This is a genomic window from Paenibacillus sp. sgz302114, from assembly GCF_056120345.1.
The window spans coordinates 1-51,267 of the sequence record NZ_JBVYOI010000022.1 but is presented as its reverse complement, the minus strand read 5'-3'; the positions used below and the strand labels follow the sequence as shown (position 1 = coordinate 51,267).

At 51.1% G+C, this 51,267-nt stretch carries 43 protein-coding genes, 8 tRNA genes and 1 pseudogene; 43 read left to right on the top strand and 9 right to left on the bottom strand.

Features of this window, described 5'->3' with window-relative positions; genetic code table 11:
• Nucleotides 1-54: 54 nt before the first annotated feature.
• The 15 genes from AC0LWF_RS27110 (at nucleotide 55) to AC0LWF_RS27040 (ending at nucleotide 14,215) form a co-directional block, all read left to right on the top strand.
• Nucleotides 55-139: transfer RNA gene (locus tag AC0LWF_RS27110), tRNA-Tyr, on the top strand.
• A 6-nt stretch (nucleotides 140-145) separates the two neighbouring features.
• Nucleotides 146-219: transfer RNA gene (locus AC0LWF_RS27105), tRNA-Trp, on the top strand.
• 18 nt (nucleotides 220-237) lie between these two features.
• Nucleotides 238-313 (top strand) — tRNA-His (locus AC0LWF_RS27100).
• 30 nt (nucleotides 314-343) lie between these two features.
• Nucleotides 344-418 (top strand) — tRNA-Gln (locus tag AC0LWF_RS27095).
• Between the two features lie 7 nt (nucleotides 419-425).
• Nucleotides 426-500, top strand: a tRNA-Gly gene (locus AC0LWF_RS27090).
• A gap of 8 nt (nucleotides 501-508) precedes the next feature.
• Nucleotides 509-582, top strand: a tRNA-Cys gene (locus tag AC0LWF_RS27085).
• Between the two features lie 15 nt (nucleotides 583-597).
• Nucleotides 598-674: transfer RNA gene (locus AC0LWF_RS27080), tRNA-Arg, on the top strand.
• A 7-nt stretch (nucleotides 675-681) separates the two neighbouring features.
• Nucleotides 682-763 (top strand) — tRNA-Leu (locus AC0LWF_RS27075).
• Nucleotides 764-906: 143 nt separating this feature from the next.
• Entirely contained in the window at nucleotides 907-2,670 is a 1,764-nt protein-coding gene (locus tag AC0LWF_RS27070) for a sensor histidine kinase (RefSeq protein ID WP_474654589.1), read from the top strand.
• The gene (locus AC0LWF_RS27065) at nucleotides 2,663-4,252 is read left to right on the top strand and encodes a response regulator transcription factor (RefSeq protein ID WP_474654588.1); all 1,590 of its coding nucleotides are present in this window, start codon (nucleotides 2,663-2,665) and stop codon (nucleotides 4,250-4,252) included. The genes AC0LWF_RS27070 and AC0LWF_RS27065 overlap by 8 nt, the downstream gene beginning before the upstream one ends.
• 159 nt (nucleotides 4,253-4,411) lie before the next feature.
• On the top strand, nucleotides 4,412-8,332 hold the full coding sequence (locus AC0LWF_RS27060) for a sugar-binding protein (protein ID WP_474654587.1): 3,921 nt from the start codon (nucleotides 4,412-4,414) through the stop codon (nucleotides 8,330-8,332).
• Between the two features lie 91 nt (nucleotides 8,333-8,423).
• Nucleotides 8,424-10,436: a GH39 family glycosyl hydrolase gene (locus AC0LWF_RS27055; RefSeq protein ID WP_474654586.1), complete on the top strand. Its 2,013-nt coding sequence runs from the start codon at nucleotides 8,424-8,426 to the stop codon at nucleotides 10,434-10,436.
• 189 nt (nucleotides 10,437-10,625) lie between these two features.
• Nucleotides 10,626-11,636: an ABC transporter permease gene (locus AC0LWF_RS27050; protein ID WP_474654585.1), complete on the top strand. Its 1,011-nt coding sequence runs from the start codon at nucleotides 10,626-10,628 to the stop codon at nucleotides 11,634-11,636.
• Between the two features lie 13 nt (nucleotides 11,637-11,649).
• The gene (locus AC0LWF_RS27045) at nucleotides 11,650-12,570 is read left to right on the top strand and encodes a carbohydrate ABC transporter permease (RefSeq protein WP_474654584.1); all 921 of its coding nucleotides are present in this window, start codon (nucleotides 11,650-11,652) and stop codon (nucleotides 12,568-12,570) included.
• A gap of 79 nt (nucleotides 12,571-12,649) precedes the next feature.
• Complete coding sequence (locus AC0LWF_RS27040) at nucleotides 12,650-14,215, top strand: ABC transporter substrate-binding protein (RefSeq protein WP_474654583.1); 1,566 nt, start codon at nucleotides 12,650-12,652, stop codon at nucleotides 14,213-14,215.
• 71 nt (nucleotides 14,216-14,286) lie between these two features.
• On the opposite strand, the gene AC0LWF_RS27035 is transcribed toward AC0LWF_RS27040, so the two are convergent.
• The 3 genes from AC0LWF_RS27035 to AC0LWF_RS27025 form a co-directional block, all read right to left on the bottom strand.
• Entirely contained in the window at nucleotides 14,287-15,594 is a 1,308-nt protein-coding gene (locus AC0LWF_RS27035) for an ABC transporter substrate-binding protein (RefSeq protein WP_474654582.1), read from the bottom strand.
• A gap of 116 nt (nucleotides 15,595-15,710) precedes the next feature.
• Nucleotides 15,711-16,550, bottom strand: a complete 840-nt coding sequence (locus tag AC0LWF_RS27030) for a carbohydrate ABC transporter permease (protein ID WP_474654581.1) — start codon at nucleotides 16,548-16,550, stop codon at nucleotides 15,711-15,713.
• On the bottom strand, nucleotides 16,550-17,431 hold the full coding sequence (locus AC0LWF_RS27025; protein ID WP_474654580.1) for a carbohydrate ABC transporter permease: 882 nt from the start codon (nucleotides 17,429-17,431) through the stop codon (nucleotides 16,550-16,552). The genes AC0LWF_RS27030 and AC0LWF_RS27025 overlap by 1 nt, the downstream gene beginning before the upstream one ends.
• A gap of 207 nt (nucleotides 17,432-17,638) precedes the next feature.
• On the opposite strand from AC0LWF_RS27025, the gene AC0LWF_RS27020 reads away from it, so the two are divergent.
• The 8 genes from AC0LWF_RS27020 to AC0LWF_RS26985 all read left to right on the top strand — a co-directional run bounded on the left by AC0LWF_RS27020 (nucleotide 17,639) and on the right by AC0LWF_RS26985 (nucleotide 25,657).
• Nucleotides 17,639-19,510, top strand: coding sequence for a cache domain-containing sensor histidine kinase (locus AC0LWF_RS27020; protein WP_474654579.1), 1,872 nt, complete (start codon nucleotides 17,639-17,641; stop codon nucleotides 19,508-19,510).
• Nucleotides 19,507-21,129, top strand: a complete 1,623-nt coding sequence (locus AC0LWF_RS27015; RefSeq protein WP_474654578.1) for a response regulator — start codon at nucleotides 19,507-19,509, stop codon at nucleotides 21,127-21,129. The genes AC0LWF_RS27020 and AC0LWF_RS27015 overlap by 4 nt, the downstream gene beginning before the upstream one ends.
• 353 nt (nucleotides 21,130-21,482) lie before the next feature.
• Nucleotides 21,483-21,776 carry a LiaF transmembrane domain-containing protein gene (locus AC0LWF_RS27010; RefSeq protein WP_474654577.1) on the top strand — a complete coding sequence of 98 codons (294 nt, stop codon included), beginning with the start codon at nucleotides 21,483-21,485 and terminating at the stop codon, nucleotides 21,774-21,776.
• A 55-nt stretch (nucleotides 21,777-21,831) separates the two neighbouring features.
• Nucleotides 21,832-22,521: a PspA/IM30 family protein gene (locus tag AC0LWF_RS27005; RefSeq protein ID WP_474654576.1), complete on the top strand. Its 690-nt coding sequence runs from the start codon at nucleotides 21,832-21,834 to the stop codon at nucleotides 22,519-22,521.
• Entirely contained in the window at nucleotides 22,521-23,006 is a 486-nt protein-coding gene (locus AC0LWF_RS27000) for a PspC domain-containing protein (RefSeq protein ID WP_474654575.1), read from the top strand. The genes AC0LWF_RS27005 and AC0LWF_RS27000 overlap by 1 nt, the downstream gene beginning before the upstream one ends.
• A gap of 1 nt (nucleotide 23,007) precedes the next feature.
• Nucleotides 23,008-23,721 (top strand): PspA/IM30 family protein, encoded by a 714-nt coding sequence (locus tag AC0LWF_RS26995; RefSeq protein ID WP_474654574.1) that lies wholly within the window; start codon nucleotides 23,008-23,010, stop codon nucleotides 23,719-23,721.
• A gap of 108 nt (nucleotides 23,722-23,829) precedes the next feature.
• On the top strand, nucleotides 23,830-24,960 hold the full coding sequence (locus tag AC0LWF_RS26990; protein WP_474654573.1) for a sensor histidine kinase: 1,131 nt from the start codon (nucleotides 23,830-23,832) through the stop codon (nucleotides 24,958-24,960).
• A 28-nt stretch (nucleotides 24,961-24,988) separates the two neighbouring features.
• Entirely contained in the window at nucleotides 24,989-25,657 is a 669-nt protein-coding gene (locus tag AC0LWF_RS26985; RefSeq protein ID WP_474654592.1) for a response regulator, read from the top strand.
• A gap of 77 nt (nucleotides 25,658-25,734) precedes the next feature.
• On the opposite strand, the gene AC0LWF_RS26980 is transcribed toward AC0LWF_RS26985, so the two are convergent.
• A complete protein-coding gene (locus tag AC0LWF_RS26980) occupies nucleotides 25,735-26,610 on the bottom strand; it encodes a helix-turn-helix domain-containing protein (protein WP_474654572.1) in 876 nt (291 codons plus the stop codon).
• A 164-nt stretch (nucleotides 26,611-26,774) separates the two neighbouring features.
• Between AC0LWF_RS26980 and AC0LWF_RS26975 the strand changes: the two genes are divergently transcribed.
• Together AC0LWF_RS26975 and AC0LWF_RS26970 are read left to right on the top strand one after the other, a co-directional pair.
• On the top strand, nucleotides 26,775-28,286 hold the full coding sequence (locus AC0LWF_RS26975) for an L-arabinose isomerase family protein (RefSeq protein WP_474654571.1): 1,512 nt from the start codon (nucleotides 26,775-26,777) through the stop codon (nucleotides 28,284-28,286).
• Nucleotides 28,287-28,429: 143 nt separating this feature from the next.
• Entirely contained in the window at nucleotides 28,430-28,744 is a 315-nt protein-coding gene (locus AC0LWF_RS26970) for an L-rhamnose mutarotase (protein ID WP_474654570.1), read from the top strand.
• 118 nt (nucleotides 28,745-28,862) lie between these two features.
• On the opposite strand, the gene mobB is transcribed toward AC0LWF_RS26970, so the two are convergent.
• Nucleotides 28,863-29,411, bottom strand: coding sequence for a molybdopterin-guanine dinucleotide biosynthesis protein B (mobB, locus tag AC0LWF_RS26965; RefSeq protein ID WP_474654569.1), 549 nt, complete (start codon nucleotides 29,409-29,411; stop codon nucleotides 28,863-28,865).
• A gap of 128 nt (nucleotides 29,412-29,539) precedes the next feature.
• Between mobB and AC0LWF_RS26960 the strand changes: the two are divergent.
• Together AC0LWF_RS26960 and AC0LWF_RS26955 are read left to right on the top strand one after the other, a co-directional pair.
• Nucleotides 29,540-30,031: pseudogene (locus tag AC0LWF_RS26960) on the top strand (gephyrin-like molybdotransferase Glp); the annotation flags it as partial.
• A 69-nt stretch (nucleotides 30,032-30,100) separates the two neighbouring features.
• Nucleotides 30,101-30,949, top strand: a complete 849-nt coding sequence (locus AC0LWF_RS26955) for a molybdopterin molybdotransferase MoeA (protein ID WP_474654591.1) — start codon at nucleotides 30,101-30,103, stop codon at nucleotides 30,947-30,949.
• 329 nt (nucleotides 30,950-31,278) lie between these two features.
• Here the strand turns inward: AC0LWF_RS26955 and fliD are convergent, their stop codons facing one another.
• Together fliD and AC0LWF_RS26945 are read right to left on the bottom strand one after the other, a co-directional pair.
• Complete coding sequence (gene fliD, locus AC0LWF_RS26950; RefSeq protein WP_474654568.1) at nucleotides 31,279-32,604, bottom strand: flagellar filament capping protein FliD; 1,326 nt, start codon at nucleotides 32,602-32,604, stop codon at nucleotides 31,279-31,281.
• 155 nt (nucleotides 32,605-32,759) lie between these two features.
• A complete protein-coding gene (locus tag AC0LWF_RS26945) occupies nucleotides 32,760-33,176 on the bottom strand; it encodes a hypothetical protein (protein WP_474654567.1) in 417 nt (138 codons plus the stop codon).
• A 121-nt stretch (nucleotides 33,177-33,297) separates the two neighbouring features.
• On the opposite strand from AC0LWF_RS26945, the gene AC0LWF_RS26940 reads away from it, so the two are divergent.
• The 9 genes from AC0LWF_RS26940 to AC0LWF_RS26900 all read left to right on the top strand — a co-directional run bounded on the left by AC0LWF_RS26940 (nucleotide 33,298) and on the right by AC0LWF_RS26900 (nucleotide 43,264).
• On the top strand, nucleotides 33,298-34,071 hold the full coding sequence (locus AC0LWF_RS26940; RefSeq protein WP_474654566.1) for a YwmB family TATA-box binding protein: 774 nt from the start codon (nucleotides 33,298-33,300) through the stop codon (nucleotides 34,069-34,071).
• 117 nt (nucleotides 34,072-34,188) lie between these two features.
• A complete protein-coding gene (gene zwf, locus AC0LWF_RS26935) occupies nucleotides 34,189-35,754 on the top strand; it encodes a glucose-6-phosphate dehydrogenase (protein ID WP_474654565.1) in 1,566 nt (521 codons plus the stop codon).
• Nucleotides 35,755-35,882: 128 nt separating this feature from the next.
• A complete protein-coding gene (locus AC0LWF_RS26930; protein WP_474654564.1) occupies nucleotides 35,883-37,472 on the top strand; it encodes a peptide chain release factor 3 in 1,590 nt (529 codons plus the stop codon).
• Nucleotides 37,473-37,565: 93 nt separating this feature from the next.
• Nucleotides 37,566-37,898 carry a hypothetical protein gene (locus AC0LWF_RS26925; protein ID WP_474654563.1) on the top strand — a complete coding sequence of 111 codons (333 nt, stop codon included), beginning with the start codon at nucleotides 37,566-37,568 and terminating at the stop codon, nucleotides 37,896-37,898.
• 112 nt (nucleotides 37,899-38,010) lie between these two features.
• Nucleotides 38,011-39,048 carry a LacI family DNA-binding transcriptional regulator gene (locus AC0LWF_RS26920; RefSeq protein ID WP_474654590.1) on the top strand — a complete coding sequence of 346 codons (1,038 nt, stop codon included), beginning with the start codon at nucleotides 38,011-38,013 and terminating at the stop codon, nucleotides 39,046-39,048.
• A 48-nt stretch (nucleotides 39,049-39,096) separates the two neighbouring features.
• Nucleotides 39,097-40,272 carry a Gfo/Idh/MocA family protein gene (locus tag AC0LWF_RS26915; RefSeq protein ID WP_474654562.1) on the top strand — a complete coding sequence of 392 codons (1,176 nt, stop codon included), beginning with the start codon at nucleotides 39,097-39,099 and terminating at the stop codon, nucleotides 40,270-40,272.
• Between the two features lie 31 nt (nucleotides 40,273-40,303).
• Nucleotides 40,304-40,927: a ThuA domain-containing protein gene (locus tag AC0LWF_RS26910; protein WP_474654561.1), complete on the top strand. Its 624-nt coding sequence runs from the start codon at nucleotides 40,304-40,306 to the stop codon at nucleotides 40,925-40,927.
• Nucleotides 40,928-40,976: 49 nt separating this feature from the next.
• Nucleotides 40,977-42,071 carry a Gfo/Idh/MocA family protein gene (locus AC0LWF_RS26905; RefSeq protein WP_474654560.1) on the top strand — a complete coding sequence of 365 codons (1,095 nt, stop codon included), beginning with the start codon at nucleotides 40,977-40,979 and terminating at the stop codon, nucleotides 42,069-42,071.
• A gap of 95 nt (nucleotides 42,072-42,166) precedes the next feature.
• Entirely contained in the window at nucleotides 42,167-43,264 is a 1,098-nt protein-coding gene (locus tag AC0LWF_RS26900) for a Gfo/Idh/MocA family protein (protein WP_474654559.1), read from the top strand.
• Between the two features lie 138 nt (nucleotides 43,265-43,402).
• Here the strand turns inward: AC0LWF_RS26900 and sspI are convergent, their stop codons facing one another.
• Entirely contained in the window at nucleotides 43,403-43,642 is a 240-nt protein-coding gene (sspI, locus tag AC0LWF_RS26895; protein WP_474654558.1) for a small acid-soluble spore protein SspI, read from the bottom strand.
• A gap of 155 nt (nucleotides 43,643-43,797) precedes the next feature.
• Between sspI and AC0LWF_RS26890 the strand changes: the two genes are divergently transcribed.
• The 5 genes from AC0LWF_RS26890 to AC0LWF_RS26870 all read left to right on the top strand — a co-directional run bounded on the left by AC0LWF_RS26890 (nucleotide 43,798) and on the right by AC0LWF_RS26870 (nucleotide 48,106).
• Nucleotides 43,798-44,460: a potassium channel family protein gene (locus tag AC0LWF_RS26890; RefSeq protein ID WP_474654557.1), complete on the top strand. Its 663-nt coding sequence runs from the start codon at nucleotides 43,798-43,800 to the stop codon at nucleotides 44,458-44,460.
• Between the two features lie 15 nt (nucleotides 44,461-44,475).
• The gene (locus tag AC0LWF_RS26885; protein ID WP_474654556.1) at nucleotides 44,476-45,279 is read left to right on the top strand and encodes a TrmH family RNA methyltransferase; all 804 of its coding nucleotides are present in this window, start codon (nucleotides 44,476-44,478) and stop codon (nucleotides 45,277-45,279) included.
• A 208-nt stretch (nucleotides 45,280-45,487) separates the two neighbouring features.
• Nucleotides 45,488-45,871: a helix-turn-helix domain-containing protein gene (locus AC0LWF_RS26880; RefSeq protein ID WP_474654555.1), complete on the top strand. Its 384-nt coding sequence runs from the start codon at nucleotides 45,488-45,490 to the stop codon at nucleotides 45,869-45,871.
• Nucleotides 45,872-46,248: 377 nt separating this feature from the next.
• Nucleotides 46,249-47,091 carry a tyrosine-type recombinase/integrase gene (locus AC0LWF_RS26875; protein ID WP_474654554.1) on the top strand — a complete coding sequence of 281 codons (843 nt, stop codon included), beginning with the start codon at nucleotides 46,249-46,251 and terminating at the stop codon, nucleotides 47,089-47,091.
• Nucleotides 47,092-47,248: 157 nt separating this feature from the next.
• A complete protein-coding gene (locus tag AC0LWF_RS26870; protein WP_474654553.1) occupies nucleotides 47,249-48,106 on the top strand; it encodes an ATP-dependent DNA ligase in 858 nt (285 codons plus the stop codon).
• 57 nt (nucleotides 48,107-48,163) lie between these two features.
• Here AC0LWF_RS26870 and AC0LWF_RS26865 read toward each other — a convergent pair whose 3' ends face one another.
• Nucleotides 48,164-48,535, bottom strand: a complete 372-nt coding sequence (locus AC0LWF_RS26865) for a YhjD family protein (protein ID WP_474654552.1) — start codon at nucleotides 48,533-48,535, stop codon at nucleotides 48,164-48,166.
• A gap of 307 nt (nucleotides 48,536-48,842) precedes the next feature.
• Between AC0LWF_RS26865 and AC0LWF_RS26860 the strand changes: the two genes are divergently transcribed.
• Together AC0LWF_RS26860 and AC0LWF_RS26855 are read left to right on the top strand one after the other, a co-directional pair.
• Nucleotides 48,843-49,802: a DNA/RNA non-specific endonuclease gene (locus tag AC0LWF_RS26860; protein ID WP_474654551.1), complete on the top strand. Its 960-nt coding sequence runs from the start codon at nucleotides 48,843-48,845 to the stop codon at nucleotides 49,800-49,802.
• 549 nt (nucleotides 49,803-50,351) lie between these two features.
• Nucleotides 50,352-51,101 (top strand): class I SAM-dependent methyltransferase, encoded by a 750-nt coding sequence (locus tag AC0LWF_RS26855; RefSeq protein ID WP_474654550.1) that lies wholly within the window; start codon nucleotides 50,352-50,354, stop codon nucleotides 51,099-51,101.
• The last annotated feature ends 166 nt before the right edge of the window (nucleotides 51,102-51,267 follow it).

Below are 51,267 nucleotides of genomic sequence, written 5' to 3'. Positions count from 1 at the left end.
ACTGACTTGTAATCAGTAGGTCGTGGGTTCGACTCCTATCGCCGGCACCATCATGGAGGATTAGTGAAGTGGCTAAACACGGCAGACTGTAAATCTGCTCTCTCAGAGTTCGGTGGTTCGAATCCATCATCCTCCACCATTTTCTAGGGGCATAGTTTAAAGGTAGAACAAAGGTCTCCAAAACCTTTGGTGTGGGTTCAATTCCTGCTGCCCCTGCCAATTAAATATAGTTGTATGGCGGTCGTGGCGAAGTGGTTAACGCACCGGTTTGTGGATCCGGCATTCGTGGGTTCAATTCCCATCGGTCGCCCCATAACAACTACTAAAAAAACATTTAATGTATTGGGGATTAGCCAAGCGGTAAGGCAACGGACTTTGACTCCGTCATTCCTAGGTTCGAATCCTAGATCCCCAGCCATTAATTTGCGGAAGTGGCTCAGCGGTAGAGCATCGCCTTGCCAAGGCGAGGGTCGCGGGTTCGATTCCCGTCTTCCGCTCCATTTTCTTTGGCGCCATAGCCAAGTGGTAAGGCAGAGCTCTGCAAAAGCTTTACCCCCAGTTCGAGTCTGGGTGGCGCCTCCACCATTTTTACAATCTGTGCCCTTAGCTCAGCTGGATAGAGCATTTGACTACGAATCAAAAGGTCAGGAGTTCGAATCTCTTAGGGCACGCCATAAGTTAGCCGGCGTGGCGGAATGGCAGACGCGCGCGACTCAAAATCGTGAGGGAAACCGTGGAGGTTCGAGTCCTCTCGCCGGCACCACTTTACAAATCAGACAGCCTGCAGGATCTTAGATCTTGCAGGCTTTTTTGTTGTTTCTAAGCTTATGCGCAAGTAGTAACGATAACGTTCAAATACGCACCGGAATAGCGTGGACGGGATTTTGCGCTGTATGAGATAATCGAGTGAATAAATGGGTAAAGGAACGATCCGATGTGAAACTGTTCCAATCGTTGCAGTTTAAATTGATTATCGGCATATTCGCTATGCTCGTTCCACTTGTTGCGTACCATCTCTACACCAACTTTTATGCGATTCAAGTTGTGAGAGAGAAAGTAGCCTCCTCCAATAATGACTTGGTCGATTTGTTCATGCAGAGCAAGGTTGATCAGGTGCTGGAGGATACGAGTAATTATTTGCTGACGCGAGCTGCTGGTGATCCAGATGTGCTGTCGCTTAATTTATACCCGGACAACGACGGTGAGTATCAGTTGCGCAAAGCAAGGATTATAAACCGGCTGCGCGATGACCTTGTGCTGTACCGGATCAATACTTTTTTCGTATATTCCCGAAAGGCGCAGGATTTAACGGTCACGGACGGCAATTATAAAAACTTCGGGGAGCTCGCAGATTGGCTTCAGAAGAGCAGTACGAACGATAATGCAGAATGGACCATTCTGCGTAACGGGGACGAATACGGGTTGTTTACGGCCGTCCACGCATCGCCTGACGTTATGCTTGGCGCCTGGATCGACGTGGATAATCTGCTCGTACCCTTTCGACAGTTGAATCTCGGCGGTGGCGGCGAGGTTATGATGATCGGTCCGAATGGCGAACCGCTGACGCCATCGTCGTTGTCGGATACTGGCCTTAATGATCTCCGCCATCATCTAAAGTCGTTGGACGGCTCCTATTTCGTCCTGGAGCAGCCAGGGGGTAAGGAGCTTGCTGTTGGGACTAAGTCTGCACAATCGGATATCCGGGTCGTCGTACTCGTGCCTGAACGAAGCTTGCTTCAGCGTCTCACCTTCTTCGTGAGGGCGGCATGGCTAATTCCGCTTGGCGCTGTCCTTGTTCTTGGCTTATACATCTTTCTGCTTAAGCGCGTTCTGTTCAGACCGCTCAGTGATCTCATACGCGGTATGCGGCGGATCATCCAAGGAGATTTGAACTTCAGGCTGGCAGAGGATAAGACGAGCGAGCTTTTGTTCTTATCTTCGACTTACAACCATATGGCTGACCAGATCAAACAGCTGCGGATCGGTATTTATGAGCAAGAGCTAAGAGTTAAACAAGCGGAGCTTAAGCATTTGCAGGTACAGATCAATCCCCATTTCTATTTGAACAGCTTACATATTATCTATAGCCTGGCGACGCTTAAGCTGCATGGCAACGTGCAGAAGATGGCTTTATACTTAGCGGACTATTTCAAATTTACGATACGGACGAACCGGACACATGTCGCTTTACATGAAGAGATAAAGCATATCTCCAATTACTTAGAGATCCAGAAATTGCGTTATCCCGATATGCTGGACTTTGAGATGCATATTCCGGTTCCGCTCGGAGAGTCGGCCATTCCGGCGCTTGCGGTTCAGCCGTTCGTCGAAAATGCGATTGTGCATGGCATGCGAATGGAAGGCGAGGCGTTCATCGTCCGGATTGAAGCGAAAGCGCTTACGGACGAGCCTGAGCTGTTCACGATTGAGATTTCGGATAACGGTGTAGGTTTCCCGCCGGAGCAGCTGGCCCAGCTAGGGTCGGCGAGCTTTATGAAGGAAGCGGACGGCAATCATATCGGGATATGGAATGTGATGTATCGGCTGCGGCTTTATTTTGGGGAGAGAGCGGCTGTGGAATTTGCGAATGGTGATACAGGCGGCGCGATCGTGAAGCTGACGCTGCCCTTACAGCTCGGTAGTGATAGGGGAGGCCATGTGCATGTTTAATTTGCTGATCGTAGACGATGAGAAATATTCGGTTGCCGGTATTACGCAAGGGATCGATTGGACAGGCATGCCCATTGAGAACATCTATGAAGCTTACAGTGCCAAGCAAGCGAAGGAGCTGATGAACAACGTTAACGTTGACCTGCTGATCTCGGACATCGAGATGCCAGGTGATAACGGCATTCAGCTGCTCGAGTGGACGCGCGAACATTTTCCAGAGACGGAGACGATCTTCCTGACCGGACACGCTAATTTCAGCTATGCGCAGCAAGCGGTGCATCTCGGCAGCTATGAATATATCGTAAAGCCAATCGATTATGAGGAGCTTAAGAGAATCGTCTCTGGAGCGCTAAAGGAGATAAGCGACAAGCGGGAAGCGAGGGAGTACCAAGAGACCTACCGTCGCTATCACGACCGCTGGGTGCAGCAGAAGCCGCTGCTCATCGAACGGTTCTGGCAGGACTTGCTCAGCCAGCGTATCGCTTCATCGCAGGAAAATATTGATGAGGCTATTCATCTCTACAACTTGCCGCTGACCTCGAAGCAGACGGTCCTTCCGGTATTAATTAGCGTGGAGCAGTGGAGCAAGGAGCTCGATACACGGGACGAGGAGATTATGGAATACGCCATTCGCAATTCGGCGCTTGAGATTCTACTGGCGGACGAACGAGGGGTAGTAGCGCAGGACCGTTCTGGCGTCAATGTGGCTCTTCTATACGACGGTGTAGCCGGAGCCCAGGGGATGGAAAGGTTGAAGGATCGATGCAAAATGCTGCTTGAGGCGGCAAAACGGTATTTCTACTGTGAAATCTCCTGTTATATCGGGGAAGAGACGATGCTCTCTCGTCTGTCTGTGTCTTATCGAGCTTTATTAGAGCAGGAACAAGATAATGTGGCGGAATCGAATAATGTGTTTACGCGCGAGCAATCGGCGGACCGAACGATGCAGGCGGTTCCTTTTGCCCCGTTTGATGATTGGCTGGTGCTGTTCGAAGCGGGGAATAAACAGGAGCTGCTGAAGCGGCTGGATGACACGGTGAAGTCGATTAGAGAGCGCGAAACGACCGCAGATACGATAGATATGCTCACGACCTCAATCAAGCATCTTCTCTATCGATCATTCCATCGTCAAGGCTTGCCTATGTTTGGCGGCTTCGTAGTGAAAGGCGGTATTCGTTCGTTAGCACAGTTCCATTCGTGGGCGCAGCAAACGGTTGAAGAGGCTTTTGAAGTCTATCACGCGCAGGTAGGCGATACGAGGGCGGTTATTGATAAGATCCACCAATATATCAGTCAGCATCTGATGGAGGAAGAATTGAAGCGAGAAGATATTGCGAAGCATGTGTTTCTGAATCCGGCGTATCTGTCACGACTCTACAAGAAAGAAACGGGGATTGCCTTGTCGGACTACATCATGCATGCACGAGTGGAGAGGTCCCAGTCTTACTTGACGAATACGGACCGTAAAGTATCGGATATAGCGGTCGCTGTCGGATATGCGAATTTGTCTCATTTTGCAAAAGTGTTCCGCAAGATTGTCGGTGTTGGTCCGAAGGAGTATCGGCAAAAATTCAATAAATAACGATAAGAGCCTCCAATCAACAGGGTTGGGGGCTTGCTGTATGTCCAATTAGGTAACAGAAACGTCGGAATTGTCACCGCATTCGGTAGAGAAAGCGCTTTCTTAAGCGTTATTATTCAAATGAGCACAAGGAGATGAATGAACGGGGGAGGAAGCGAATTGGGGAAGCAAGCGAAGGCGTGGGCGATCGGCGGCAAATGGTTGATGGCGTCCATGCTGGCATTACCGTTGTCGATGCCCATTCAGGAGATAGCGGCAGAGGGAGCTGCATCATCTGAAGCGGTCACATGGACGAACAACTTCGATCCTGATGTATTTACAGGCTGGGGGTTATGGGCTGGTGAAGGCAGCTCTGTTAAGCAGGCAAGCGTGGACGGCGTTACAGGCAAGGCAGTTCGTATTGATTACGATCGTTCAGCGCTTGGTTGGGGACTAGTCGCGCATGCGGAGCTGCCGGCGGAGTGGCGATTGGACGGTACTAAAACGATTCAGTTCTATGCAAAAGGCGATGGAATCGAGCAGGACTTCTATGTCGGTGTCGAAGAGAAGGATGGCGGCGACAAGTACCGCAAGCTGGTATCGATCAGCGGCAGGGAGTGGAAGCTTGTTACGATACCGGTATCTGAGCTTACCTATCAGGATGGCGGCGATCAGCATCTCGATTGGGATCGCGTCAATTCGATCAATATCAGCCCGGAGATCAATCGCTCCGGTCAGGTCACCATTGATGACATGACCTTGGGCAATTTCGAGCCGAGCTTCACGAATACGTTCTCGCCCGATGTATTCGGAGACTGGGGACTGTGGGCTGGAGATGGCAGTCAAATTACGAAGTCAGCCATTGAAGGGTTCAAAGGAGGACAAGGAGCGAGGTTCGACTATACACGCTCCGCGGCAGGTTGGGGCTTAGTTGCTCACGGCTCAATTCCGGCGGACTGGAAGCTGGAAGGAACTGAGGCGCTGCGCTTCATGGTTCGCGGCGACGGAACGGAGCGGCATTATTCAGTCGGTGTGGAGGAGAAGGACGGCGGCGATAAGTTCCGTGCCATCATTGCTGTGAATGGCGAGGGATGGACGCAAGTAGAGATTGCAGCGTCAGACCTCGCCTATCAGGATGGCGGGGGCAATAGGCAGCTGGATTGGGGGCTTGTGAACGGCATCAATATTAGTCCGGAAGAGAACGGCTCCGGCAGCTGGTCGCTTGATGATTTTACGTTCTATAAAGGCGGCTTGTTGCCTCCGGTTGTTCAAGAACCATCCTTGAATGTGACGGAGCTGACTGCTGCACGAGCGGGCTCGGTGTTCACAGGCAAGAACATCACGCTGGGTGCGAAGCTGGAAAATAGCGGTTCTGTTCCGACATCGCCGACAAGGCAGTTAAGCTATACCGTCAAAGATGAGTCTGAAGCGGTCGTATTGTCAGGTACAGCCGACATACCAGCAATTGCTGCAGGCGGCAAGACGGATGTAGCTCTGTCCTTCCAAGTGCCGAAATACGGCTACTATTCGGTTGAGGTGGTTACGGTAGACGATACAGGCGTGGCGTCGGCACGGACTTCTGCCTTCGCTGCCGTAGCACCGGCTTCACTGGCGCCAGGGAATGAATCCGCGCGTAATGGTGATGATGATGCGTCGCTAAAAGGGTTCTCAACGCACTTTGATTACCTGGCCAGCGACGATCTCCGCAAGCAGGAAGCGGGACTCATTCAACTGGCCGGCGCGCAGCTCGTTCGTAATGATTTTTTGTGGAACACGATTGAACCGGTCAAAGGGACATATGATTGGTCGCTGTATGACCGAATCGTAGCGGCGAATAAGTCGCAAGGCTTGCAAATGATCGGCATGCTGGCTTACAGCGCGACTTGGGCAAGCACCGCGGCAGCAGGGGCGGATATGCCTGATCATTACCCGCCGCGGTCGATCTCCGAGTATGCGGACTTCGTCTATAAGACGGTATTGCGATACAAGGATACTGTCCATCAGTGGGAGATTTGGAATGAGCCGAATTTGGACGGCTTCTTCAGACCGACGCACTCGGCAGAAGCTTATGTAGAGCTGCTGAAGGCAGGGTATTTGGCAGCGAAGCGGGCCGATCCTGACGCGACTGTCGTCATGAGCGGGCTCTCGGGAACCGGCGGAGGCTATCTGGACGAGATGATCGCCAGTGGAGCGTTGGACTACACGGATGCGGTCGTGATCCATCCTTATCAGGCAGGTGATCCTGAGGCTGGAGATGCATTCGTCCATGATCTTGCAGGCGTGCAGGCAAAGGCGCCGAATAATCCGCTATGGCTGACGGAATGGGGCTGGCGGACAGATGAGCAGGGTGCATCGAATCAAGCCGTATACACCGTGAAGGGCTATTTGCTCGCGGATGCGATGGGCGTGCAGCGGAACGCGCTTTACTCGTTCAATATTGCAACGGATACGCAGTTTGGTCTTGCCGATTCCAGCATCGGTGGAGCGGTGAAGCCGGTCTATCCGGCAGTAGCTGCCATGAATCGCGTATTGGCACAGCTTTCCTACGCAGGTGATGTCGCGCTTGGCGATGACGGCGTAACCGCACTTGCCTTTAGCGGGCACGGCAGCGCTGATTCCGTGCTCGCCATGTGGTCAACGACAGCCAAGACGATCGAGCTCAAGACGACGAAGCCTGTCACGGTCTACGATTTCTACGGCAATGCGACCGCAGTCACGCCTGTTCAAGGCAAAGTGACGGTGATGCTTTCTGCGAAGCCTCTCTATGTGCAAGGCAAGCTCCAGTCGTACGTGGGAAGCGCTGACCCGAGAACAGGCGGCACTAAGCATGACGATCATCCTGGGAAGTCCGGTAAGCATAACGATCCTGACCAGGCTTGGATCATGAATAGCCCGTATGCGCGAATCGGTCATGCTACGCTTACGCGAGGCTTTGACAATTCGTTCTCGGTCGAAGTGTACAACTACAGCAGCCGCAAGCTTACAGGCACTTTAGAGCTCGCCGGTATCCCGAATAGCTGGTTCGCTTCGGCGAAGGGGATGTTACGAGCATATGAAGTACAGCCATATACAAGCCAGGCGATCACGTTCCAGCTGAAGCCGCCTGCAAACGTAGAGCTTGGCACGGTACAAGCAACGGTTAGAGAGACAGGTTCAAAGCCGACGTTAAAAGCGAAAGCCGTTCCGCTAGATATTGTTCCAAAGCTGGCGGTTCAGGTAGATAAGAAGGCGATAAAGCTATCCAACATGACGAACCAGCCCGTCTCCGGCAGCGTGGCGCTTCAAGCGGCTGCGGGTTGGCAGATGACGATCGCGCAGCCAAACTTCGAACTGGCTGCCGGTGCATCCGTATCGCTGCCATACCTCATGAATCCGCTCAGTGGCACAAAGGCAGCGAGCGAGATTGCCATCTCGGGCACGATTAGCACCGAAGGGGAAACGATTCCTTTTGCCCAGACACTCTATGTCATCACCGCTTCTCATGCTGAGCAAGCTCCGGTCATCGACGGAATTGCGGATGACAGTTGGTCAGCCTCCGCCTCGGCAGTAGCAAATAAGCAGGAGCAAGTGAGTGCGGATTATCGCGCTAGCTGGCAGGTGGACGATGTTTCGGCAAACGTGAAGCTCATGTGGGATGCCTCCAAGCTGTACGTGCTTGCGGTCGTCAAGGATGACAACGCGTTCCAGCCGCAATCTGGCGGTGCGATGTGGCAGGGTGACTCGTTGCAGCTCGCTTTTGATGCGGCGAATACAGGAGGTGCCGGCTATGGTCCGCAAGTCTATGAACTGCAGATTGGGAAGCAGGACGGCGGAGAAGCGCAAATTTTCAAAGGAATGGGCTTCGCCAAATCCGGCTTCATGGAGGGCGGCAATATCGCCGTCATCCGTGATGAAGCGAACGGAACGACGACGTATGAGCTGAGCATTCCGTTCACTGAGCTTGACGGATTCGGTGATGGAACGGCGATGAAGGAAGCAGGCTTCTCCTTCCTCGTTAATGACAACGATGGCAACGGGCGTGAAGGCTATATTGAATGGTCTTCCGGAGTCGGCGGCGCCAAAAATGCTTCGCAATTCGGTACTTTGTGGCTGATGCAGTAGGAAGGCAGTACGGGGAGGTCGGGGCTGGAGGATGGAAGGCATGTCCTCCCCTTCATATAGCTGCATAATTCTATGGGAGCAGGTGACTAATGTGAGGAATGCTCGTCAGAAAAGCAAACTGAAGGCTTGGTCGAAGTTAGGCATTGCGACAGCACTAGGTTTGACGCTGTTGTTTCCGGCAGCAGTGAGCTTCGCTGGAACGGCTACGACAATTACCGTGGATACGGCTTCAAACGCGGGAACAGTCAATCCGTTCGACTGGGGCGTCGGAGCTCCGGACAAGTACGCGTGGTGGGCGGGGAATACGGCGCTCAAAACGAGAATCAGCGATGCGAAGATTAAACTTGTACGCGTCAATCCGATTCAAAATATGCTGTACAACAGCAGAGATCCGTATCCTGCATCCGGCACGTTCTCGCTCACAGATATGGATGCGATTCTGAACACGATCTTCGATGCGGGAGCGGAGCCGCTGTTCGTCGTTGCAGGGTTCCCGGCTGGCGTGCCGAATACCCGCGACGCAAGCGGAACCATTACGTCGGCAAACTGGACGGAATACGGCAATTTCATGAAAGGCATCGTGAAGCGCTACAATACGGACCATGCGTTAGGCGCTTCGAAGACGATTAAGTATTGGGAGCTGTGGAACGAGCCGACCATTGAAGGCGACGGCAAATTTGCGAGCCAGGCAGCCTACAAAACATTCGCCCAAACCGTAGGGAATGCCATGAAAGCGCAGGACAGCTCCATTAAGCTGATCGGGCCGGTCGATGCGTGGTCGGATCTGAGCGGAACGGGATACTTATCGTATGCGGCTAAGCAGTTGGAGAGCCAGATTGATATTCTGAGCTGGCATGATTATGGTCCGGACCCTACCAATTCGGATGCGACACGCCTCGCTTGGACGAAGCCGCATTATCAGGATAATGTGGCAACGGTCAAGTCAGGCGGCGCTGGCGACATCTTCAAGGGGCCTTCCGGCAAGCTGTACGGCGCGGCGATTACCGAATACAACATGAGTCATCAAGATGGTGGAAGTACGTACAACGCGAAGTATCATAATATTTTCAACGCGGTATATTCGGCAAGTGCGATTATTAACGCGATGAAAGGCAACGCGGATATGTTCATGTCTTATAATCTGGCGGAAACCGGAACGAATCTGCTCGGTCTGCTGGATAACGCCGCATACAGCCCCTATAAGCCGTATTACACGTACCATCTGTTCGGCAATCACTTTGGGAATCAGAAGCTGACCTCGTCCGGCGGCGCGACCAATCTCGAGTTTGTCTCGTCCAAGGATACAGCCACTGGAAAAACGTATATCATCGCTGTTAACAAGGATGCGAGCGTCACCTACGACGCTTCTGTCCAATTGCAAAATATCTCTTCGACGACCGGAACGGTAAATGTGTGGAAGCTGGATGCATCGACGAATCCAACGGCGAGCACTTCACAGGCTTATTCCGGGAGCCAATTCACGTATTCGATTGCACCGATGACGGTCGTTGCCTTCGAAGTAACGCCAGGCAGCGGTGGAGGTGGCGGGTCCGTTCTGTTCACGAACGGCTTCGAGAGCAGCGAGACACCGCCTACATGGCTCGATACGCTTGACGGCAGCAGCAATGTGACGGGCTATACCGCTGGCATCAATCCGGAGTGCTCGCCTCGTCTGGAGTCGCCGCATACAGGAACTGCGACTTTGATGTTCTCAGGAACGGATAACAGCACGTCTATGTCCTACGCCAAATGCAAAGTGTTTGACGTGAATATTGCGATAACTGCTTCGACGAAGCTCGGCTATTGGCTGTATCCGCAAATGAACAATGCGCGGTACGTTGGTGTTGACCTCATCATGACGGACGGCACGACGCTGCGTGATAGCGGCGCGGTCGACTACAACGGGTTCAGCATGCATCCGAACGCTGGACACGGAGGCGCAATTCCTCTGAACGCGTGGACGAATATTAAATCCAATATCGGCACCGTGCTGGCTGGAAAAACGATTGATCGCATTATTCTGAACTACGATCATGCTGCCGATACCGGACAATATCGAGGTTTTGTCGATGATATTATCATCACGAACGGAACGCTTCCGTGATCTAGCAAGCAAAAGAACCGCCCAGAGACGATCTCTGCGGCGGTTTTTTTGTATTTTATGGACTTTTATGTAATTACATCCATGTGTAACCAAAACGTCTATCATGTCACCTCGATGCGTAGAGGGCGGGTATCCGCTCCTTCTATAATTCAAATAGAGAGAAACTTCTAGAGAGAGTGAGGATGAGCCATGAAGACGATGTCAGCGAAACTGCAGGCCCGTGCCGCAGCGAAGGCAGGCGGGAGGAAGATCCACGAAAGCCAAAACCGTAGCCGCAGCCGCAGTCGTAGTCGTTTCCGCAGCTTAATGCGCTTCCGGATGCTCTACTTGATGATGCTGCCAATGCTTGTGCTCGTCATCATTAATAACTATTTGCCCATGTTCGGCATCCTCATTGCGTTCAAAAAAATCAACTATGAGCTGGGCATTCTCGGAAGTCCATGGATTGGGTTCGAGAACTTCAAGTTCCTCTTCGCCACGACGGATGCCTGGCTGATTACGCGCAACACCTTGTCGTACAATGTTGTATTCATCGCTACGAACCTGGTGTTCGCAGTTAGCTGTGCGCTCATGCTGAACGAAATGCGAAGCAGGGTGCTTGCAAAATGGTTCCAAAGCGCGATGTTCCTGCCTTACTTCCTATCAGCGGTCGTCATCAGCTACCTTGTCTTCGCGATGCTGGGCGAGGAGCATGGCTTCGTTAACAACGTCATCTTAAAGTCGCTTGGCCTTGACCCGATCTCCTGGTATGCCAAGCCGGAAGCATGGCCGATTCTTCTGCCAATCATTAATGCGTGGAAGAACGTGGGCTACTTCTCTGTGGTGTACTTGGCCGCTATTGTCGGGATCGACGAGGAGTATTACGAGGCCGCCCTAATCGACGGCGCCAGCAAGTGGAAGCAATTGACCAGCATTACGCTTCCGCTGCTCATGCCGGTGATGGTCATCATGACATTGCTGCAGATCGGCCGCATCTTCTACGCGGATTTCGGTTTATTCTTTCAAGTGACGCTCGATACCGGGGCGCTATATCCGACGACGAACGTCATCGACACGTATGTGTACCGCTCGTTTATGGTCATGGGCGATATCGGGATGTCTTCCGCCGCTGGCCTGTATCAATCGTCAATTGGATTGGTGCTCGTATTCGCATCGAACTTCGTCGTCAAAAAAATCAACCGCGACAACGCATTATTCTAAGGAGGCTTGCACTTTGAAAGCAGCACGATTAGCGCATTCGCCGGGTGCCATCTCGAAGCGAGCCAATTATCTCATTAACTCTCTGTTCTGGCTGTACACCATCGCGTGCGTATTCCCGCTGGCACTTGTCATCGTTGTCTCGTTCACAGACGAAATGTCGATTCTGGAGAACGGCTACCAGCTCTTCCCGAAAGCATTCAGCACGATGGCTTATCAGCTGCTCTTCGAGGATTCCGCGCAAATTGCACGCTCTTACGGCGTCTCGCTGTTCGTTACGATTGTCGGCACCATGCTCAGCCTCTTGTTGACGGCAGCATTCGCTTATCCGATATCACGCAAGGAGCTGCCGCTGCGAAATGGCTTTACGTTCCTTATTTTCTTCACGATGCTGTTCAACGGCGGGCTTGTTCCTTGGTACCTCGTGTACACCAAATATTTGCACTTGAGTGACTCGATCTGGGCACTGATCGTTCCCATGCTCGTGCAGCCCTTCAACATACTCATCATGCGAACCTTCTTCCAGACGACCATACCCGGCGCTTTAATGGAAGCGGCGACGATTGACGGAGCGGGTGAGCTTCGAATCTTCTACAAAATCGTGCTTCCGCTGTCACTGCCGGTCATCGCAACGATTGCGCTGTTCAATACGCTGATGTACTGGAACGATTGGTTCCTCAGCTTAATCTTCATTAGCGATAATGAAACGGTCAGCGTGCAGTTTCTCATGTACAAAACGATGCTGAACATCCAGTATCTCACGTCAAATGTACAAGCTTCGGAAGCGCTCACCCGAGGAGGCGGCACGCTTCGCCTGCCAAGCGAAGCAATTCGTATGGCGATGGCAGTCATCGGCATCGGCCCGATCATTCTGGCTTATCCATCTTTTCAGAAATATTTTGTCAAAGGGCTCACAATCGGGGCTGTCAAAGGCTGATTCCGGCAAGCTATACTACACGTAATGGGTTGTCCGGTTCGCATAAATGGATTTCATAGAGATATGGGAGGGTTTGCAGATGATTTCGGGCAAAAGAAAAGGGATTTCCTCACTTGCTCTGGTGTGCGCACTCGGTCTGGTACTATCGGGCTGCGGCAGCAATGGAAGTGGCAGCACGAGCAACAACAGCGGCGATGGGAGTACGTCCCAGCAAGCAGATAACAATGCCGAAGCGGCTACTGGCGCTGCGCCAAAGCTGGAAGAAGCGGAATTAACGCTGTATTATCCAGGCTCTCCGCAGAAGGACGAGCAGGAGGTCGAAGCGGCGATTAACGATTATTTAAAGGATAAGATCAATGCGAAGCTCGATCTCATGCCGATTGACTGGGGAAGCTGGGACAGCAAAATCAATCTGATGATCTCATCCTCAAGGCCGGCTGACATCCTATTCACCGCTGCTTGGAATGGGTTCACAGTGAATGTAGGCAAAGGCGCATTTCTCGATCTGACCGACCTGATCGACAAGTACGGCAAAGAGATGAAGGCGGTCATGAATCCGGCATTTCTGAACGGATCGAAAGTAAATGGTCGCAATTATGCGATTCCGACGAATAAGGAATTGGCAGCGACACGCGGCTTGCTCCTGCGCAAAGACATAGTAGAGAAGTACGGCTTTAATCTAAGCGCGATTCATACGACAGCGGATCTAGAGCCAATGATGAAGACAGTTAAAGAGAAAGAAGCCGATATGACACCGTTCTATGTATCCAGCGACAGCGGTTTGCTGACGAACCTCAACTTTGACACACTTGGCGATAATTCCGTGCCAGGAGTTCTGCACAAGATCGGCACTGAAACGAACATTTTGAACGAGCCGGCAACTCCGGAATTTAAAGATGCAGCTGCGCTTAGCCGGAAATGGTATCAAGCAGGTTATATTAACAAAGATGCGGCAACGACGAAGGTGAAGCCAGAAGAGCTTATGAAGGCGGGGAAAGTGTTCAGCTACACGACATCTTTAAAGCCAGGCGCAGCCGAAGAAGTGATGCGTTCGGTCGGCGTTCCGCTCGTGCAGGTCGAACTGACAGAGCCGACGACAACGACTGGCGATACGACGGGGTCCATGCTGGCGATCTCTCGCACTTCGAAGAACCCGGAACGCGCAATGATGCTGATCAACCTGCTGCATACGGACAAAACGTTGAACAACTTAATTAACTACGGCATCGAAGGCAAGCATTACGTGAAAGTAGAAGGCTCTGATAACGTCATCCAATATCCAGACGGTGTTGATGCATCCAAATCCACGTACAGCCCGGGCACGAACTGGCAAATCGGCAACCAGTTCTTGAACTACTTGTTTAACACGGAAAATCCGCAGAAATGGGAGCTGTTCAAAACGTTTAACGATTCCGCGAAGCCGTCTATCGCGCTTGGCTTCACGTTCAACAGCGATAGCGTGAAAAGTGAGGTGGCTGCTTGCGTCAACGTGTACAAGGAATACTTCGGTACGCTGAATGCCGGCACCGTAGATCCGGACAAATACACTGCACAATTTCTCGATAAATTGAAAGCGTCTGGCGTGGACAAGATCATTGCAGAGAAGCAGAAGCAGTTTGATCAGTGGTATAAAGCAAAAAGCTAATAGTCGGTTATTAAACAAAACGACCGCTCTCCTGTACAGGAGAGCGGTCGTTTGTGATTACAGCATGATGCTTATTTCTTCATCATATCTGCAACTGTTTTGTCGAACTTCGCAAGGAGCTGATCTTTGTTGATTGTGCCGCCTTGGTATTCTTGCATTGCAGCGCCGAAGCCTTGGGTTGTGCCGTCTGGGAAACGATCCCAGTGCCAGCCAAGTGCTGTCGAGGATTGATCTTTGATGGATGCTGCGATAGTACCGATATCTTCTTTAGTCGCGTCGATGTTAGTCTCAGCAGGCATGAAGTGGAATTCTTTCGTCAGGTACTTCTTACCGGTGTCGGAAGTAACCATCCAATCGAGGAACTTCTTCGCACCTTCAGCGTTTGCGGACTTGCTGTTAACGATCCAGTTGTTCGGTACGCCAACAAATACATGACCTGGTTGGTCATTGATCGGAATCGGAAGCACGCCAAGGTTCAGGTTCGGGTTCACTTTGTCGATGTCGCCTTGTGTCCAGTTACCTTGCTGCATCATCGCTGCTTTACCAGCTGCGAAGCTTGCTACTTGTGTTGCATAGTCCGTTGTTAGTTGATTTTTTTGAGCATTCTTGAAGATCAGGTCAACAAGGTTTACCCATTGCTCGAACACTTGGTTGCCTTTCGCTGTTACTTTGCCTGCTTTCCAGTCTTCGATGAATTTCGCTGGATCTGGTTGGTTCGCAAGCGCTACGTCAGCAAGGTGAATACCAAGCGACCACCACTCGTTCGTCGTTTCGAACGGTGTGATGCCTGCAGCTTTCAGCTTAGCAACCGCGTCAGTCAGCTCAGGAAGCGTCTTAGGCTCAGTAGTGATGCCTGCTTTAGAGAACAGGTCTTTGTTGTAAATCAGACCGAAGCCCTCAGTGTTCATCGGCATACCGTACAGTTTGCCATTTACTGTTGTAGGAGCTTTAGTCGTATCAAGCAGGTTGCCTACCCAAGGCTGATCCGAAAGGTCAGTCGCGCGGTCCATGTAAGGAACGAGCGAGGAATAACCGCCGTTGTTGATGATCTCAGGCTCGGAACCGGAAGCGATTGCTGCTTTCAGAAGCGCGCCGTAGTCTTCGCCGCCGCCGTGAGTTTCAACTTCAACGTGAACGCCTGTTTCTTTCTCATATTCTGCTGCCATTGCATTCAGTTGATCTGCAATCTCAACTTTGAATTGGAATACTTTAATCGGTTTCTTGTCACCGGAGTTGTTCGTGCCAGCGTTAGAACCTGCTTCTGTATTATTTCCTGTGTTGCCTGCTGTGTTGTTTGTGTTGTTGTTGGACGATCCGCAGCCTGATGCCACAAGTGCAACAAGCGCAGTAGTCATGACGAGTGCTGAAACTCTTTTCATGTGTCTTTAGTACCCCTTCCAAGTTGTCTGTTTTGTAAATGCTTACATTCTCATTGTAGGTATAATCACATGTTTCTTACACCGTTTGCATTGAACAAAAAGGTGGAACATATTGATTACCCTTTCACTGAGCCTGCAGTAATACCTTCGACGATGTACTTTTGTAAAAAGAGGAAGAACACGATAATTGGTGCGATACCGATGGCAAGTCCAGGTAAGGCAAGATCCCATTTCTTCGTATAAGCACCGAAGAACTTCGTAATGCCGAGCGGAATCGTCGTTAAATCTTTGTTGCCGCCGATCACGAGTACAGGCAGCAGATAGTCATTCCAAATCCATAGTGTATTTAGAATGATGACAGTTACCATAATCGGTGTTAGAAGCGGGAAGACGATTTTGAAGAACACACCGTAAGGTGTGCAGCCGTCAACGACTGCCGCTTCTTCGACTTCAAGCGGAACGCTCTTGATGAAGCCGTGGAACAAGAACATGGATAACGCAAGGCCGAAGCCGAAGTAACAAATGATAATACCGTACAAATGGCCGCGCAGCTCAAGCAAGGACGTGATACGAACCAACTGGAGCATGACGGACTGGAACGGAATAATCATTGATGCAACGAGCGCCGTGAACAGGATTTTGTTAAACACGGTCGGTCTGCGAACGAGACGGTAAGCCATCATAGCACTGATGAACACGATACCGGCAACGCTAAATGCAGTAATAAGCAGCGAATTCATGAAGACATGAGGGAAATCAAGCTGCTCCCACACCTTCTTATAGTTGTCCCAGTGATAAGTCGCTGGCCACTTCGCTGCGTTAAGTAAAATTTCCCCTAATGTCTTCACCGAGTTCGACAATACGAAGTAGAACGGTGATAGGAAGATCAGGCCGAGCAAGATCGCGGCAATCTCCATAACCAGAATGGGGAAGGTATAATTCGCTTTGCGCTCCATTATGCTTCCACCTCCCGGCGTTTCGTAAACCAAACTTGCGTTACTGTAATAAGCGAGACTGCAAAGAAGAACAGCATGGCTTTCATTGTGCCAAGACCGTAGCGGTTATTGTTCAATGCTTCGGCATACACGTTGAATGCGAGTGATTGTGTTGATGTACCCGGACCGCCTTTAGTAAGGGACAGGTTGAGATCGAACATCTTGAACGCATTCGATGTTGTCAGGAACAAGCAGATCGTAATCGCCGGCATAATGAGCGGCACAATTACGCTGTAAAGCAGCTGGAAGGAGTTTGCGCCGTCGATGCGGGCAGCTTCCGTCAGATCTTTAGGCAAGCCAGCAAGTGCCGCGATGTAAATAACCATCATATAACCAGCAGTTTGCCAAATAAAGACGATTACTATTCCCCAGAAGCCAGTCGTTGGTGTTCCGAGCCATGGAAGGTTAAAGAACGGAAGATTCGTCAATTCACCGATCGTCGCGAAGCCTTTGGTGAAAATAAACTGCCAAATAAAGCCGAGCAGAATCCCTCCGATGACGTTCGGCAAGAAGAACACGGTCCGCAGGAAGTTGCGGGTTTTTAGCGGCTTGGACAAAACCATTGCGAGCAAAAATGCAAGCACGTTAGCGCCGATGACTGTCACCACTGTGAATTTGAGCGTAAAGCCGAGGGAGTGCCAGAAATTCGAATCTGATGCGATCAGATGCAAGTTGTGAAGTCCCGTCCAATTTGCTTTGTTCATATCGAGTCCGTTCCAGTCGGTAAAGGAATAATAGAAACCGAGCAGAAACGGGATAAACACGATAGCCAGGAAGAACAGCAAGCCAGGTCCTACAAATACGAGTTGCTGCATCCATTCGCTGAGCCTTTTGTTTTTCATAATGAAGTCGCTCCTCTCTCTAGATGTTCAATTTGCGCGATCTTTTATTACGCTAGGAAACAGTATATAGCACCCCCTCCTGCCAGAAAACCGAAGATCGTGAAGAGTAGGGTGGAATATATTGACCTGCCTGTTACAATAATTATTGGATGGTGGCGAAAATTCGGGCAGTCATCGCCCTAGCAGCTTACGGAGGCGAAAAACACTATGATTCGAAACAGCATTCGCAAGAAGCTCATCTTCTTCTTGCTCGCTGCGACTATAATTCCGATCGGCGCTTCGATTGCCGTATCCAATCTCTATACGAAGCGTTCTGTCACGGATGCGACAATTAATGAGAACTCCAGCCGTCTGGAGCTCGGGAAGAACAATATCGTGAGCTATTTCAACACGATCAACCAGCTGTCATTGTCCGTATACGGCGGTATCAATGCGGCAGACTCCTTGTACACCTACTTGGAGAAGTCGATCTCAAAACCAGTGAGCAGCAATCTGGTCGCTACAAGCCATGATCTGGTTTATCTGCACCTGTTTAGTTTGTCACAAGCGAGCAAAGATATTTATCAACTGCACCTATTTATTCCGAGCGGGAGCCAGTCCAATCTTTGGATAAACGGTTTCTTCCGCCGTGAGTATAATCCAAGCTATAAGGTGCCGCTGGATCGGGCCGGGGAAGCGAATCCGTTCATTGAACCGACTCATATGAACACGCAATACGGAATGCAGTTCTCGCTGCCGGAGTCGAAGACGACGAAGGAACCGGTCATTACGCTGCACCGGCCCATCTACTTGACGCCGACCAAGACGGTTATCGCCATGTTGTCCGTCGACCTGAAAATGGACAGCTTCAATCGGATCTGCGAGCAGCTGTATAACCAGAATGGACGTGAGCGCCTCGCCATCACGGACGAGGCTGGCAGGTACTTATATTCTTCCGAGCCTGCGGAGTATGGGAAGAAGCTTAACCAGAATTGGTCCGCGAAGCTGGCGCAAACGAGCGGAAGAGGACATTTTGTATGGAAGGACGAGCTTTTTTCCGGGATTATTTTTTACGACCATCTAGATACGCCTTATATGAAGGCGACAATCATTAAACAAATTCCGTATTCAGATCTTTACAGCACCGCTACGGCGTTAACGCGCATCAACACCCTAATTGCTGGAGGTTTCCTGCTCATCGCGCTGATCGGCACAGTCTTCATATCATTCCAGCTGACCGAGCCGATTAAACGATTGATTGGATACATGAACAGAGTGCAGGCAGGCAATCTGTCGGCTCCACTCGAGGTGCGCAATACGGATGAAATCGGTCTGCTGGCCAGAAAGATGCAAAGTATGATGGAGACGATCGATCAGCTCATTTTGCAGGAATACCGGCTGGAGCTTGCGAACAAGACCAATCAGCTCAAAGCGCTGCAAGCGCAAATCAATCCCCATTTTCTGTACAATGCGATGCAGTCGATCGGTACGCAGGCACTACAGGGAAATGCGCATAAAACCTACAGCCTCATTACACTGTTGGCCAAAATGATGCGTTACAGCATGACGACCGATGAGACGGAGGTTCGGCTTGAGCGTGAAGCCCAGCATGTGCTAGCCTACCTGGACTTGCAGAAAGAACGTTTTGGCGAACAGCTTCATGTGGAAACATCATTCTCGCCGGAGACGATGAACATTGTTGTTCCGAAAATGCTGCTCCAGCCTATCGTTGAAAATTATTTCAAGCATGGATACACTGGCGGCGTTCAAACAGGCGAGATTAGAATTACGAGCGCAATCCAAGATGAGATGCTGGTGCTTGAAATTATGGATAATGGTAAAGGGATCGAAAGCGACGAGCTTGCGCGGCTGGCGGAAATGCTGACGGGCGAACAGGACGTGAACGTGATCCATACCTTTACCGAGGAAGCGGAGGGCTCTGTTATTGATAAGTCCGGCAGCATCGGACTGATGAACGTTATCGCAAGGCTTAGGCTATATAATGGCCAGGATGCCCAAATTAAACTGGACAAGCGTTTGCCCGCGGGCTTGTCCGTTACTGTACTCATTCCGCTTGCGAAGGGGGAAACCGAACAATGAGGGCTTTAATTGTAGATGATGAAAAGCATGTGCGTGATGCAATCAAGCTGCTGGTGCCGTGGTCGGAGCTTGGCATTACAGCTCTGCTCGAGGCAGCAGATGGCCAAAGCGCGAAGGAGCTGATCGAGCGCGAGAAGCCGGAGCTCATCTTCACGGATATGATGATGCCAGTCATGAATGGCGTCGACCTGCTGCGCTGGATCCACGAACAGGAGCTGACGAGCAAGACGATTGTCATTAGCGGCTATGATGATTTTAAGCTCGCGCGCGAGACACTTCGCTATGGCGGGCTTGACTATATATTGAAGCCGATTGAGCCGGACCAGTTAATCAAGGCTGTCAGACAAGCTATTGAAACGTGGTGCCGCGAAAATCAAGACAGGACTCTTTCGCAAAATCGAGTGATGGAGATCAATCAGTTAAAGCCGGTGTATTGGGATAAGGTATTCTCGCAAATGATCGAGGATCCGCAGTCTTACTTCGCACAAGCGGAGCTGCTTCAGCAAGAATTCGGGCTGTCTGTCGGATCAGACCTTGTCAGAGTGGCGGTCTTGTCGTTCGAAGGCGTCAATCCAGAGAGTCTCCGATCATTCTCGTCGGATGAAGACTTGTTCTACTTCACGATGATGAATATTAGTAATGAAATTGTTCAGGAAGCGCGCCAAGGATATGCCTTCTCCTATTGGAATCAGCGGAGAGAAATAGTCGTGATCATGTGGAGCAAGCTGGAGGAAGCGGCACAAAGCTTGAACCGGATGCAGGAAGGATTTACGCGTACGCTTCGTACAACCTTTCATTTTGGCCTTGGCGGCATACATCCGTTTCCTTCGGGCTTAAAGGCTGCTTACCAAGAGGCAAGCGCAGCGCTGCACCATCGTAATCTGCTGGAAGCGGGACAGACGATCCATCAGTACTCGGAGCTGGACCCTCGGGGGAGAATGCAGATTGTTCATCTCTCCGATCATGGCGAGGCGTTTCGAATCGCTTTCCATAGCGGGCAGGCGCAGCGTATTCGCGAAGCGGTGGCCGACTGGATCCAAGCGGTGACCGGCGCCGGACGTATAACGCCGGATATGCTGGAGATGTGGCGCAGTGAATATAGCGTGCTATGCTCGCAATGGTCAAAGTCGTGGCTGGAAGAAGCTAGCGATGCGCCGCCGGGTCCAGCAATCGATGAGGATGTGTTCGCGCTTCGGTACGAGTCGGACTGTCGATTCTCGTTCGAGCAGCTTGAGCAGGCTTTGGCGGAAGATCTAATCCACTTCGAGCAGTCGCTGCGCGAGCTGAAGCAGCAGAGAGGCAATGTCATCTATGAGATAAAGAAATACGTCGAGACCCACTATCAACGGGAGATCTCGCTGCAGGACATCGCGAACCATTTCTATCTCAGCCGGGAATACATCTCGCGCAAGTTCAAGCAGGAGCTCGGCGAGAACCTGTCGGATTATATCGGCCGCATTCGTATCGCTAAGGCGCAGCGGTTGCTTGAGAATCCGAATATGCGCGTCGTGCAAATCGCGCAGATGGTCGGGTATCAAGACGAGAAGTACTTCAGCAAGGTGTTTAAGAAGCTTACCGGGATGACGCCGAACGAATATCGGAAAGGTCAGCTGCTGTAAGTTGGTTATAGGAGGGGCTTCTAGGCGGTTAGGACGTCTGGAAGCCCCTTTTTCACCGGTAATGGCCGTGAAACGGACCGTGTTTACGTCTTAGGTACGGAGGGTTCCCCGACTGAGGTCCAGTATGAAAAACCGCCCTCGGTCCGTTTTGAATAGACGGGAAATGACCTAGAATGAGTACATAAAGACGAATTGGTACGAACGGAAAAACGAGAGTAGCAATTGCGTCAGCAAGACGAATTGGTACGAACGGAAACAACGAGAGTAGCAATTGCGTTAATCAACAAACAAAGAAACAAAACGTACGGAATGAACACATGCATATTAAATAACGAAAGGCGGTGACTAAAACAATGAACGGAAGAAATGCACTGGGCGCTATTTTGGTCGTAATTGGCGGTCTCATGATTATGAAATTTCTAGGCATTCACCTGAACGGAATTATCTCGTTCCTGATGCCATTCGTCCTGATCGGACTTGGCGCAATCGGCCTTCGTAACAACAGCAAAGTAATCGGCGGCATCTTGATCGTCGTCGGCGCGATTCTGCTGCTTGGCAAACTGGCGAGCTTGATCGGTCTTATTATCGCGATCGTCGTTATCGTGTGGGGCGTCTCCTTATTCAAGAATCGCCACAAACGCGTGTAACGTTGATTCGTTGCACCAGTACTAACATCTAATTGGGAACAAAGGAGGCGAACCGATGAGCATCATGCGCAGAGTTCGGGATATGACGGTTGCAACGCTCAATGAGCGTTTGGAGAAAGCAGAAGATCCTGTTAAGCTAATTGACCAGTTCCTCTGGTCGACAAGAGAAGAAATTATCGGGGCAGAACGGCTGTACCAGCAATGCCTGACACATAGCAATCATCTGAAAGCACAATGGCTGCAAGCGGAGCAACTGAAAGAGAAACGCGAGCATCAAGCGATCATTGCCTTAAAAGCAGGCGAGGAGCATGTAGCACGCATTGCTCTGACGGAGAAAGCATCAAGCGAGGAGCGTGCAACGCAGTATCGCGAGCTCTACGAGCAAGCGCTGCAAGGAACAACCGAGCTCGAGCAGCAGCTGCGCGAATTGCGCAGCGAGTACCAGACGGTGTATGACAAGCGGGAATACTTCTCCGCACGCATGGAGTCGCTTCGTCTGCAGCAGCGGATGAACGAGCGGTTCACAGGCGGCAATGCGAATGGACCGGGCCAGCAGCCCGGCGGCATGTTCCGCAGGCTGGAGGACCGGATCAGCGATATGGAGCTGGAAGCGCGCAGTTTGCGCGATCTGCGTAAAGCGGGCGGGCAGCTGATCAGCGAAGCGGGATTTGCCCTTCAGAACACGATTGAACGTGAGATGGAGCAATTGAAACGGAAATTACAACAGGAAGGATGGAAGTCGTAATGAAGAAACTGTACCGGTCGCGCCGCGATAAGAAACTGTTTGGCTTATGCGGCGGTCTTGCCGAAATGCTGAATGTTGATGCGACGCTGCTGCGGATTCTTCTGATCGTCGTGACCGTCTTTACTAGCGGAGCATTAATTCTAGTCTATATCTTGGCAGGCTTAGTCGTTCCTAAGGACCCTTACCACCACGGGGGTTATGGTCCAAGCGGCTTCAATGGAAATTGGAATAACGGCCCTTTCGGAGGCGGACACAGCCACAACTCCGGCCAAAGCTTCGGCGGCGGCTATGGTAGCGGCAATGCCAGCAGTGGCAGTTCTTACACGAACCCGCCGGGACCTGGCGCTGCCGGCTGGCAGCCGCCGACACAAACGTCGGCTTCGAATATAGATGCGATGATGGATGATCTGGAGAAACGTGCGCTGCGCAAAGAAATTGAAGAGCTTCGTGCTAAATTAGCGAAACATGAGAAGGGAGATTTATAATATGAGTATTTTTAAACGAATGAAGGATATGACGAAGGCATCGGTGCATGAGCTGCTAGACAAAATGGAAGATCCGGTCGTCATGCTGAACCAATATTTGCGCGATATGGAGGGTGAAATCCATACGGCAGAGCTGACTGTTGCGAAGCAAATGGCTAGCGAGCGCCGCATGAAGCAGCGTCTTGAGGAAGCAGTACGCGGCGTTAGCGACCGTGAAGCGAAGGCAGAAACAGCTCTTCGCGCCGGTCAGGAAGAGCTTGCTCGCAAGCTGCTCGAAGAGAAAATCTTCTTCGACCAGAAGACTACGGAGTATACCGAAATGCACCAAAGCGCGAAAGCGCAAGCTGATGAGCTGATGAACCAGCTGCACGGCATGAAAGATGAGTACTATCAATTGCGCAACAAACGCAATGAGCTTGTGGCACGTGCCCAAATGGCGAAGGCGAAGAAGCAAATGGCGCAAGTATCCGCTGTACACTCCATCGAGAGCGGTCACGCATCCCGCGGCTTCAGCCGTATGGAAGAGAAAATCATGCAGATGGAAGCGGAAGCGGACGTCATGCGCGTACCTTACGGCGCACCTGGCGCACAACCAGCGGTCGGCACGATTGATACAGCTAAGCAGCTGCAAGTGGAAGAACAGCTGCAGCTTCTCAAGAGCAAGCTGAATCCTCCTGTGGCGCAAGCAACGATCGAGACGTCTTCAGGCGAATAAAACAAGAATGAATCTGCAAAAGATGTAGCCATACTTGGTCGATGCGCGTTTGTCGCATCGGCCTTAAGGCTTGTTTTGCAGGTTTACATAGACTAAAGGGGGAACAGCATGTCAGCGGAGTCGTCTTCGCCGAACAAGCCGGATAAAGCGGTAACCGGAGCCGCTGCCAGCTCGGAAGCTGGAGCGGGATCGCAATTGGGAGCCTATTCTTCGCCGCCAGCTGGGGCAGACCGGCACCGATTCCCGGATTATCTGAAAAGTACTGAGCCGCTGCCGAGCCAATCGGAGAAGCGTAAAAATGCAGCGGAGACGGTGCTGTGGCTGCTCGTTATTCTCGGCCTCGGCGTACTGCTGCTGCAAGGAACAGGTTATTTGAAGCTGTTCGCCTTGCAGAGTAAGGCTGCGCTCATCGGGCTTTCCGTCATCGCCCTGTCACTTGCACTCGCTGCGGTGTACAGCTACTTGCAGGGAATGAAGCTGCGCGCAGCGGTACAGCGGCTTACTGATCAGCAGCTCCGCAAGCGGCAGCAGCGGGTAACGCTGCTATCCGAAGATGGCGGAGCGAAGGTTCCGCCGGAATCGTTCACAGAGGAAGATGCAGCGTGGACCGAGCAGGTTCGGTTCTCGGCGGTCATTGAAGAGCGGCAGCGACTTGCCCGCGAGCTGCATGACGCAGTCAGCCAGCAGCTGTTCGCGATATCGATGACAGCAACGGCGGTCAGCCGGACGATGGAGAAGGACTGGGAACGGGCGAAGCGCCAAGTCCAGCTGATCGAGGAGATGGCATCCGTTGCCCAGTCCGAGATGCGAGCACTGCTGCTGCACCTTCGTCCGGTTCATCTCGAAGGGAAAAATCTTGGGATGGCACTGCGAAGCCTCGTTGATGAGCTGAAGCAGAAGGTGCCCATGGTCATCACGCTGGAGGCGGATCCGACCATTAAGCTGGATACGGACGCGGAGGATCATCTGTTCCGGATTGCACAAGAAGCATTGTCCAATTCGCTGCGGCATTCGAAGGCCGAGCATTTGAATATTTTCTTGCAGCATGCAGGCTCGCAGGTGAGGTTGACGCTGCAGGATGATGGTCTTGGATTTAATTTGGAAGAGAAGAAGCAAACTTCTTATGGACTTCTCACCATGGAAGAACGGGTGAACGTGCTGGGCGGGTCGCTGAAGCTCATAACATCGCCGGGGAACGGCGTGTTGATCGATATAAAGGTGCCTGCGGGCGGCTCTTGATGGAAGGGGAAATGGCGAAGTGGAAGCTATGGAGCAAATGGACAGCTTGGAACAGCCGATTAAAGTGCTGCTAGTTGACGATCACGAGATGGTTCGTATCGGACTAGCAGCCGTATTGAATACCGAGGACGGAATTGAGGTTGTCGGTGAGGCGAGCAACGGAATGGAAGGCATCCGGCTTGCGCAAGCATACCGGCCGGATGTTGTGCTGATGGACCTCGTCATGGAAGGTATGGACGGAGTGGAAACGACACGCAAGCTGCTCGAATTGTATCCGGATTGCAAGGTCATCGTACTGACGAGCTACCTAGACGATGGCAAAATGTATCCGGTTATCGAAGCGGGCGCTTTCAGCTACCTGCTCAAGACATCACGCGCGACAGAGATTGCAGATGCGATTCGGGCTGCGGCACGGGGCCAGTCGGTGCTGGAGTCGCAGGTTGCGGCTAAGATGATGAACCGATTCCGTCAGCCGAAGGCAGAGACGGTGCAGAAGCTTCATGAGCAGCTGACGGAGCGGGAGATGGATGTGCTCAAATGCGTAGGTAAAGGTTTATCGAACCAGGAAATCGCGGAAGAGCTGTTCATCGGCATTAAGACCGTCAAGTTCCATGTGACGAATATTTTCGCTAAGCTCGGCGTTGATGATCGAACGCAAGCGGCTATCTACGCGCATAAGCATGGGCTGGCGGAATAGGGAGTCACTTGGGCTGCGCTAGACGGCTAATGGCAGAAAAGCCGAAAAGCCGAAAGCTGACCGGCTGCGCCTAACGCTTAAATGGTGTTCCACTTCTTGCGGAAGGCAAAAGGAGTAAAACCCTCGCGGGCTTTGAACAGGTTGATGAAGTGGCTGACATGATCAATGCCGACCTCTTCTGCGATTGCTGCGATCGGTATGCTCGTGTATTTGAGCAGCTCCTTTGCCCTTACAATTCGCAGAAAGATGATGTATTCATTCGGCGACATCCCGACATGCTTCTTGAACTCGCGAATGAAATGATATTTGCTCACTGCTGCGCTTTTCGCCAATTCATCGAGCCGATGTCGTTCGGCGTAGCTCCGCTCTATTTTGCGAATGGTCGTGGAGATGAAGGCAGGCACCGCTGTAGACGCGGAGTCGCCGATGTGGGCGGATACGATGAGCTCGGTCACGAGCTCGGTTAACAGCTTGGCGCCAAGCAATTCCGTGTGAGGCGTCGTCTGCTCATGCACGTCAATCAAGCTTCGAATAAGGCCGAGTACAGGTGATTCTCGCTGCAGCTGCAGAAGAGGGTCGCCTTTTTTGATATAGGTATCGTAATAATGGCTGCTTGCGCCGCCGTAGAAGTGAACCCACGCAAACTCCCAATGCCCGCTGCGCGCCGTCCGGTAATGCTGATAAGCCATACAATCGATGAAGAAGAGCGAGCCGGCCCCGAGTTTATACGTATGCCCGCCATAATCCAGCAAGCCTTCCCCCGACACCGTATAAACCACCAAATAAGAAGGAAGATGCTGCCGTTCTGTAAAATAAGCCGAGTCCGTCCAAAAATAGCCCGCCTCCTGCACGTACATCAGCGAGGATCTGGCAGCGACACTTGGCGATGTGATGATCCGGATCGAATTGTTCGACCAGCTGTGCGATGCTTTCTCCGTATATTGCTGCGGCATGGCAATTGCCTCCTCCCGAGACTTGTTAGATTCATTATGAACAGCCGGCTCCTGCAAAAGCAATATTCTGTTATTTCAAAGCAACATACGGCGATGTAACTTGATATGCGAGCGCATACAATGGGGCTAGTTATTCTACTATTGGTACACTGGAGGCGCTGCTCATGTCCCTGCTTACCCCGATAAAACCAACCAAAAAACCCCGTATCGGCTTATATTCCATCGGTCTTGAAGCGTATTGGCCGCAATTTCCCGGTCTGCGGGAGAGGCTCATTGCATATGGCAACCATTTGGAGAAGAAGATGGAGGAGCATGGCGAGGTGTATAACTTCGGACTCGTCGATGCGGAAGGGAAGGGGCGCCAGGCTGGAGAGTATTTCAATGAGAAAAATGTTGATCTTATTTTCTGTCATGTCGCGACGTACTCGACCAGCTCAACTGTGCTGCCCATCCATCAAATTTGCTCGAAGCCAGTCATTGTGCTCAATCTGCAGCCGACCGCTCGCATTAACTATGCGCAGTCTACTACGGGGGAATGGCTCGCACATTGCTGCGCATGTCCGGTGCCGGAGATTTCCAATGCGTTCAATCGGGCGGGCATTCGGTTTCGTGTCATTAATGGCTTGCTTGGACTGGACTATACGCCAGTGGGCTCGCTTACCGATGAAGTGACGCATGAACGGCCGGAAGCTTTAAGGGCTTGGCGTGAAATAAAGGAGTGGATCAAAGCGGCCGGCGTCGTGCGGACGATGCGCCATGCGCGGTTCGGCTTTCTTGGCAATACGTATAGCGGGATGCTCGATATGTATAGTGATTTTGCGATGGTGCAGGCGCAGCTGGGGCTCCATATTGAGGTGCTGGAGATGTGCGATCTGGATCGTTTCCTGCAGGAGGTTACTGATGCGGAGGTCGCGGCAAAGCTCGGGGAAGTGTACGAGATGTTCGAGATTAGCGGAGATTCCCCGTCCGATCCGATTGCTCGCAAGCCGACCGTGGAGCAGCTTGACTGGTCTGCGAGAGTTGCTGCTGCACAGGAAAAGCTCGTGCGGGCGTATGATCTCGATGCTCTGACTTATTACTACCACGGGCAGAACGGGAACAACTACGAGAAGCTGCAATCCGGCTTTATCGTCGGGCATTCGCTGCTCACAGCGCGGGGCATCCCTTGCTCGGGCGAAGGTGATCTGAAGACGGCGATCGGGATGAAAATATGCGATATCCTCGGCACGGGAGGAAGCTTCTCGGAAATTGTCGTGGTGGACTATATAGATGAGACGATTCTGCTCGGTCATGACGGTCCGTTCCATATTGCGATTGCGGAAGGAAAGCCGATCCTGCGGGGGATGGGGCTCTATCACGGCAAGAGGGGAACCGGCGTATCCGTTGAAGCGAAGGTGAAGCGGGGGCGGATAACGACGCTAGGCATAACGCAAACGGGCGATGGCAAGATGGGCATGATCATCAGCGAAGGTGAAGCGACGGACGGAGAAATTATGACAATCGGCAATACGCAGACACATGTGAAATTCGCGCTGCACCCTGATGAGTATATGGAGAATTGGTTCGCTGAAGCGCCTACGCATCACTGTGCGATTGCCGTCGGCAACCAGTCGGGGCAGTTCAAGAAGGTGGCGGAGCTGCTGCAAATACGGAATGTGACGCTTTGTAGAAATTAGTTGGGCAACTGGAGAAAGTTGAAGTGGCAGAGGAATTGAAGATGCGGGTGCGTCAGGTGGGGACAGTACGGCAGAAGCGGGTGCAACTGGTGGGGACAGTTGAAGCATTGCGAAAAACTAGTTTTGGCGGGAGGGTTGCGTTTATGGAACGTGTTTCCTTTGTTCTGCAGATTGATGAGAGTAACCGAGATGCCTATATCGAGCGACATAAACAGGCGGACCCTGAGCTGCTGAAGGCGTTCGGCGAGGTTGGCATCAAGACGTACAGCATCTTTATGGATGGCGGCAGACTGTTCGCCTACATGGAAGTGGAAAACTTCGCTGAGGCAATGGCGGCGCTGGATGGGCATCCGGCGAATGTGCGGTGGCAGCAGTTTATGGCGGATTTGCTTGTGAAGCATCATGAGGGCGGGACGGTGAAGGTGATCCCGGAGGTGTTTTATTATTCCGGGGAGTAGGGTTGGGGAGAGGGCAAGGGCAAGGCAAAGGCAAGGGGGAAAGCGGCGGAAACGGTGAAAGAGTGTCCCTGTGGGATTTAATTTATATTAGGCTGCTCCTGATTTGGAGCGGTCTGTTTTATTTTGGTGGGAAAGGGTGGAGGGTGAGAAGGTAGTTGTAAATGGCTTCGATATTGTTGATTTTGAAAGTTGGAGAAGCCTGGTGCACGGGGATATTGAAAGAGTCCCAGTTAGCGATCATCGCAATATTGGATAAATGGAGCAGCGGTTCGTCCTGGGGATTGCGAAGAAGCACAAGCTTCGGATATTGCTCTTGCTTAAAGCCTTCCACAAGCACAAAGTCGACATGCTGCATATGGGCAAGGAGCGCGGAGAGCGGCTCGGTTCGGTTGCTAATAATGGCGCTGCGTGACGCGGAGCTGATCGCGGTAATATCCGCGCCTGCTTCTTGATGCTGCCACGTGTCCGTGCCTGGCGTATCCATCGTGAACTCATGTGCGTCGTGCTTCGCTGTGCCAACGGTGAAGCCTGCTTGTTTTAGCTTGCGGGTTAACTGGGAGAGAAGCGTTGTTTTGCCGCTGTTCTTGTAGCCGACGATTTGGAACACGTAAGGTGCTTGCTGTGACTGTGCGGGTACGGAATGATGGCTGTTTTGGTCAGAAGGCATAGCGCGCAGTGCTCCTTGTAAAAGGTAATGGGTAGAGATGAATTTAGTATAGCATAAGCTTGTATTACGGATTTAAGTGTTTCTGTTACAATGGGGAGATAGATGGTTACAGAAGCGTAAAGGAGAAGATGGCTGTGCAGCTGCAGGGGGAGACGCGTTTTAGCAGGCGCGCGGTCAAAGTGGATGAGGCGATTCGCCTTGTTGTTGAAGCGGCTGAACCGGGGCGGAATGAGCATGTGCCGCTGTGGGAGGCTAACGGTCGCTATCTGGCGGAGCCGCTTGTTGCGACGACGGATTGGCCGCCTTTTGCGCGGTCGGGGCTGGATGGCTTCGCCGTCCGCAGCGCAGATACGGCGCTGGCGTCACCGAGCGAACCGGTGACGCTGCGCGTGGTGGACACGGCCCGCGCGGGCGAGCTCGCCTCCGCTGCCGTGGAGCCGGGCACCGCCGTCCGAATCATGACCGGCGGCGCGGTGCCCTTGGGGGCGGACGCCGTCGTCATGCTGGAGCAGACGGCGGATGCCTTTATTGACGGGCGACCCGCGGTGCGCGTGAAACGCGCCGCGGAGCCCGGGCAGAACATTGCGCCCCGCGGCGAGGAGTTCCGTCGCGGGAGCGCATTGGCGGAGCCCGGCACGATGCTGCGGCCGGGCCACGTCGCTTTGCTCGGCACGTTTGGCTGCGCCGACGTGCCGGTATTCCTGCGCCCGCGCGTAGCGGTGCTGGCAACCGGCACGGAGCTGCTGCCGGTTGAGGCGCCGCTAGAGCCGGGGCGCATCCGCGACAGCAACAGCGCGATGATTGCCGCGCTTGTGCAGCAAAGCGGCGGCGTTCCGCTGCTGCTCGGCCGCGTGCCGGACGAGCCGGAGGCAGCGGCTCGCGCGATTGCGGCTGCGCTCGCGCAGAGCGACATCATAATCACCACCGGCGGTGTGTCGGTCGGCGATTATGATGTGATGGCGAGCCTGCTCGCAGGCTTGCCCGCCGCCGGCACGGAGGCGGGGCAAGCTCCGGCGGAGCCAAACGGCTCGCACATCCGCGAAGCGTCCGCGCCAAGCGCTCCCGCCGCGATTAGCGCACCTACCACGGCTGCCGCGCCAAGCACCTCAGCCGCGCTGCCTCCGGGCAGCCGCCTCCTGTTCAACAAGGCGGCGATGCGCCCAGGCAGTCCGACGTCTGCCGCTGTTGTCGGCGGAAAGCTGCTGCTTGCGCTGTCGGGAAACCCCGGAGCCTGCTTCGTTGGCTTCGAGCTCTTTGCGAGGCCAGCGCTGCGTCGGCTTCAAGGCGCTGCAGCAACAGAAGCGCTGCCGAAGCAGGCGACCGCGAAGCTTGCCGCAGGCTTCGCCAAAGGCAGCCCGCACGAGCGATTCGTGCGGGCGCGTCTGTACACCGAGGGCGGTGTACTCTACGCCGATCCGCTGGCGTTCGGCAAGTCGAGCATGATGGCGTCTATCCCTGACGCGGACTGCTTGATCCGGCTGAAGCCCGGATCCATCGGCGCAGAGACAGGTGCCATCGTCGATGTCATTCTCCTATAAAAGAAATAAACCCGCTCATCGAGAGCAGGTTTATTCTTCTTTCTACGCTAACGGACTCCAGAATCGCTATTTGACCCCAATTGCCCGATGCTAGAATGTAACGGAACACAGGCACGTTATTCCAACGAAATCAGCCGCTTTCGGCTGCAAAAGCAGCGAATAACGCTTCTGGGATCCGTTACAACTTTTTGAGAGGCATATTTGGGCAAATAAGGTGTTTACGATCCGTTAGCCGGGGAGCGGCGAGCAACAGTCGGCCTTCAGAGCTCAGCGAGCGGCGAACGACTATCTTCAGTTATTCTTCACGTTCTTCGTGCGGCGAGCCGCACTCACATAATCGAATTCAAAAACAGCCCTCCAAGAGGAAGCTGCAAATACGGGCCGGACGAGGCGCGGTAGAGAGTGAACGACTGGAAACCGCTCGCCTTTGTGCTGATCAGAGATTCTGTCGGCAGCTCCGACAGCTGGCTAATCGTCTGCTGCAGCCGAGATGCAAGTCCGTGACGGCCGCTTATGATGCGGCTTACATCGTCTGGCTGAGCTTCCATTGCAGCACCAAGCTTCTCTTCATCTAACTGCCACTTGCCTTGCTGCGATTGTGAAATTCCGAGCGACGCAAGCTCAGAGCTTCGCAGTACGTCATCCACACGCTGTTTCAGCACCGGGTTCAAGTAGCCGGATGAATCGTAAGTAGCTTGCAGCGAATTGACTTCTTCGATGACCGATTGCAGCTGGCTGTGCAGCGCATCGGAGTTATTTCGCACCTTGATCGTGAAATCAGCTGGTGCGGTCATATCTTCCAGCGAGATTCGTACACGACCTTGCTGCAGAATGATCTCATTCGACTCATTCGACTCATACGTTTGGCCATCCACTAGAACGCGCATGTCCGACTCCTTAACGACCGCTCGGTCAGCGCCGCTCGAAGCAATGATACTGCCTCTCTGATCCTGAAGCGCGAAAGCATATTCCGTTCCTACCCCGCCAGCATCCACGACAAGCTTAACCGTTCCGTTTGTTTGATTCTCCTGCACGGATGCTGTTACGCCGAGCTTAGCCCCATTGATGCTGCTTTGCAATCTGCCGAGAGCAGCCGAATTTGTATCTCCGGGACGAATGACGGTAGAGAGCGAGTATGTCTGCCCGCCTGCTTGAAGCGTAAAAATGTGCGCGCCAGAGTTGATGATAGAAGGCGCATTCTTCGTCAGGTCGTAGCCTTGATTCTGCTGAGGCTTAGCAAGCGAGGCAACTTGAACACTGTAGTCCGTACGGGCTGCGCTTGCGTCAGCATCGCCGGTTACGCCAGCTGTGCCTGTCCCTTCAACTTGCACCGAGCGCTGTTCGAACGCCGACTTGCCCTTCATCCGAATGTCTGAGAGTGCAGAGCTGACCTTTTTGCTCTGAGCGAGCCAATCCGCGGAGCTGTTCGCAGCAGCCTTCAGGGCATCCTGTGCCTGCTTCGGAAGCGTAAAGCTGCCCACCGAGCCGCGTGCCGGAATGGACGCGGCGACCTGCTTCCTCGTATTTTGCGACATCAATGATAAATAGCCTTGGCCCGAATAGGGATAAAGTGCGTACCGCTCGACGGGCTGGACCGGTTCTCTCGTATGGCGAACCGTCCCGAACACAGCGGGCATGGAATAAGGCAGAACCACAGCAATCCCTCCGATCGCAATTGCTCATCTACCTTACATTTTAAATAAAATTTTCCAACTTGTCGATTGTCTTCTACGGCACTTCTCTCAATGAAAAAGCCCTCACCGCACGCTGCGAGGCTGCAAGCGAGAGGGTATGGGCTTTGGATGCCGAATTATATAAGCAGGAACAGAAATGCAAGGGACGCCAAGTCAAACGCAAGTGCCTCGCCAAAGAATGGATTAAATCCATCACCGTAATAAGGATCGCCATAGTAGTTATTATCGTAAGGATAATAAGCTTGCGTCTGCGCGGCTTCCTTCGTCCCTGACTTGCCCTCTACCGCCGCTTTGCTCGGCTTGCCGCCTTTTTTCTTCTTTACCTTCGTATTCGTTACTTTACCCAGCTGACCGACCGTAGTGCCTGTAGTCTTCTGTTTCATGCTTGCTTCCGTTTCATTAAGCATAATGCGACCGCCGTGGCACCGGCTGAGAATACCGACATAGCGCTCACCTTCGTTCGTGACCACACAGACGGGCATGCCGCAGTACTGTTTAATCGTATCTTCATGAAGTGGATATATAGGTTGCAACTTCGATGACACCTCCCCTTTGGGTTCCTGTGACAGTGTATTCACCTACAGGTAAGTGCGTATGGATATTTACCTACTGCTTATTAGGTTAAAAGTTTCCTTGAAGGGAGCGGATCTTCTGATGCCAGCTAACCATCGCCGTCAGCCACGAGGCGGCATGCTCGCCGTGGTCGTTCTGCTGCTCATCCTCGTAACCTGGACCGTATGGCATAATCGGAGCCAACCTGCGACATCGGATGCGGACTTTGCTGTATCGCATGATTTTGAACAAGTGTGGAAATGGAGCAGTACGTCCTATGCGGGCGGATCGGAAAAGGCGCACTGGTCGTTCCGCTGGGACGGTGGGGCGAAGGCAGAGGGAATCGAGCGGCTTGCCGCAGCGCTTGGATTCACACTATCAACGGGCTTGGACGGTGATGCGCCAGTTGATATTACGGCAACGAACGATGCGGACAGGCTGAAGCTTTGGGTCCGTTCGAAGCCAGTCGGGCAGCTAGGCGACTCTTCCAAAATGCCATATGAGCTTGTGTTGCTGCTGGATACGGCGAGAGGATCCGATAGCAAGGCGATTGCAGATGAGGTCAATAAGGTGGAAAATGCGGCAATCGCTGCTGGTTTGCTGTTGCAGGGAGGGTTTACTGCACGTGGAGAAATGGTGCAAGCAGATGCGCCTGGCCGGATTGCGGCTGCCGCGGGAGCTACGGAAGTGGAGGCGTACGATGACAGCCATACGTCCAGCTTGACGTATTATAGCGAGGCGCTGCATAGCGGCGTACAGAGCGGGGCGGCGAAGGTGAATTTGCAAATTGCAGGCGCGCTGACGACAGGCAAAGCTGCTCGTGAATTGATCGTTGGAGTGCCGCTAATAACGGGCGATTATACGGAGCAGAAATAAGAAAATATGCCAGCTGCTGGGCGATATTTATCCGGGCATGAATAGCATCTGCTGGCTCGATATGCTAAACTAACATAAATTGATCCATACAGTACTTGTATGAAAATACATAACAGAATGAGGGAAAAGACCGAAGTGAGCAAACTGGATACGATTGCCGCAGAGGGTGCGGTTTATTATTTGTTTGGAGCTACAGGCGATTTAGCGCGTAGGAAGCTATTTCCTGCGCTTTTCAGCTTATATAAGGAAGGCAAGCTAGCTGAGAACTTCGCTGTTGTCGGAGTTGCGCGCAGACCGCGGACGAATGAGCAATTCCGTGCTGACGTGTATGAATCGATTGGCGAGTTCTGCCGCTACAAGGCTGACGATGCTGAAGCTTGGGAACGTTTTGCGGAGCATTTCGTCTACATGTCTCTTGATATTAACAATGTCGACGGCTTCCGCGAGCTTGCGCGCCTTAGCCAAGGTCTGGACGAGAAATTCAACATTCCAGGCAATCGCCTGTTCTACTTGGCGCTGGCGCCGAATTTGTTCGGACCTGTTTCGTTCAATCTGCGTGATGGCGGCCTCCTCGAATCGCAGGGCTGGAATCGCCTCGTAATCGAGAAGCCGTTCGGCTACGATCTGGAATCCGCTCGCGAGCTGAACAAACAGCTGAACCAAGTGTTCCAGGAGTCCGAGATTTACCGGATCGACCATTACCTCGGTAAGGAAATGGTGCAAAATATTGAAGTGCTGCGGTTCTCGAACGCATTTTTTGAGCCGCTGTGGAACAATAAACATATTGCCAATGTCCAAATCTCTCTGTCGGAAACGGTCGGCGTTGAAGAGCGCGGCGGCTATTACGATAAGTCCGGCGCGCTTCGCGACATGGTACAGAACCATTCGATGCAGATGCTGGCGATGATTGCGATGGAGCCGCCGAGCCGTCTTCACCCGGAAGATATCCGCGATGAGAAGGTTAAAGCGCTTCGTTCGCTCCGTCCGTTCGAGTCGGCTGCCGAAGTGAACCAGCACGTTATTCGCGGTCAATACAGCGAAGGTTCAACCGGAGATAAAGCGCTCAGCGGCTACCGTCAAGAGGATTCGGTTAATCCGGAATCGACGACGGAGACCTATTTTGCGGCTCGTGTGTATCTGGATAATTTCCGCTGGGCTGGCGTACCGTTCTACATTCGTACAGGCAAGCGCCTACCCGTGAAGACAACCGAGGTCGTTATCGAGTTCAAGAACGTGCCGGACAATATGCTGTTCGCACAGCGTCATGATCTGGCGCCGAACCTGCTCGTTATTCGGGTGAACCCGATGGAAGGCATCTATATCAAGATCAATGCGAAGAAGCCAGGTGTCGACAACGTCGTTCAGCCGGTTTCGATGGAGTTCTGCCAAAGCTGCATGATCGGCATCAATACGCCTGAAGCTTACGAGCGTCTCATCTATGATGCGGCTCGCGGCGAATCGACCTACTTCACCCGCTGGGATGAAGTGGCGGAGGCGTGGTCGTTCGTTGACCGTATCGCAGCAGCATGGCGCGAAGATAGCTCCAATCTGGAACTTTACCCTGCGGGCTCGTGGGGACCGAAGAGCGCGGAAGCGCTGCTCGCAGCAGACGGCTTCCACTGGTGGCCGGTGAACGGGCAAGCCGAAGATAATGTCATCTGGATTTCGGGCGGACCGAAGTGACCTATAGGCAATCGGGACGCACGCGGAGCCTGAAGCATATGCTGAAGGATGGCGAGACGATCCAGAATGATTGACCGAATTAGTGTTTAGAGCTTGAGTTAGGCATGTAAAGGACGAAGGGAATAACGATGAGCAAACTTACGATAGCAGATGAGATAAAGCAAGAAGTCGAGAGACGGCGCACGTTCGCCATTATCTCTCACCCGGATGCGGGTAAAACAACATTAACGGAGAAGCTGCTCCTGTTCGGGGGCGCCATCCGTGAAGCGGGTTCCGTTAAGGCTCGTAAGGCGAGCCGCCATGCGACAAGTGACTGGATGGAAATCGAGAAGCAGCGGGGTATCTCCGTTACTTCCTCGGTTATGCAGTTCGATTATAGCGGACATCGCGTGAACATTCTGGATACGCCCGGTCACCAAGACTTCTCTGAAGATACGTACCGGACGCTTACTGCTGCGGACAGCGCCGTGATGCTGATTGACGTCGCGAAGGGCGTCGAGGCACAGACGATCAAGCTGTTCCAGGTGTGCAGCAAGCGCGGCATTCCAATCTTCACGTTCATCAACAAGCTTGACCGTGAAGGGAAGAGCCCGTTCGAGCTGATGGAAGAATTGGAGCGCGTGCTTGGCATTCGTGCCGTTCCGATGAACTGGCCGATCGGCATGGGGCGTGAGCTGTGCGGCGTCTACGACCGGATGAAGAATCAGGTGGAGCTGTTCAATGGGAACGACCACTCGACGATCTCGGTTGAGAAAGTAGCCGATTACAACGATCCGCATATTCGCGAGATGGCGGGCGATTATTTGACTGATCAGCTCATTGCGGATCTGGAGCTGCTAGACGTTGCAGGCGATCAGTTCGATTATGAGAAAGTACGCGCAGGCGAGCTTACGCCGCTGTTCTTCGGCAGTGCGGTTAACAACTTTGGCGTGCAGACATTCCTTGAGAACTTCTTGCAGCTGGCGCCTTCGCCGACTCCAAGACAGAGCACGAGCGGAACTGTCGATCCGATGAGCGAGAAGTTCTCGGGTTACGTCTTCAAAATCCAGGCGAACATGAACCCTGCGCACCGCGACCGTATTGCGTTCCTGCGTATTTGCTCCGGTCGCTTCGAACGCGGCATGAGCGTACGCCATGTGCGTAACGGCAAAGACATCAAGCTGTCGCAGCCGCAGCAGTTCTTGGCGCAGGATCGGGACATCGTAGAGAACGCCTATCCGGGCGATATTATCGGTTTGTTCGATCCGGGCATCTTCCGTATCGGCGATTCGTTGTCGCAGGGCAGCGAAATCGTATTCGACGAGCTGCCGACGTTCTCGCCGGAGATCTTCGCCAAAGTAACGGTGAAGAACGCTTTGAAGCATAAGCAATACCAGAAAGGAATTGACCAGCTGACCGAGGAAGGCACGATTCAAGTGTTCCAATCGACAGGCGGCTTCGAAGAGACGATTCTCGGCGTTGTCGGTCAATTGCAATTCGAAGTATTCGAGCATCGGATGCGTGCCGAGTACGGCGTAGAAATTCAGCTGCACCGGATGACGTTCCAGTCCGCACGCTGGATTGTAGATGATAAGATTGACCCGACCAAGTACCGGATCAATTCCACGCTTGTGAAGGATAAGAAAGATAATTATGTTGCGTTATTCGAGAACGAATACGCGATGCGTACAGCAATGGAGAAGAACCCTACTTCCAAGTTTTTGGAAATGGCACCTTAATTATCGCTGTCGCAGATGGAAGAATTTCGAACAGCTGGTTAAGGACTCGTCCTTGGCCGGCTTTTTTTTATTGGAGAGGAGAGAAAGCCGAACATGTCAACGTCACGCGTACTACGATGGGTTTCCGGTGGGCTTGAAGCATTTCTGGGCATCCCGATAGTCGGGGGGTTATTCGTCATCTCGATGTCGTGGACCCCGCTGCTAGTTATGCTCGTGCTTCACATCGTTACACTTGTTTTCTGTTCCACTGAGAATAAGGCAAAGCACGGCAGCATTCTCGGCATTATAACTTCGGTGATCGCCTGGATCCCTTTCGTCGGTATGATTATGCATATCATTACGGCGATTCTGCTTATGGTAAGTGCAGCCAAGGATCGGAACGAAGCGGTCCCGCCGCCGAATCCGCCGCACCCGAGCAGCTTCTAAAAATATCAGAAAAAGCGCCTAAAGTCGTAATCTTACATATTGACAGGCGCTTTTTTGCATGAGAAAATGTACGCGTGTACATTTCCAGTAACATGGAAGGGAGGAAGGGCTTATTCGTAGAAAAGTTGCGGAGCTTGCAGGCGTATCGGAAGCGACAGTGTCGCGAGTATTAAGCGGCGCTGATAGCGTAAAGGAAGAAACAGCGAGACGGGTTATGGAAGCGGCTAACAAGTTAGGGTATGTTCCGAATGCGCTGGCACAACGGTTTGCGCTGCGCAGAAGCGGCAACCTTGGCGTCATCCTGCCTATGCTGCCTAAAGTGAATCTCTTCTCTACGCACTACTTCTCTGAAGTGTTAAGCGGCATTGGGATAACGGCCAAGCAGCGAGGCTATGACCTGCTGCTCTTGTTCCGTGAACCCCATGAGCCACGGGATTACGCCAGCTTATTTCGAACGCAGAAGATTGACGGGTGCATCATCTTGGGTGCGCAGGACATTCCTTCCGAACGGGCAGCGCTGCGGGAGTTGAAAGACTCAGAGTTCCCGTTCTGTCTGGTCAATCAGCGTTTCGAAGGTGAAGCATTCAGCACCGTAGATGCCGATCAGCGTATGGGCAGCTATCATGCAGGCAAACATCTTGTGAAACAAGGCTATCGCCGTATCTGTTTCTTGAACGGTCCGGCGGAGTATTCGAACAGCTTAGATCGACTGAAAGGTTACCAGCAGGCGCTGGAGGAAGCAGGGCTGCCGTATAAGCCTGAGCATGTTCTCGTCGGCAACTATAGCCGAAAGAGCGGCTACGCCATTTCGGAAGCGGTTGCAAAGCTGGTGGAGAGCGGTGAAGTGGATGCGGTCATTGCCGCAAACGACCGGATGGCCATTGGGCTCATGCAAGGACTCAAGGAGCAAGGCATACGCATCGGTGAACATCTTGCGCTCGTCGGCTGCGACGATTCCGACGTATCTCGGATGACCGAGCCGCAACTAAGCTCCATCCGCGTTCCGTTCTATGAGGTCGGCTGCGAGGCGGCTTCACGGCTGCTTGATGCGATGTCAGAGAACGAACCACCTGCTCCTTTCGAAATCAGACTGCCTGTGAAACTGATTGAACGTGCATCATCCCAAGTATCCAAAGCAACTCGCGAGTAATCGAACCATTTTAAAAACCCAATTCGCTTGAGAGGTGGAAATGAGAAGATGAGCAAAATTAGAGTCGGCATGATTGGTTATAAATTTATGGGAAAGGCCCATAGCAACGGTTATCGTGCCCTTCCAATGTTTTTCCCGAAGGTAGTTCGCCCGGAGATGGCGGTCATCTGCGGACGTGACCCTATTGCTCTTGAGCAGGCGCGCGCGCAATACGGCTGGGAGCAAGCGGAGACAGACTGGCGCAAGCTGATTGCCCGTGACGATGTTGATTTGGTTGACATCAACGCACCAAGTGACGCGCATAAAGAAATCGCGATTGCTGCCGCTAAAGCGGGCAAGCATATTTTCTGCGAGAAGCCGCTTGCGCTGAATCTAGCAGATTCGATTGAAATGCTGAACGCGGCTGAAGAAGCCGGCGTGAAGCATATGGTCGGCTTCAACTACCGTTTCGCGCCTGCGATTCAGCTGGCTAAGAAGCTCGTTACTGAAGGCCGACTCGGTGAAATTTATCACTTCCGCGGCTTCTTCCTGCAAGACTGGATCGTCGATCCTTCGTTCCCGCTCGTATGGCGCTTGCAGAAGGAAATCGCCGGTTCCGGGGCGCATGGCGACCTTGGCGCTCATGTCATCGACATGGCTCGTTTCCTCGTTGGCGATATCAAAGAGGTTATCGGCATGAGCGAGACGTTTATCAAAGAGCGTCCACTCGAAGCATCGTCAAGCGAGCTTAATACTGGACTTAGCAAAAAGGCTGACAAAGACGCACCGCGCGGCGCAGTAACCGTTGACGATGCGACGTTGTTCCTTGCCCGTTTCGCAAACGGCGCGCTCGGCAGCATTGAAGCGACTCGCTTCGCGCCAGGCCATCGCTGCACGAACTCGTTCGAGATTAACGGCAGCAAGGGCAGCATCAAGTTTGATTTTGAACGCGTCAATGAGCTGGAAGTGTTCTTCACGGACGATGCTGCTGACGTGCAAGGCTTCCGCCGTGTACATGCGACAGAAGGCGCACACGCTTACAGCGAGGCTTGGTGGCCAGCTGGACACAGCATCGGCTATGAGCACACGTTCACGCATGAGTTCCATGAGTTCATGCTTGCGATTGAAGAAGATCGCCAGCCAGTGCCGAACTTCGTGGACGGCGTAGAATGCCAAGCTGTATTGGAAGCGGTTGACAAGTCGATTGAAGAACGTCGCTGGGTTTCGATTTCAGAGCTGAGATAAACATAATTTGGTAAGAAGGACGGTATCACCAATGAAAAAAGCACTCATCGTTTGGGGCGGCTGGGATGGTCATCAGCCGAAGGAAGTCGCTGAAATTTGTGAAGGCGTATTGAAAGAAGAAGGGTTCGACGTAACCGTATCGGATACGCTGGATGCTTACAAGGATGCAAAGCTGATGGCATCGCTAGATCTGATCGTGCCAATCTGGACGATGGGTTCCATTACGCAGGAGCAGCTTCGCCCGCTGCTTGATACTGTTGCTGCTGGCTGCGGCATCGCAGGCTGCCATGGCGGTATGGGCGATTCGTTCCGCAATGATGTCGATTACCAGTACATGGTTGGCGGCCAATGGGTTGCTCATCCGGGCAATGACGGCGTTCGCTACGATGTGAACATGGTGAGCGAAGATGATCCGCTGACGAAGGGCATTGGCGACTTCGAGGTGTGTACGGAGAAGTATTATATGCATGTCGATCCAGCGATTAAGGTGCATGCAACGACGAATTTTGACGATGTGTTGATGCCAATCGTTTGGACAAAAAAATGGGGTCAAGGCCGCGTTTATTACAACTCGCTCGGTCACCAAGCGAATATTGTGGCATTGCCGCAGGTGCTTGAGCTGATGCGTCGCGGCTTCCTGTGGGCAGCGAAGTAAGCTTTAGTTTGTAGTTGAATGTTCATGATTAGAGGAGGCGTACTGGTCTATGAGTCGCGTTAAAGTTGGCATTATCGGCTGCGGAAATATCAGCCATGTCTATTTCACGAATTTGAAGAAATATCCTGAGGTCGAGCTGGTAGCCGCAGCGGATATTGATATTGAACGCGCTCGGAGCCGTGCGCAAGAGTTTAACTTGGAGAAGGCGTATACAGTCGATGAGCTGCTTGCCGATCCGGAGATTGAAATCGTCGTCAATCTGACGATTCCAAAGGCTCATGCTTCGGTCTGCTTGAAAGCGCTTGAAGCTGGCAAGAATGTGTACGTGGAGAAGCCGATCGTCGTGACGCGCGAAGAAGGCCAGCAAGTGCTGAAGCTCGCTGCTGAGAAAGGGCTTCGTGTCGCAAGCGCGCCGGAGACATTCCTTGGCGGCGGCATTCAAACATGCCGCAAGCTCATTGATGATGGGGCAATCGGTACGCCGGTGTCCGCAACAGGGTTCATGCTCTGCGGCGGGCATGAGAGCTGGCATCCGGATCCTGAGTTCTATTATGAGATCGGCGGCGGCCCGATGTTCGATATGGGTCCGTACTATTTGACTGCGTTCGTTACGCTGCTTGGCCCAATCAAGCGTGTTACGGGCTCGGCGCGCATCTCGCATCCGACAAGAACGATTACGAGCGAGAAGAAGCGCGGCAAAATCATCGAGGTGGAGACGCCGACGAACATTACCGGCGTGCTTGATTTCGAGAACGGCACGATCGGCACGCTGCTGACGAGCTTCGATGCTGCGGCTGGCACTTCGCTGCCGAACATTGAAATTCACGGAAGCGAGGGCACGCTGCTCGTACCAGACCCGAACGGCTTTGGCGGCGTAGTGAAGCTGCGCCGCAGAGGCGGCGACTGGGAAGAGATTGCGCTCACGCATGGCTATACCGACAACAACCGCGGTATCGGCGTAGCGGATATGGCGCGTGCGATTCGCGAAGGCGGCGAGCATCGTGCGAACGGCACGATGGCGTACCATGTGCTTGAGGCGATGCATGGCATCCACGATGCATCCCGTGAAGGCAAACATTACGAGATGCATAGCACATGCACGCGTCCTGAACCGATGCCAGCGCTTGAAGCACAATCGAAATAACGATACACTATAGGAATGAGACAAGAGCAGCTTGCCCGCCTTGGGTAAGCTGTTTCTTTTAATAGGACTACATAGTTAGAGGAGCGCATTCGAGTATGAAAAGAGTTAAAGTCGGCGTTGTAGGCTGTGGCAATATTAGCCAAATCTATTTTACAAACCTGAAGAAGTACCCTGAAATTGATCTTGTTGCTGCTGCGGATATCGATCTAGAGCGTGCGAAACAGCGTGCGGAGGAGTTCGGTCTCGAGAAGGCTTATACGGTAGAACAACTGTTGGCTGATCCTGAGATTGAAATTGTCGTCAATCTGACGATTCCGAAGGCTCATGCATCGGTTTGCTTGCAGGCGCTGGAAGCAGGCAAGCATGTGTACGTGGAGAAGCCTCTTGCGGTTACGCGCGAGGAAGGCAAGAAGGTGCTTGAACTGGCTGCTGCAAAAGGACTTCGTGTTGCAAGCGCGCCTGAAACATTCCTTGGCGGCGGTATCCAAACTTGCCGTAAGCTTATTGATGACGGTGCAATCGGTACACCGGTCTCCATCTCGGGCTTCATGCTCGGCGGCGGCCCTGAGGGCTGGCATCCGGATCCGGAGTTCTTCTACGAGCTTGGCGGCGGTCCGATGTTCGATATGGGCCCATACTACCTGACTGCTTATATTACTCTGCTTGGTCCAATCCGCAGAGTGACGGGCTCCGCTGTAATCTCGTACCCTGAGCGTACAATTACGAGCGAGAAGAAGAACGGCAAAGTCATTACAGTTGAGACGCCTACGCATATTGCCGGCGTGCTTGATTTCCATAGCGGCGCAGTAGGCACGCTGATCACAAGCTTCGATACGAAAGCAGGCACGTCGCTTCCGAACATCGAAGTGCACGGCAGCGAAGGCTCGATTCTTGTGCCAGACCCGAACACATTCGGCGGTCCGGTGAAGGTTCGCAAGCTTGGCGGCGAGTGGGAAGAAGTAGAACTCACGCACGGCAACACGGACAACAATCGTGGTATTGGCGTAGCGGATATGGCACGCGCAATCGTAGAAGGCCGCACGCACCGTGCGAATGGCGCGATGGCTTATCACGTGCTTGAAGCGATGCATGGCTTCCACGATGCATCCCGTGACGGCAAGCATTACACGATGGAGAGCACTTGCGAGCGTCCAGAGGCAATGCCGGTTCTCGAGAGCGAACCATCTGTGTAAGATGCACTATAAGAAGTAAAGTAAAGACAGCTTGTCCAACGGACAATCCAATCTTCTCGGCTTTATGCTGGGAGGATTGGGTAAGTCTTAGGACAAGCTGTTTTGTTGTATTAGGTGGTTCTATTCGTTTCGTTTAACTTAGCTTGGACTTGGCGGCGCGCTCTCATCTACGCCGTTGAGCTCATTATAGAGTACGCCAACCATTCGCTCTTGATCGGGTTTCTCGCTGCTCCGCCATATCATTTCGAACAGAACGCCGAGCCCGGGAAGTGTTCGTTCATCATTGCCGATGGAGCTTTCGATCACGTCGGTCAGTTCCTCACCATTTTTATTTTGTACCCGACGCACGATTGCCTGCCGCAAATCAAGATTGTTCAATCTGATCCCTCCATCATAACTACAGATTCGACAGTTAATATCTCCTGTGGCGCTGCATTTCATGCCGGATGCGGCAGGCTGCTCATTCGGATAAATCCGGCAATTGTGATATACTAGGCGAAAGGTACGACTATTGGTCAGGGAGGAACATGAGCTTGGCTAAGAAGCAGTTTGCAGTAATCGGAATGGGGCGTTTCGGCTCCAGCGTAGCCACAACTCTAATGGAGCTTGGATTCGATGTGCTTGCCATAGATAGGAGCGAGCAGATCACCCAGGATGTATCGGACTGGGCGACTCACGCGGTTTCGGCGGATACGACAGATGAAGATACGCTTCGCTCACTGGCGATCTGGAATTTCGATGTGGTCGTCGTGGCGATCGGCGCAGATATTCAAGCGAGCATCCTGACCGTATTGATTCTAAAGGAGCTCGGCGTGAAGCAAGTTATTGTAAAAGCTCAGAACGAGCTTCATGGCAAATTGCTGAGCAAGATCGGCGCGGATAAGATTGTTTTTCCAGAGCGCGACATGGGCATGCGGCTTGCGCACAACTTAGTATCTCCGAATATTCTCGAGTTTATTGAGCTGTCGCAGGAGTATAGCATTATAGAGCTGAAGGCCCCGGTTGAGCTGGTGGGCAAAACATTAAAGCAGCTCGATATTCGGGCGAATTATAGATGCAATGTGCTGGCCATTAAGTCCGGCGCGGAATTGAACATTGCTCCTTTTGACGATGATTGGGTTGAAGAGAACGACGTGCTTGTCATCGCGGGCAAAAGCAAAGATATTTCGAAATTAGAACTCGATTATGCGGATTGAACGTGGGGAATAGATATGAATAAACGAATGATGAGCATTACTTCATTGCAGAACGAAAAAGTGAAAACGATGGCGGCGCTGCTTGAGAAGAAGCACCGCGACCGCACGGGACGTTTCATCGTGGAAGGCGTGCATCTCGTGCAGGAGGCGCTGCTGGCGGATGCCGATGTTGAGACGATCGTCATCGACATGGAACGGGGCATTCCCGCAGAGCTGCGCACGCTGCTGAGCCAGACGGACTGCGAGCTTATTGAAGCGACGCCGGCCATTATCGCAAAATGTACCGGAACGGACTCGCCGCCGCCGGTGTTTGGCGTTGTCGCGAAGCTGATGCCGGATAACTCGGCGCTATGGGGACCGAATTCGCTCGTCATCGTGCTTGATGGCGTTCGCGATCCCGGCAATGTCGGCACCATCATCCGCAGCGCGGACGCGGTTGGCGCCGATGCCGTCATCCTCGGGCAAGGCTGCGTCGATCTGTACAATCCGAAGACGGTTCGCTCGACGATGGGCTCGCTCTTCCACTTGCCAGTGATCGAAGGCGACTTGGCGGAGCTGCTGCCGGCGGCGAAGGAACGCGGCATCACGCTAGTCGGGACAAGCCTGCAGGCGACCTCGACCTGCTACGGCTACAACTGGAACGAGCCTACCTGGCTGCTGATGGGCAGCGAATCGCAAGGGCTGTCCGAGGAATCGCTCGCGCAGGTCGATGAGCGGATCATTATTCCGATGCACGGTCGCTCGGAGTCGCTTAATGTGGCGATGGCGACAACGGTGTTGTTGTATGAAGCGATGCGGCAGCGGCGGTATTCGGTATAGCTATAGAACATTATTGTGGGTTATAACATCAAATGAGACTGTTTATAAGATGATTTGAGACAAGTTATAACATCTAAAAATATCGAAAAACTCCCCGTAAATCAAGGAATATGGGGAGTTTAATTCAAGGAATATTAATAAAGAGACTTCAAGAATTGTGCATAGAATGAGGTTCCTATTTATATATCATACGATGAGACAATCTGAATTGCGTAGAAAGCAGTATCACCTAAAAATTTTATATGGTTTAGTGGGGGCGATCGATATGTACGAAATTGGGGAAAACATTAGACGTCTACGGAAGCTGAACATGCTCAACCAGAATGAATTCTCAAAGAAGATAGGAATTTCACAAGGTAGCTTAAGCGATATCGAATCAGGTAAGTGTAAACCATCCATTGATACAGTAGTTTCCATTTATCAGACATTCAATTGTTCTTTGGAAATGCTTCTTGTAGGTAGTGAACGCCGAGGAGATAATGACTTATCTGATCTGGAAACACGGCTATTACAAATATATCGAGAGTTGGATCCAAAAGATAAATTAGAAATTTTAGAGATTACGTCTCTTAAACATAGGATTAATAAATGATTTTGGATGAAAAATTTGTAGTTTAATTAATAGTTGACCCTGATTATGGATGATTCTCGTGATTAGGGTCTTTTTGACGGTTTTCAAATCAGCTTTAATATTCTGCTAATGGCGAGGGAGGTGAGAAAAATAAAGTTCTTCACGCAAAATAAAGTTCTTTAATCACTACGGTCTGTTATGATTCTTGTATAAAATAAAGTTCTTTAATTGCTGATATTACTGAAGCGGAGAGATAAAACGCAGATGTATCATACAGCAAGAATCGTCGCTTGTTAGACATGGAACCCTAAGGTGACTCATTCCGGTAACATAATATACAGATTAAACCTCCCAAATTTAGCGAAGCTAATAGTAATTAGCCCTTGGGAGGTTTTATTATGAAGATGAGTGAATTATGGTTGTTGTATGAGGCCGATAAACGTATTTTGGGGTTTAGTCCGCATACGTTAAAGGCATATTCACTACAGTTAAAAGTTCTAATCCGCGAGGTTGGCAACCTAAATCTTGAAGAAATATCTTTAATGTTGCTCAAGGAATATCTAGCCAGACATTCAGAAAGCTTGAAGCCAAGCAGTCTAGCCCACAGAGTTCGTTTCATCAGATCCCTATTCCGTTTTGCATTTGAAGAAGGACATATGGTGCATAACCCTGCTTTAAAACTGAAAGAACCAAAGATGGACAAACGCATTCCTAAATTCCTAATTGAAGAGGATATCATTCATCTGAAGATTAATTGCGTTTCTAGACGCGAGCACGCACTGCTTGATTTCTTTTATTGTACTGGTTGCCGAGTTGGCGAGGTGCATCGATTAAATATTGAGGACATAAACTGGGAAAACTGCTCGGCAGTTGTCAATGGGAAAGGCTCTAAGCAACGGGAGGTCTACTTTACAACGGAATGCAAAATCTGGTTAAACAGATACGTAAAAGACCGTACGGATTCCTGTAAAGCGCTCTTTGTTACGGAGAGCTTACCTACTCGCCGGATGTCGATCTCGACAATCCGTTATGAACTTAAGCAATTAGCTGCTCGAAGTAAAGTGAATGCGAATGTATACCCACATCGTTTTCGTCATACTTATGCATGTCATCTATTGGATAATGGTGCGCCGTTGGAGTTTATTCAAGGAATGTTAGGTCATGACAAAGCTTCAACAACGCAGATTTATGCCCAATTACGGGGTGAACGACGGAGAGAACTATACAGGCGTTACTTTTAAGGACTTTGAGCCCCCAATTAACTAAAGGGCTGCTAAGTTAAAATAAGTTGGCATTGAGCTTTGATTTTGAGTACATCACGCACTGGATAATTTCCAGTCATCTCATATAAGATGTTGGGTCCTGCCATGATAAGCTTACTATAGGAGGACCTTGCACATGCTCAACACAATTATCAAGCCAATGTTGCTTCAAGCTTCTTCAATAGTAGTCCCGCATAAGAATTGGATTCATCAGATAAAATGGGATGGATTTCGGATATTGATCCATTACAACAATGGGATTATTCGAGCCTTTACTCGCAATGGAACCGAAGTAACTGATCGATTCCCTGAACTTCAAAAAATCCGGTTAAACTGTTCTCAAGCCATTTTGGATGGAGAATGTATTGTCTTGGATCCTGCAGCGAAACCTTGCTTTGAGGATGTTATGAATCGATTCCATGCAAAGAAGCTTGATGCTGTTCAGAAGCTTTCTCAACAGTATCCAGCTCATTTTGCGGTTTTTGATTTGATATTCCATAATGGGGAATCCATACTAAAGACAAGTCTCCATGAGCGCCTGGAGTTGCTCCTGAGAGTTGTAATACCATCTCCGGTGATATCAGTTACATCAACGTATGAAGATGGAGAGAGCTTATTTCAAAAGGTTAAACAGCTTGGATTAGAAGGTATTGTTTCCAAAAATGCAGATAGTCATTATTATTTAGATTCAAGACCTAAGGATGTTTGGATTAAAACGAAGAACTACCGGTATGGTCAGTTTAAAATATCTGGAATACGTAAGTCAGAGTTTGGATGGAGCTTAACTGACGATGGTAAGCATATGGGAGTCATTGAATTTCCACCATCTTCTGACGTATTAAATGCATTCCGAACAGTGGCCAAGCAAATTGTCACAGGAGAAAGTAAGGACTGGATCTATCTGAAGCCGGTACTAACTTGCAATGTTAAATTTCAGTGCTATACAAAGGATAGTAAGCTCCGTCATCCAATATTTGAATCATTTGTGCTTTGAGGATAATGAAAGACAGCCCTGTAAGAATGTTCCATCATTCCATCTAGAGCTGTCTTTTTATTTTTCGAATACCTTAGCGATATACTGACCGAACTTCTTCGATACTTCAGCTTTGACAAGGCTCCTGAGCATCTCAAATACCCCACGGTACCCCTTGTTTACATACTCGTACTTAAATGCTGATTTCTCGCGGACCTCAGAAGCGTCGACTTTCCACAGCTTAATGTCTGCGGTTCGAAGTTGGTTCCGTGTGTACACGAGATCGGCATGGATCATGTCTTGGAGTTTGAGGAGCGCTGCCAGGTATAGAGACTTCATTGGTGTTGTCGAAGCCTCCATGTCCTTTCGTTGCTTTTCTACCATATCCAACATGAGCGGCAGCAGGCAGCACTCTTTAATCACCACAAGTTCTTCTGGCGTTGAGATCACACATATCACCTCTGTGGTAGTATATGCGAACATCCGTTCTTTAGCAACTTATTAACGAAATAAAGGTGTGTACTCGATCATTATCCAAAGTGCTCCGATCGCGCAAAAAGAGATGCTATAGAAACTCTTATCTTATTGGGGAGCCAGCCCTAGCTTTATGTGCAGATGCCGTTTTTCATCGAAGTAAGCGGACAGGATAATTTAAAATCATAATAGTCTTTTATGGTAAGATAATAGAACAAGATAACTTAAAGTCGTCATTTTTTTAAAATGAACAGGTATGAAACTATTATAGGAGAGTCCTAAATTGAAAAAGAAGATGAACTATTTAGTCTTACTGTTAATGATCATCTTAATGGTTGGTTGTACCAATGGAGAAAATTTAACTATTACAAATACAGAAGATGCCCAACAAGAAGTAACCACAGTTGATAAAGAACCTGAAGAAACTATTACCAAGGTCATTGAAGAGACAAAAGGAGAAGAAACTACCCAGACGGTTGTTGACGAACCGGTAGCTGAGGAAACACCAGCCCAATCAAATAATAATGAACTATTCTCAGGATACAAACGTATTGAAGTGGATGGTTGTGATTTGTCTGGGCATCGTGAACCTAATGTCGTTGTGGATGTTGGTTACGGGGACCGTGAATACTGGGCATTTACAAACGAACACGGGCAACTAGTGCGTGTCATTGCTGACGAAATCATTCTACAAGATGACAGTAATGAGTCTGTCTCATCGTCTGGTAGATATTGCTCTGATGAGGCGAAAGTCCCTGGTGTCGAAAGCGATGTATTAGATGAAGGACATGTCATTGCCGATTCTCTCGGAGGAGTATCGAATGCTTATAATATCACCCCTCAAGATAGTACACTCAACCGACATGGTGATCAAGCATATATGGAAGATGCAATACGCAAAGCAGGCGGATCTACTAATTTCGAAGCAATTATCACATACCCGAATACAGAAACTCAGATTCCTTCAAATTATAAGTATACCTATTCATTAAAGGGTAACGTAATTGTTGATACATTTGATAATGTGAACCCGGATCAAGTAAACGCATCACTCGGATTAACAGGCAGTGATTCTTCTGATTCAACTAATCCAGAGGATCTTTCTAGTGTCGATACAAACGGAAATGGAAAGGTAACGATTAAAGAAGCAAAGGCAGCCGGTTATAGTATGCCAATAACGAGGGACCACTGGCTTTACAAATATATGGATGATCGTGATGGTGACGGAATGGTAGGTGAATAAGACTAAAATAAATGAACAAAAGAACAGAATATTTTACTCGTTGGATGATTTAATACAATTTGCAAATGGGTTACATGAAACGTGGAACAGATACATCGTTTTTTCTTTGTCCTGAAGTTTGCTGCCAACTGAGAGAATCTTATTTAGGGTGAGTTGATCCATAAAAAAATAGGCATGTTGATTTTAAATAATGCTCATTTTTAGTGGATGTGACTTTATCATCATCATGTGACTTAATAATAATTCCTTTATCCAGCAGCTCCCCTTGCTGCCATACGTCAACAGGCCATTTGAAGATCCTCATTCTTTCGAAATCAGAATGAGTAATAATTGGTCGAAGTTTAGGCATAAATCCTCCAATGATGTAATAAGATCAATTTACATTATTCTGGTGCCTAACTCAACTGATGCTAGCTCGTTAACAGGCCACCTTGTTCCGCTAACGGAGCAGAATAGTTCCAATATGTGGTAGGGATTTCGTGTTTTATCACGAATAAGAAATATCTCGGAAGAGTCGCTTGATTCACTAATGATAGTTGGAGGGAATCCATGATAAATCACACGGAAATGTTAGAAATCAACAAAGCTGGATGGGATGATGTAGCCAATCAATATTTCGGAATACTAGCTTTACCGAAATATGGGCCTTATGCTCCTACAGAGGATGAATTAAACCTACTCGGTGATGTTGCTGGTAAGACAATATTAGAGATAGGTTGTGGCAGTGGGCAGTCACTCCTATACATGGCAAGTAAGGGGGCAGAAGAAATCTGGGGAATAGACTTATCGACTACGCAGGTTAATTACACTAAAGAGTTGCTCGAGGAAAACAAACTAAAAGGAACCATAAAACAGATGGCTATGGAAGATATGGTGGATCTGCCCAGAGACCATTTCGATATTGTATTCTCTGTTTATGCACTAGGATGGACAGTTGATATTGCACGTACGGTGTCAAATATATATGAAAAACTAAAAAACGGCGGGAAATTTATATTTAGCTGGGAGCATCCAATACAAAGCCGATTGGAATACGACGGCGAAAAAATTAATTATGTTCAGTCCTATAATTCTGAAGGATCTTATAAGGTAAACTGGCGGGGAGTACCGGTAATCATGCACCATCGTAAAGTCAGTACAATACTAAATGAGCTATCCAAAGCTGGTTTTTACATAGATAAAGTACTCGAAGAATCTAGAGTTCCTGAGACAGACGATAGTTCACCAAACAAATGGTATTCAGGTATGAAAGCACGTTTAAGTCCTCCAACAATAATTATAAAATGTATCAAGAAGTAAGCTAACGCTTAAAACGCCAGGATCATTCAACTAAACATTCCTGTTAAGGCTAAGAAATGGCCTTTGTCAAAAAAGGAGCGCCTCGGTATGATGGGTTTGTCCAAGGGTTAATTACCCAACACCATCAAGGAGGCGCTCTTATCATGAAGTTTAAACAATCAGAAGC

Coding starts and splice junctions, on each gene's coding strand:
- AC0LWF_RS26995 (WP_474654574.1), top strand. CDS start 23,008: ATGAGTATTTTTAAACGAATGAAGGATATGACGAAGGCATCGGTGCAT.
- AC0LWF_RS27015 (WP_474654578.1), top strand. CDS start 19,507: ATGAGGGCTTTAATTGTAGATGATGAAAAGCATGTGCGTGATGCAATC.
- AC0LWF_RS26930 (WP_474654564.1), top strand. CDS start 35,883: ATGAGCAAACTTACGATAGCAGATGAGATAAAGCAAGAAGTCGAGAGA.
- AC0LWF_RS26925 (WP_474654563.1), top strand. CDS start 37,566: ATGTCAACGTCACGCGTACTACGATGGGTTTCCGGTGGGCTTGAAGCA.
- AC0LWF_RS27005 (WP_474654576.1), top strand. CDS start 21,832: ATGAGCATCATGCGCAGAGTTCGGGATATGACGGTTGCAACGCTCAAT.
- AC0LWF_RS27000 (WP_474654575.1), top strand. CDS start 22,521: ATGAAGAAACTGTACCGGTCGCGCCGCGATAAGAAACTGTTTGGCTTA.
- AC0LWF_RS26985 (WP_474654592.1), top strand. CDS start 24,989: ATGGAGCAAATGGACAGCTTGGAACAGCCGATTAAAGTGCTGCTAGTT.
- mobB (WP_474654569.1), bottom strand. CDS start 29,411: ATGCCTTCTGACCAAAACAGCCATCATTCCGTACCCGCACAGTCACAG.
- AC0LWF_RS26915 (WP_474654562.1), top strand. CDS start 39,097: ATGAGCAAAATTAGAGTCGGCATGATTGGTTATAAATTTATGGGAAAG.
- AC0LWF_RS26975 (WP_474654571.1), top strand. CDS start 26,775: ATGTCCCTGCTTACCCCGATAAAACCAACCAAAAAACCCCGTATCGGC.
- AC0LWF_RS27065 (WP_474654588.1), top strand. CDS start 2,663: ATGTTTAATTTGCTGATCGTAGACGATGAGAAATATTCGGTTGCCGGT.
- AC0LWF_RS27025 (WP_474654580.1), bottom strand. CDS start 17,431: ATGAAAAACAAAAGGCTCAGCGAATGGATGCAGCAACTCGTATTTGTA.
- AC0LWF_RS26875 (WP_474654554.1), top strand. CDS start 46,249: ATGAAGATGAGTGAATTATGGTTGTTGTATGAGGCCGATAAACGTATT.
- AC0LWF_RS27010 (WP_474654577.1), top strand. CDS start 21,483: ATGAACGGAAGAAATGCACTGGGCGCTATTTTGGTCGTAATTGGCGGT.
- AC0LWF_RS27020 (WP_474654579.1), top strand. CDS start 17,639: ATGATTCGAAACAGCATTCGCAAGAAGCTCATCTTCTTCTTGCTCGCT.
- AC0LWF_RS27040 (WP_474654583.1), top strand. CDS start 12,650: ATGATTTCGGGCAAAAGAAAAGGGATTTCCTCACTTGCTCTGGTGTGC.
- AC0LWF_RS26905 (WP_474654560.1), top strand. CDS start 40,977: ATGAGTCGCGTTAAAGTTGGCATTATCGGCTGCGGAAATATCAGCCAT.
- AC0LWF_RS26910 (WP_474654561.1), top strand. CDS start 40,304: ATGAAAAAAGCACTCATCGTTTGGGGCGGCTGGGATGGTCATCAGCCG.
- AC0LWF_RS26940 (WP_474654566.1), top strand. CDS start 33,298: ATGCCAGCTAACCATCGCCGTCAGCCACGAGGCGGCATGCTCGCCGTG.
- AC0LWF_RS27030 (WP_474654581.1), bottom strand. CDS start 16,550: ATGGAGCGCAAAGCGAATTATACCTTCCCCATTCTGGTTATGGAGATT.
- AC0LWF_RS26855 (WP_474654550.1), top strand. CDS start 50,352: ATGATAAATCACACGGAAATGTTAGAAATCAACAAAGCTGGATGGGAT.
- AC0LWF_RS26870 (WP_474654553.1), top strand. CDS start 47,249: ATGCTCAACACAATTATCAAGCCAATGTTGCTTCAAGCTTCTTCAATA.
- AC0LWF_RS26970 (WP_474654570.1), top strand. CDS start 28,430: ATGGAACGTGTTTCCTTTGTTCTGCAGATTGATGAGAGTAACCGAGAT.
- zwf (WP_474654565.1), top strand. CDS start 34,189: ATGAGGGAAAAGACCGAAGTGAGCAAACTGGATACGATTGCCGCAGAG.
- AC0LWF_RS27050 (WP_474654585.1), top strand. CDS start 10,626: ATGAAGACGATGTCAGCGAAACTGCAGGCCCGTGCCGCAGCGAAGGCA.
- AC0LWF_RS27035 (WP_474654582.1), bottom strand. CDS start 15,594: ATGAAAAGAGTTTCAGCACTCGTCATGACTACTGCGCTTGTTGCACTT.
- AC0LWF_RS26980 (WP_474654572.1), bottom strand. CDS start 26,610: ATGCCGCAGCAATATACGGAGAAAGCATCGCACAGCTGGTCGAACAAT.
- AC0LWF_RS26900 (WP_474654559.1), top strand. CDS start 42,167: ATGAAAAGAGTTAAAGTCGGCGTTGTAGGCTGTGGCAATATTAGCCAA.
- AC0LWF_RS26990 (WP_474654573.1), top strand. CDS start 23,830: ATGTCAGCGGAGTCGTCTTCGCCGAACAAGCCGGATAAAGCGGTAACC.
- AC0LWF_RS26885 (WP_474654556.1), top strand. CDS start 44,476: ATGAATAAACGAATGATGAGCATTACTTCATTGCAGAACGAAAAAGTG.